Annotated in this window: 54 protein-coding genes, 4 tRNA genes and 1 pseudogene (1 of these 59 running past the window's edge); 42 read left to right on the top strand and 17 right to left on the bottom strand. The window is 42.1% G+C overall.

The window, feature by feature from the left end; translation table 11 throughout:
- Positions 1–100 precede the first annotated feature (100 nt).
- Positions 101–274 (top strand): Txe/YoeB family addiction module toxin, encoded by a 174-nt coding sequence (locus HCR01_RS23320; protein WP_320073161.1) that lies wholly within the window; start codon positions 101–103, stop codon positions 272–274.
- Positions 275–545: 271 nt separating this feature from the next.
- On the opposite strand, the gene HCR01_RS23325 is transcribed toward HCR01_RS23320, so the two are convergent.
- Complete coding sequence (locus tag HCR01_RS23325; protein WP_193198487.1) at positions 546–866, bottom strand: TMEM14 family protein; 321 nt, start codon at positions 864–866, stop codon at positions 546–548.
- A gap of 87 nt (positions 867–953) precedes the next feature.
- Here HCR01_RS23325 and HCR01_RS23330 point away from each other — a divergent pair, with 87 nt between their 5' ends.
- From HCR01_RS23330 to HCR01_RS23355, 6 genes are all read left to right on the top strand, one after another.
- Positions 954–2,315, top strand: coding sequence for an ATP-binding protein (locus HCR01_RS23330; protein ID WP_193198488.1), 1,362 nt, complete (start codon positions 954–956; stop codon positions 2,313–2,315).
- Positions 2,316–2,465: 150 nt separating this feature from the next.
- Positions 2,466–3,752, top strand: a complete 1,287-nt coding sequence (locus HCR01_RS23335) for a tellurite resistance TerB C-terminal domain-containing protein (RefSeq protein WP_193198489.1) — start codon at positions 2,466–2,468, stop codon at positions 3,750–3,752.
- Between the two features lie 96 nt (positions 3,753–3,848).
- The gene (locus HCR01_RS23340) at positions 3,849–5,171 is read left to right on the top strand and encodes an ATP-binding protein (protein ID WP_193198490.1); all 1,323 of its coding nucleotides are present in this window, start codon (positions 3,849–3,851) and stop codon (positions 5,169–5,171) included.
- A 176-nt stretch (positions 5,172–5,347) separates the two neighbouring features.
- The gene (gene phnD / locus HCR01_RS23345) at positions 5,348–6,319 is read left to right on the top strand and encodes a phosphate/phosphite/phosphonate ABC transporter substrate-binding protein (RefSeq protein WP_193198491.1); all 972 of its coding nucleotides are present in this window, start codon (positions 5,348–5,350) and stop codon (positions 6,317–6,319) included.
- Positions 6,316–8,094, top strand: coding sequence for an ATP-binding protein (locus HCR01_RS23350; protein ID WP_193198492.1), 1,779 nt, complete (start codon positions 6,316–6,318; stop codon positions 8,092–8,094). Before phnD ends, HCR01_RS23350 begins: the two co-directional genes overlap by 4 nt.
- A 421-nt stretch (positions 8,095–8,515) precedes the next feature.
- Complete coding sequence (locus HCR01_RS23355; protein WP_193198493.1) at positions 8,516–9,289, top strand: FHA domain-containing protein; 774 nt, start codon at positions 8,516–8,518, stop codon at positions 9,287–9,289.
- Between the two features lie 460 nt (positions 9,290–9,749).
- On the opposite strand, the gene dacB is transcribed toward HCR01_RS23355, so the two are convergent.
- On the bottom strand, positions 9,750–11,222 hold the full coding sequence (gene dacB, locus HCR01_RS23360) for a D-alanyl-D-alanine carboxypeptidase/D-alanyl-D-alanine-endopeptidase (protein ID WP_320073162.1): 1,473 nt from the start codon (positions 11,220–11,222) through the stop codon (positions 9,750–9,752).
- Positions 11,223–11,415: 193 nt separating this feature from the next.
- Here dacB and HCR01_RS23365 point away from each other — a divergent pair, with 193 nt between their 5' ends.
- Positions 11,416–12,027 carry a hypothetical protein gene (locus HCR01_RS23365; RefSeq protein WP_193198494.1) on the top strand — a complete coding sequence of 204 codons (612 nt, stop codon included), beginning with the start codon at positions 11,416–11,418 and terminating at the stop codon, positions 12,025–12,027.
- Between the two features lie 147 nt (positions 12,028–12,174).
- On the opposite strand, the gene HCR01_RS23370 is transcribed toward HCR01_RS23365, so the two are convergent.
- Complete coding sequence (locus HCR01_RS23370) at positions 12,175–12,315, bottom strand: hypothetical protein (RefSeq protein ID WP_193198495.1); 141 nt, start codon at positions 12,313–12,315, stop codon at positions 12,175–12,177.
- 125 nt (positions 12,316–12,440) lie between these two features.
- A complete protein-coding gene (ald, locus tag HCR01_RS23375) occupies positions 12,441–13,532 on the bottom strand; it encodes an alanine dehydrogenase (protein WP_193198496.1) in 1,092 nt (363 codons plus the stop codon).
- Between the two features lie 312 nt (positions 13,533–13,844).
- On the opposite strand from ald, the gene HCR01_RS23380 reads away from it, so the two are divergent.
- The 3 genes from HCR01_RS23380 (at position 13,845) to HCR01_RS23390 (ending at position 15,815) form a co-directional block, all read left to right on the top strand.
- Entirely contained in the window at positions 13,845–14,015 is a 171-nt protein-coding gene (locus tag HCR01_RS23380) for a chlorophyll a/b-binding protein (protein WP_191755781.1), read from the top strand.
- A gap of 343 nt (positions 14,016–14,358) precedes the next feature.
- Positions 14,359–14,652 (top strand): hypothetical protein, encoded by a 294-nt coding sequence (locus tag HCR01_RS23385; protein ID WP_191756033.1) that lies wholly within the window; start codon positions 14,359–14,361, stop codon positions 14,650–14,652.
- Positions 14,653–14,765: 113 nt separating this feature from the next.
- Positions 14,766–15,815: a WD40 repeat domain-containing protein gene (locus tag HCR01_RS23390; protein ID WP_193198497.1), complete on the top strand. Its 1,050-nt coding sequence runs from the start codon at positions 14,766–14,768 to the stop codon at positions 15,813–15,815.
- 27 nt (positions 15,816–15,842) lie between these two features.
- Here the strand turns inward: HCR01_RS23390 and HCR01_RS23395 are convergent, their stop codons facing one another.
- From HCR01_RS23395 to HCR01_RS23405, 3 genes are all read right to left on the bottom strand, one after another.
- The gene (locus tag HCR01_RS23395) at positions 15,843–16,913 is read right to left on the bottom strand and encodes a PstS family phosphate ABC transporter substrate-binding protein (protein WP_193198498.1); all 1,071 of its coding nucleotides are present in this window, start codon (positions 16,911–16,913) and stop codon (positions 15,843–15,845) included.
- Positions 16,914–17,009: 96 nt separating this feature from the next.
- Positions 17,010–18,290 carry a serine/threonine-protein kinase gene (locus HCR01_RS23400; RefSeq protein ID WP_226889569.1) on the bottom strand — a complete coding sequence of 427 codons (1,281 nt, stop codon included), beginning with the start codon at positions 18,288–18,290 and terminating at the stop codon, positions 17,010–17,012.
- Between the two features lie 419 nt (positions 18,291–18,709).
- Positions 18,710–19,345, bottom strand: coding sequence for a J domain-containing protein (locus tag HCR01_RS23405; RefSeq protein WP_413773969.1), 636 nt, complete (start codon positions 19,343–19,345; stop codon positions 18,710–18,712).
- Between HCR01_RS23405 and HCR01_RS23410 the strand changes: the two genes are divergently transcribed.
- The 5 genes from HCR01_RS23410 (at position 19,344) to trxA (ending at position 23,504) form a co-directional block, all read left to right on the top strand.
- Positions 19,344–20,441 carry a tocopherol cyclase family protein gene (locus HCR01_RS23410; protein ID WP_193198499.1) on the top strand — a complete coding sequence of 366 codons (1,098 nt, stop codon included), beginning with the start codon at positions 19,344–19,346 and terminating at the stop codon, positions 20,439–20,441. The two genes, HCR01_RS23405 and HCR01_RS23410, sit on opposite strands and share 2 nt — an antisense overlap.
- 33 nt (positions 20,442–20,474) lie before the next feature.
- A tRNA-Arg gene (locus HCR01_RS23415) sits at positions 20,475–20,548 on the top strand.
- 269 nt (positions 20,549–20,817) lie between these two features.
- Positions 20,818–21,345 (top strand): YdcF family protein, encoded by a 528-nt coding sequence (locus HCR01_RS23420; protein ID WP_193198565.1) that lies wholly within the window; start codon positions 20,818–20,820, stop codon positions 21,343–21,345.
- 338 nt (positions 21,346–21,683) lie between these two features.
- Positions 21,684–22,847, top strand: coding sequence for a GuaB3 family IMP dehydrogenase-related protein (locus HCR01_RS23425; protein WP_193198500.1), 1,164 nt, complete (start codon positions 21,684–21,686; stop codon positions 22,845–22,847).
- Positions 22,848–23,180: 333 nt separating this feature from the next.
- Entirely contained in the window at positions 23,181–23,504 is a 324-nt protein-coding gene (trxA, locus tag HCR01_RS23430) for a thioredoxin (protein ID WP_162395912.1), read from the top strand.
- Between the two features lie 685 nt (positions 23,505–24,189).
- Here the strand turns inward: trxA and HCR01_RS23435 are convergent.
- The 4 genes from HCR01_RS23435 to HCR01_RS23450 form a co-directional block, all read right to left on the bottom strand.
- Positions 24,190–25,644 carry an amidohydrolase gene (locus HCR01_RS23435; RefSeq protein ID WP_320073163.1) on the bottom strand — a complete coding sequence of 485 codons (1,455 nt, stop codon included), beginning with the start codon at positions 25,642–25,644 and terminating at the stop codon, positions 24,190–24,192.
- 193 nt (positions 25,645–25,837) lie between these two features.
- Positions 25,838–26,398 (bottom strand): PEP-CTERM sorting domain-containing protein, encoded by a 561-nt coding sequence (locus HCR01_RS23440; protein WP_193198502.1) that lies wholly within the window; start codon positions 26,396–26,398, stop codon positions 25,838–25,840.
- Positions 26,399–26,820: 422 nt separating this feature from the next.
- Positions 26,821–27,774 (bottom strand): heme o synthase, encoded by a 954-nt coding sequence (locus HCR01_RS23445; RefSeq protein ID WP_193198503.1) that lies wholly within the window; start codon positions 27,772–27,774, stop codon positions 26,821–26,823.
- A 269-nt stretch (positions 27,775–28,043) separates the two neighbouring features.
- Positions 28,044–28,961, bottom strand: a complete 918-nt coding sequence (locus HCR01_RS23450) for a COX15/CtaA family protein (RefSeq protein ID WP_193198504.1) — start codon at positions 28,959–28,961, stop codon at positions 28,044–28,046.
- A 481-nt stretch (positions 28,962–29,442) separates the two neighbouring features.
- Here HCR01_RS23450 and HCR01_RS23455 point away from each other — a divergent pair, with 481 nt between their 5' ends.
- The 3 genes from HCR01_RS23455 to HCR01_RS23465 all read left to right on the top strand — a co-directional run bounded on the left by HCR01_RS23455 (position 29,443) and on the right by HCR01_RS23465 (position 33,059).
- Positions 29,443–30,537: a cytochrome c oxidase subunit II gene (locus HCR01_RS23455; RefSeq protein ID WP_193198505.1), complete on the top strand. Its 1,095-nt coding sequence runs from the start codon at positions 29,443–29,445 to the stop codon at positions 30,535–30,537.
- A gap of 66 nt (positions 30,538–30,603) precedes the next feature.
- Complete coding sequence (gene ctaD, locus HCR01_RS23460) at positions 30,604–32,340, top strand: cytochrome c oxidase subunit I (RefSeq protein ID WP_193198506.1); 1,737 nt, start codon at positions 30,604–30,606, stop codon at positions 32,338–32,340.
- 92 nt (positions 32,341–32,432) lie between these two features.
- Entirely contained in the window at positions 32,433–33,059 is a 627-nt protein-coding gene (locus HCR01_RS23465) for a heme-copper oxidase subunit III (RefSeq protein WP_191755793.1), read from the top strand.
- A gap of 178 nt (positions 33,060–33,237) precedes the next feature.
- Here the strand turns inward: HCR01_RS23465 and HCR01_RS38985 are convergent, their stop codons facing one another.
- Together HCR01_RS38985 and HCR01_RS38990 are read right to left on the bottom strand one after the other, a co-directional pair.
- On the bottom strand, positions 33,238–33,447 hold the full coding sequence (locus HCR01_RS38985; protein ID WP_226889571.1) for a hypothetical protein: 210 nt from the start codon (positions 33,445–33,447) through the stop codon (positions 33,238–33,240).
- 48 nt (positions 33,448–33,495) lie between these two features.
- Positions 33,496–33,870, bottom strand: coding sequence for a Uma2 family endonuclease (locus tag HCR01_RS38990; protein ID WP_226889572.1), 375 nt, complete (start codon positions 33,868–33,870; stop codon positions 33,496–33,498).
- Between the two features lie 319 nt (positions 33,871–34,189).
- Here HCR01_RS38990 and HCR01_RS23475 point away from each other — a divergent pair, with 319 nt between their 5' ends.
- The 8 genes and pseudogenes from HCR01_RS23475 to HCR01_RS23510 all read left to right on the top strand — a co-directional run bounded on the left by HCR01_RS23475 (position 34,190) and on the right by HCR01_RS23510 (position 40,465).
- Entirely contained in the window at positions 34,190–34,423 is a 234-nt protein-coding gene (locus tag HCR01_RS23475; protein WP_193198507.1) for a hypothetical protein, read from the top strand.
- A gap of 9 nt (positions 34,424–34,432) precedes the next feature.
- Positions 34,433–34,912 (top strand): hypothetical protein, encoded by a 480-nt coding sequence (locus tag HCR01_RS23480; protein WP_193198508.1) that lies wholly within the window; start codon positions 34,433–34,435, stop codon positions 34,910–34,912.
- Positions 34,913–35,144: 232 nt separating this feature from the next.
- Entirely contained in the window at positions 35,145–36,611 is a 1,467-nt protein-coding gene (ffh, locus tag HCR01_RS23485) for a signal recognition particle protein (protein WP_193198509.1), read from the top strand.
- Positions 36,612–36,734: 123 nt separating this feature from the next.
- The gene (gene rpsP / locus HCR01_RS23490; RefSeq protein ID WP_162398688.1) at positions 36,735–36,992 is read left to right on the top strand and encodes a 30S ribosomal protein S16; all 258 of its coding nucleotides are present in this window, start codon (positions 36,735–36,737) and stop codon (positions 36,990–36,992) included.
- Positions 36,958–37,389 carry a KH domain-containing protein gene (locus HCR01_RS23495; RefSeq protein WP_193198510.1) on the top strand — a complete coding sequence of 144 codons (432 nt, stop codon included), beginning with the start codon at positions 36,958–36,960 and terminating at the stop codon, positions 37,387–37,389. The genes rpsP and HCR01_RS23495 overlap by 35 nt, the downstream gene beginning before the upstream one ends.
- Positions 37,390–37,646: 257 nt before the next feature.
- Positions 37,647–38,600: a PhoH family protein gene (locus HCR01_RS23500; protein ID WP_193198511.1), complete on the top strand. Its 954-nt coding sequence runs from the start codon at positions 37,647–37,649 to the stop codon at positions 38,598–38,600.
- A gap of 98 nt (positions 38,601–38,698) precedes the next feature.
- Positions 38,699–39,103 carry a ChuX/HutX family heme-like substrate-binding protein gene (locus HCR01_RS23505; protein WP_193198512.1) on the top strand — a complete coding sequence of 135 codons (405 nt, stop codon included), beginning with the start codon at positions 38,699–38,701 and terminating at the stop codon, positions 39,101–39,103.
- 654 nt (positions 39,104–39,757) lie between these two features.
- A pseudogene (locus HCR01_RS23510) lies at positions 39,758–40,465 on the top strand (transposase).
- On the opposite strand, the gene HCR01_RS23515 reads toward HCR01_RS23510, so the two are convergent.
- Positions 40,421–40,633: a hypothetical protein gene (locus tag HCR01_RS23515; RefSeq protein ID WP_193198571.1), complete on the bottom strand. Its 213-nt coding sequence runs from the start codon at positions 40,631–40,633 to the stop codon at positions 40,421–40,423. The pseudogene HCR01_RS23510 and the gene HCR01_RS23515 sit on opposite strands and share 45 nt — an antisense overlap.
- A gap of 294 nt (positions 40,634–40,927) precedes the next feature.
- Here HCR01_RS23515 and HCR01_RS23520 point away from each other — a divergent pair, with 294 nt between their 5' ends.
- From HCR01_RS23520 to HCR01_RS23535, 4 genes are all read left to right on the top strand, one after another.
- Positions 40,928–41,725: a DUF6816 family protein gene (locus HCR01_RS23520; RefSeq protein WP_193198513.1), complete on the top strand. Its 798-nt coding sequence runs from the start codon at positions 40,928–40,930 to the stop codon at positions 41,723–41,725.
- Between the two features lie 88 nt (positions 41,726–41,813).
- On the top strand, positions 41,814–43,622 hold the full coding sequence (locus tag HCR01_RS23525; RefSeq protein WP_193198514.1) for an ABC transporter ATP-binding protein: 1,809 nt from the start codon (positions 41,814–41,816) through the stop codon (positions 43,620–43,622).
- A gap of 110 nt (positions 43,623–43,732) precedes the next feature.
- Positions 43,733–43,815, top strand: a tRNA-Tyr gene (locus tag HCR01_RS23530).
- Between the two features lie 76 nt (positions 43,816–43,891).
- A tRNA-Thr gene (locus tag HCR01_RS23535) sits at positions 43,892–43,963 on the top strand.
- A 234-nt stretch (positions 43,964–44,197) separates the two neighbouring features.
- Here HCR01_RS23535 and HCR01_RS23540 read toward each other — a convergent pair.
- Positions 44,198–44,270: transfer RNA gene (locus HCR01_RS23540), tRNA-Arg, on the bottom strand.
- Positions 44,271–44,394: 124 nt separating this feature from the next.
- Between HCR01_RS23540 and HCR01_RS40115 the strand changes: the two genes are divergently transcribed.
- The 5 genes from HCR01_RS40115 (at position 44,395) to cutA (ending at position 47,619) form a co-directional block, all read left to right on the top strand.
- Positions 44,395–44,526: a hypothetical protein gene (locus tag HCR01_RS40115; protein ID WP_264299937.1), complete on the top strand. Its 132-nt coding sequence runs from the start codon at positions 44,395–44,397 to the stop codon at positions 44,524–44,526.
- Positions 44,527–44,611: 85 nt separating this feature from the next.
- Positions 44,612–45,271, top strand: coding sequence for an Npun_F0813 family protein (locus HCR01_RS23545; RefSeq protein ID WP_193198515.1), 660 nt, complete (start codon positions 44,612–44,614; stop codon positions 45,269–45,271).
- Positions 45,272–45,412: 141 nt separating this feature from the next.
- Entirely contained in the window at positions 45,413–46,264 is an 852-nt protein-coding gene (locus tag HCR01_RS23550) for a hypothetical protein (protein WP_193198516.1), read from the top strand.
- A 21-nt stretch (positions 46,265–46,285) separates the two neighbouring features.
- Positions 46,286–47,287, top strand: a complete 1,002-nt coding sequence (locus tag HCR01_RS23555; RefSeq protein WP_193198517.1) for a transposase — start codon at positions 46,286–46,288, stop codon at positions 47,285–47,287.
- Positions 47,288–47,292: 5 nt separating this feature from the next.
- Positions 47,293–47,619: a divalent-cation tolerance protein CutA gene (cutA, locus tag HCR01_RS23560; protein WP_193198518.1), complete on the top strand. Its 327-nt coding sequence runs from the start codon at positions 47,293–47,295 to the stop codon at positions 47,617–47,619.
- A gap of 102 nt (positions 47,620–47,721) precedes the next feature.
- On the opposite strand, the gene HCR01_RS23565 is transcribed toward cutA, so the two are convergent.
- Positions 47,722–50,913 (bottom strand): CHAT domain-containing protein, encoded by a 3,192-nt coding sequence (locus HCR01_RS23565; protein WP_193198519.1) that lies wholly within the window; start codon positions 50,911–50,913, stop codon positions 47,722–47,724.
- A 399-nt stretch (positions 50,914–51,312) separates the two neighbouring features.
- On the opposite strand from HCR01_RS23565, the gene HCR01_RS23570 reads away from it, so the two are divergent.
- Both HCR01_RS23570 and HCR01_RS23575 read left to right on the top strand, forming a co-directional pair.
- A complete protein-coding gene (locus HCR01_RS23570) occupies positions 51,313–51,531 on the top strand; it encodes a hypothetical protein (protein WP_193198520.1) in 219 nt (72 codons plus the stop codon).
- A complete protein-coding gene (locus tag HCR01_RS23575; RefSeq protein ID WP_193198521.1) occupies positions 51,528–51,692 on the top strand; it encodes a type II toxin-antitoxin system RelE family toxin in 165 nt (54 codons plus the stop codon). Before HCR01_RS23570 ends, HCR01_RS23575 begins: the two co-directional genes overlap by 4 nt.
- A 202-nt stretch (positions 51,693–51,894) precedes the next feature.
- Here the strand turns inward: HCR01_RS23575 and HCR01_RS23580 are convergent, their stop codons facing one another.
- On the bottom strand, positions 51,895–52,836 hold the full coding sequence (locus HCR01_RS23580) for an ADP-ribosylglycohydrolase family protein (RefSeq protein WP_193198522.1): 942 nt from the start codon (positions 52,834–52,836) through the stop codon (positions 51,895–51,897).
- Between the two features lie 394 nt (positions 52,837–53,230).
- On the opposite strand from HCR01_RS23580, the gene HCR01_RS23585 reads away from it, so the two are divergent.
- The 4 genes from HCR01_RS23585 to HCR01_RS23600 all read left to right on the top strand — a co-directional run.
- A complete protein-coding gene (locus HCR01_RS23585; RefSeq protein ID WP_193198523.1) occupies positions 53,231–53,770 on the top strand; it encodes a hypothetical protein in 540 nt (179 codons plus the stop codon).
- A gap of 252 nt (positions 53,771–54,022) precedes the next feature.
- Positions 54,023–56,068: a sulfite reductase, ferredoxin dependent gene (gene sir / locus HCR01_RS23590; RefSeq protein WP_193198524.1), complete on the top strand. Its 2,046-nt coding sequence runs from the start codon at positions 54,023–54,025 to the stop codon at positions 56,066–56,068.
- A gap of 38 nt (positions 56,069–56,106) precedes the next feature.
- Entirely contained in the window at positions 56,107–56,835 is a 729-nt protein-coding gene (locus HCR01_RS23595; RefSeq protein ID WP_193198525.1) for a 16S rRNA (uracil(1498)-N(3))-methyltransferase, read from the top strand.
- Positions 56,836–56,903: 68 nt separating this feature from the next.
- Positions 56,904–57,671: the 5' portion of a tetratricopeptide repeat protein gene (locus HCR01_RS23600; protein WP_193198526.1), read on the top strand. It continues 321 nt past the right edge of the window; only the first 768 of its 1,089 coding nucleotides appear in the window; its start codon is at positions 56,904–56,906; the stop codon falls past the right edge of the window.

Genomic DNA, 57,671 nt, shown 5'->3' on the forward strand with positions numbered 1-57,671 from the left:
CTTTCTCGGTCTATATCTTGAGGCAGGTTTTGGTTCATATTTGTGATACTCCCCCTGAAGTGTCCTCTTGTCAATACTCTGCCACCTGAATCCTTACGTTTTGGATCTTGTCAAAGAGACTTGCCGAGATCTTTTTAAGGGGAAAGGTAAGCCGGAACCTTTAAAATATTTATATCCTAATACTTGGTCTCGCCGTTTAACACAAGAACATAGAATTGTATATTTTGTAAAAGATGATGAAATAAATTTTTTACAAGCTCGTTATCATTATTAACTATTAATTATCCCAAAATATAAGTAGCATTATTTAGTTTTGCCTAGCTTGTCGCCGTAGGCATCGCCCAACACTTCCAACACTCCAAAAATATTTACTTGGTGATAAGCCGTCCTCAATATCCTAGCTGCTGAGTTATAAGTGGGTATGCAAAAATATTTATATCCTTGCAATTGTCACGGCGATTAATTACAGCAACCAATAACCGAACCTGACTCCTTTCTGATTCTTCGTCAAACAAAAGCAGGATAGCTGTTACCGCAAACTGATGCTACCTTAAAACAACAATTTGATTTACCATTACCGCCAGTGTCAGCATACCCAAAATAGTCATCAGTCCCGCAGGCATAAACTTACGTGTTTTAATCAGCCTGGAAGCAAAAACTACTACCAAAGTACTAGTAACTAACACTGCTAAAATTAAAGCCCAGGTTTGTCCTTGGAGTTGAAAATAAGCGGCAAAAATTAGTAATAATCCACTAATACTGCCACTTATGAGTGAAACTTGACTATGAGCCTGAATGTAGCCAATAATGCCACCAGCGATCGCTAAAATACCGTAAGCAAGAGTAGCAATTATACTTAAATGCATTGTTAAAACCTATGTAGATTTTGACTTTACTGCCAGGGTCAGCAGACAATTTACCATAGCTGTTTAGCTATATCACCTAGTTGATTGATGGATAATCAAGCGATGCCAACGGCAAGTACTTCCTCTTACACAAAGGTTCAATTTCTCCAGCGCCAAGCAGCGTCACTTTTACTGTACCAATCTGTCCTCCAAGGCGAAGTAGGGGTGGCATTTCTTGACCTGTTGCAAGCTATACGTTACACTGATGCCGATGCGCGGGGTTGCCTCCAAGCCTACGGTACTTACTTCCACGCTTTGGCTGCTAGAAATCAAAATTGGGAAGACTACCTAATTACTCAAATTCTCATCTCAGAGAACCCTTTTACAAGGATGGCTGAAGTGCGAGAATTTGAAGATTTGCCCCCAGCTTTAGTAACAGCTGTTCAACATGATTTACAAGTATTGCAGAGTCTTTATGAATGTAGTAGCGCTTCTTTGAGTGAGTGGGTACAAACCGTAGCTCATCTGCCAATTTCACCAGTTGTTTGGTATCAAGACTTGAAAGAGGTAGGAGTAGGCACAAGATTCATTGCATTTCTACAACATTTAGAAAATTGGGGTAATGCTGTAGAAGATTTAGCAGCTTATTATCGACAATTTGGCTCAGGTTTGTTTGCAGAATATCGCGCTCTGCGCTGGCAATCTGGGCAGCTTGTCGGTATTCGGTATTCAGATCCAGTTAAACTTAGCACACTTGTAGGTTACGAGTCTCAGCGAGATGCTTTGCTAAAAAATACAGAGTTTTTATTATCAGGAGAAATGGCACTACACGTATTACTTTACGGTAGTCGCGGTTCGGGAAAATCTTCTTTGGTGAAAGCTTTATTGAATGAATATAGCTATCACAACCTCCGTTTGTTAGAAGTGGCAAAATCTGATTTAAAAGATTTACCAAAAATTGTAGAACATCTGCGAGGAGTATCACAAAAATTTATTATCTTTGTCGATGACCTTTCTTTTGAAGAAGATGATGATGCCTTTAAAGCCCTCAAAGTAGTTTTAGAAGGTAATTTAACAGCACGACCTCAAAATGCAGTTGTGTACGCCACCTCCAACCGTCGTCACTTGATTCGAGAGTTTTTTGTCGATAGACCTGCTCCCAAAGACAATGAAGAGATCCATGCATGGGATACTATGCAAGAGAAGCTTTCATTTAGCGATCGCTTTGGTTTAACCTTAACCTTTGAACCAGCCGATCAGAAAACTTATTTAAAAATTGTCGGGCATCTAGCAGCACAAGCTGAAATTAATATTAAGCCAGAAGATTTAGAATATCAAGCATTACAATGGGCAACTCGTCACAACGGTCGTTCTGGTCGCACAGCACGGCAGTTTGTTGATTTTTTAAAAGCAGACTTAGTGCTATTTAGTGCAAATAACAATACGTCCGATACACAACCTGAAAATTAATTTGCTGGTAATTTAACTTTTTTTTTGTTACTTATAAAACAGTCGTATGCACAAATACTTAAAATTTGAGATTTAAAAACAACTATGTAAGGGGTAACGACTTTAATAACTACTTATTCTGATAACTTAACTACCTTAAAAATAAGCAATATGCAATCAGTAATGGTAAGCAATCGATTTATCTTAGGCATAGTAGCCTTCAGTGTGAGTTTTGGACTTAGCCTCGTCCCAAGCTGGGATTTAAATAAAGCCTTTCTCACAGGTGTAATTACCGTACTTGCTACATATACAGCAGCATTATTTGTAGATAAGCGACGCAGAAATCATGAAATGCTTGTTTTAGGTTCTCTCCGCAAACGAATTAAAGAGATGGAGGGATTGAAGTTCCGTATTGTCAGAGAAATCAACCAAATAGAAGAACATCATAGTTTATTATACGCCGAATCGAAGCAACTGCAAAATCAAGTCACAGAATGCCGTAATCAAAGGGATAGTCTTAATCGAGAATTAAGCACTTTTGCAGGACAAAGAAAGCAGTTAGATGCTGAAATCAACAACCTGAAAACTGAACTTTATCATCTTGATAAAAGTAGAACAGAACTGAACAATTCTTTTTCTACTCTGACATCTGAAAAACGCCGTTTAGAGTTGAATTATAATACATCTCGTGCTGAAATTACTCACTTACAAACTCAAATTTGTGAATTCCAGCAAGAAAAACAAGAACTTGAAAGCAATTTAACTCTGCTAGGTAGACTCAAACCTCAACTAGAAGAAAAATTGCACGAACTGCGAATCAAAATTCAACAGCTAGAAACTGAAATAACTAAGGAAAATCAATTATTAGTAGCTACAACTAATGCCAGAGCAAATATAGAAGCTAGCCTGAATTCTTTTCAAACTCAAATTGCGTCTCAGAAAGTTGAACTCAATCATTTACAAGAGCAAATCACATTATTGCAAGAAGAACGAGATCTTTTGCAAAATCAAGTTTGGGAACTACTCCAACAAGTAGAAACAATTGATCCGCCAGAAAGTTTGCCTGAAGACATACAGGGAGAGAATCTTGACTTATTTACTTTTTCTGGATTTGAACCCTTAGAACTAATAAATACTAAAGTCGATATTTCGGAAAATTTACCTGATGAATGGAATAATTTTCTGGAAAAACTACCAGGGCATGAAATGCAAGTATTAAAAGCTATAGTTGAGCAAGATAATCCCAAAGTAGCTATTAAACAAATTGCCGAAGCAAATATTACCATGCCAAATCTATTAATCGATTCTATAAATGAGCGGGCAAGTGATACTATTGGTGAATTAATAATTGAACCTAATTTGGAAATTCCAGAAGTTTATCAAGAGCATATCACAAACGTCAGAAAAATGATCGCAATATATGAAATTCTCGTGGCTAGACACGCCTCATCAAATTGAATTATTCTCGCCGTTGTTAGGATATTAGTGAGGTGAGTATAAGCCCTAACTTCTGGCTACGTGCCTCTGCGTTTTAAATAAAGTGAGGTGTAATAAATGGCAAAGCTCAAACTCTCGAAAAAAATATCTACTGCTTTAATAAATTCTCTTGGTGCGGGAGTAGTACCAAGAGTGGGAGTTGAACACATAGCAGTAGGTCGAGAAAAGGAGCTTAAAAGCCTATTACAAAATCTTGACGACATTGCAGAAGGTATAGCGTCATTTCGTTTTATAATTGGTAACTACGGTTCAGGTAAAAGCTTCATGCTACAAATGATTCGTAACCGTGCTATGGAGCAAGGGTTTGTAGTAGCTGATGCTGATTTATCTTCCGAACGCCGATTGGCAGGAACTAATAATGAAGGTGTAGCAACCTATCGAGAACTAATGAGCCGCCTAGCTACAAAAACTCGTCCTGATGGTGGTGCTTTAGTCTCAATTTTGGAAGGATGGATTAATAAAATTCAACAAGAAGTAGTTCAAGAAACTGGAATGCTTCCCAATGATGATGGTTTTGATGACCAAGTTGAAGCAAAAATTAGGGAAGTAGTTCAGTATATTGAAGACTTAGTTCACGGATTTGATTTTGGCAGCGTTATTATTGCGTATTGGCGTGGCTACCGATTAGATGATGATGAATTGAAAAACGCCGCAATGCGCTGGTTTCGTGGAGAATTTAGTACTAAGACTGAGGCAAAAGCAGCCTTGGGAGTGCGAGTGATTATTGATGATGATAGTTGGTATGACTACATTAAGCTATTCGCTAAGTTTGTGGCTGAGATTGGCTATAAAGGACTTTTAGTGTTGCTTGATGAAGCCGTACATATATATCAAATATCAACTACAGTTACTCGTGAAAAAAATTATAATAGACTACTGGCAATGTTTAATGACACTATGCAGTGCAAAGCAGAACATCTTGGCATTGTCATTGGTGGAACAACCAGATTTTTAGAAGATCCAAACCGGGGACTTTTTGCAGACCAAGCTTGGCGGAGGCGCACAAAAGAAAGCCGTTTTGTTACACAAGCTGGTGTTCAAGAATATTTAGGGCCAGTAATTCGGCTAAACCCGTTAAGTGAAGCAGAAATCCTGACGCTTTTGCAGCGCCTAACTGAGATTCATGCTGTCAATTTTGGGTATGACCAAGTTTTGACAAATCGTGAGTTAAAAGAGTTTGTCCAAGAAATTGTCAATCGCTTGGGTGCAGAAGCATTACTTACTCCAGGGGAAATTGTACGGGATTTTATGAGTTTGTTGAATATTATTCATCAAAATCCAGGAATTTCGTTTGGTGAATTAATTCATGGCTCTAAATTTAAACCTACTGCTGCGGGGAAAGATGTGGATGAAGATAATGCATCGGAGTTTAGTTTGTGATTAATGAACTTGAAGACCTTTTAGATTTGCCATTTAACCAGCTGATCCCCTCAAAACTGTTATCTTGACATTACTTTAGGGAAAAATATACTTAGCCAAGGACTGAGTAAACAGCCATCTGAGCGGCCAAGTACAGTCCTGGAATTTTTGAGCTGCCTATATTTGAATTTAATTTTATGGAGAAGTATCTAGTAGCGCAATGGCCCATCGCCAGACATTGCCTATTCCGTAATAGCGGAGTTCTGACTTTAGCAATGGTTGTAGCGCTACTAGGCGCAAGCTGTACTGGGAAAATATCTGGCAATCATCAGTCTATTAGGGATCGTGTCTCAGTTAGTAGCATAAATAACTTATCTACCTTAAAAATTGGCGTTTTGCCTACGCAAAGTCGGATAGAGCAAGAACGGATGATCAAACCATTGGATGAATACCTGGAAAAAGCGCTAAAGCGACAGGTCGATTTCCAAGTTGCCAAGGATTATCAAGAAGTAGTTGATTGGTTGGTGGAGGAAAAGGTAGATATGGCTTATGTCGGAGCCGTGTCTTACTTTGAGGCTTTGGAGCGTGGTGCTGAAGTTGAACCGTTAATTGCGCCAATTGATAAGTACACAGGACGGCCGTGGTATCGAGCTGCAATTATCGTGGAAGCTAATAGTTCCATCAAAAAGTTGGAAGACTTAAAGGGGAAGCGAATTGCTTTTGTCAATAAATCATCAACCTCTGGCTATCTCATGCCGATCGCAGCATTTAAAAAGCTTAAGATTAACCCTGAGCAGGACTTTGCCCAAGTCATTTATCCTGGTACCCACGCTGAAAGTGAAGCGGCGCTGGAAAATAGACTCGTCGATGCAGTAGCAACAAATATCCCGTCATACATGAAACGGCAAAAAATCGGCAAGCTCACATCTGCTAACTCCAGAGTCCTTTGGGAGTCTGCTCCTGTTCCCCATTCGCCAATGCTGGTTTCCAAGAAACTCTCTCCTGAGTTGATCCAAGACTTGAAATGGGCATTTCTCAACATACCCGATGGCATGGAGGATATTGTAGGGACTGAAGTAGGCGGATATACCTTAGTTGAGGATGCAGACTATGCACTCATTAAGCAACTTCGAGTAGACCTTAACTTAAACTTTGAGGCGGCGAAATGAAAATCTCAACTAAGTTTATTGCCTCTTCTGCTGTAGTTACTGCCTTAATTGCTGTTGTCGTGGGTGGGAGTACCGTCTTGCGGAATCAAGGTGATAAATCTATCCACCAAAAGTTTGAGAAAAGCAGTCGCATGATAGAAGTGGCACTTCAATCAGAGATTGATTTAACAAATGAAATTATTATACTTAAAGACTATGTGTTATTAAAAGACCGATACATAGATATAGAAAAATATCAAACTAAGTTTATCACTGACCTCGACGAGCTAGAACGCTTGATGCCCCAGGCTCCAGAGCTAAATGCAATTCGTCGTCGTCATCAGTTTCTTATTCGCTTGGCAAGTGAGCTAGCAGATCCAATCCAGACTTCATCTGAAACTTATCTGGCTGATTCTCAACAGGATTTCAGAGCAATCAATGCTTTTAACAGAGATATTGACTTCTTTTTAACCAAGCTGATTAATCGCGCTCGTCAGCAACAGTTGCTAGCTGAGCAGGAATTGGCACAACTTCAACGGACTTCACAAATGGTGTCCTATGCGATCGTAATTTTTATCCTTCTTGTTCCTGTCGGTAATTTTGTGCTGATCTTGCTTCCGGTCATCAGATCTCTAGGAAAGTTACAGCAAGGAGCTGAAATAATTGGTGCAGGTAACTTGGACTACTGTTTGAATTTGCAAACGGGTGATGAAATTGAGCAACTGTCGCATGAATTCAATCGCATGGTAGTAAAACTGGCTAAATCCCACAGTGTATTAGTGGAGCGCAGCAGTGAATTAAGCAAACTAAATCAAAGTTTAGAAAACGAAATTAGCGATCGCGAACGCGTACTTCGTGAACGCGAACAAGCACAAACAGAACTCCAGCAAACTCTGCACGAACTTCAAAGCACCCAATCGCAACTAATCCAAACTGAAAAAATGTCCAGTCTGGGTCAGCTTGTAGCAGGGGTAGCACACGAAATTAATAACCCCGTTAATTTTATTTATGGCAACATCACTCACGCTAGTCAATACACACAAGATTTACTAGATTTATTGCACCTTTACCAAGTAGAGTTTCCCAATCCAGGATATGAGATTCAGGAAAAGCGTCAGGACATGGACTTGGATTTTCTGCTAGATGACCTGCCAAAAATTCTCAGTTCCATGAAAATGGGATCTGTGCGAATCCAACAGATTGTCTTGTCTTTACGCACCTTCTCTCGTCTGGATGAAGCAGATATGAAAGAGGTCGATATTCACGAAGGTATTGATAGTACTTTGCTGATTTTGCAAAATCGACTCAAAGCTAAGCCGGAGCATACCCAGATTGAAATTATCAAACAATATGGCCAACTGCCTTTGGTAGAGTGTTACGCAGGGCAGTTAAACCAGGTGTTTATGAACATTATTAATAACGCGATCGATGCCCTTGAAAGTCACAATGATCAGCGTTTTTCTGAAGAGATTCACACTCATCCCAGCAAGATTACAATTTGCACCCAACTTATCAGCGATAACCGAGTGGTAGTGAGAATTGCTGACAATGGCCCAGGTATGGCTGGAGAGGTTCAGCAGAAGTTGTTTGACCCATTTTTCACAACAAAAGCTGTCGGTCAGGGAACAGGTTTGGGTTTATCGATTAGCTACCAGATTATTGTGCAGAGACACTCTGGAGTGCTGCGGTGTGAGTCAGAACTGGGGAAAGGAACTGAGTTTTGGATTAATATTCCCTTGCGTCAGCAGAAGAAACAGCAAATCTGCAAAACTGAATTGGAAACAGTGCAAGCGTAGACATGATGAAGAGGGAAAAGGGAAAAGGGAAAAGGGAAATTTATGTACAAGGATTTTTTTGCTAACGAACGCGAGTGCGTCTCGTAGATAGGGGCAAGGCTTTTACCTTTCCCTCTTCTCACTCTGGGTAAACGTTAGAAGCGATTCTTGGAGAGTAGACCTTGTTGTCAGACATCGCTTACTATCCAAAGAGTTTAACGTTAGATTTGGTAGGAGATTTATCTTCTTCGCCTGTTGGTGATTTCCAATTATGTTAGGTTTGAGACATGAAATCGAGATTTACTCGGATATTGTGATGTTTTGTCAATTCAATCACAGATAAACTAACTTGCTGCGGTTGCAAATGAATATTAAAATTTATCACAACGATATTACCTAAGCACAAATAAAACTAGGGAAATCGCTCCTCAAAAAACAAGCCATGCAAAATTTCAATATATTCAACACTACAGGGCTGAGTTTAGAGTTGTTTCATGTGCAGACTAACACTTCTTTTGAGTTACCACCAAATCTTGCTGTAATTCGCGTTGGTAAACCAAATGATCCAATTTTCCCAGATATTGATATTTCCAGTTTGCCAAATGCTGATTTAGTTTCTCGTATTCATGCACAGATTCAGCTAGACGGAAGTAATTACTTCATTGAAGACTTGGAAAGCTCCAATGGCACATTTATCAACAACATCAGGCTAAAGCCTAGAACTCCTTATCAAGTGAATTTAGGAGATAGAATAGACCTTGGTCAAGGAAGTAAAGTAACATTTATACTTCAAGCTAAACCCCAATCTCAACCAAATCCTTCATTTACCACAATTCAGTCTCAAAGCGCTGAAAATCAAAAAGCAACTTCGGTGGATAAGACAACCAAGCTTGTAGGTTTAGCTTTAATGGTTGCAGGTGTCGTAATTTTAACTGCAAGTATTCGAGTTGGGATATTTTTTCGTATTCCTGGTATCTTGCTATGTTGTGCTGGGGTTTTTGTTCTACTACAACGACGTATAAACCCTAATTTAGGATGGATTTTAATAGCATTAGGAATTGCTGTAATAGCTTTTACTGGTAATGTATTCGCGTCAGTTAATCTTTTTGTGATTTTGGTATCATCTGCTTTATTATTTGCTGGATATCAACTTTTTACGACTGGGAAAATCTTGGATTATGATTTGCGATCGCTCCAAGCATTAATCAAGAAATAGCTCGTTTTTGTATATATACTTTTCCAATTTAAGTGAAAAATACTTGAGGTAGACTCTGTATTATAAGCCCAATCTTTATCAGTACCTTGATGATTTTTTACATTCTTGCACCACTTTAAACCTGTCAAATCCATAATCAACACCTCTGAATATATAAGGGAAACTATCACAGTACAACTTTCCTATTTATATAGCAATACAGTTCAGTTAAGCCCAAAAAATTAAATTATGTAGGTTGGGTTGAGGAACGAAACCCAACGTTTGCAGGCCTTTGTTGGGTTTCACTGCGTTCAACCCAACCTACAATTATTCTTAACTGAACCGTATTGATTTATATAGTTCCCGTTTGTGCTCTTAAAGTAACAATATTTATTTGATAAAAGATTCAGTCAATTATTGGGCATTGACCACCCTAATAATTGAAATGTTTTGATATATAAATCAGTTATTTGTAATAATGTCAACAACGCTGTAGCTGCGTTAATAACACAACAATTTCATCAATTGCTTGCCGCACAACTGTTGCTGGCTGTTCCGATTGATTCACGATAATACTGAAAACCAACGGCTCATATCTAAGGGCATTCACATATCCAGATAGGGAAACCACACCCGTCATAGTGCCTGTTTTTGCTTGCACAATGCCCTCAGCAGGTGTGTTACGAAAGCGATTTTTCAGAGTACCGCTTTTCCCAGCAACAGGTAAAGATGCACGATACACAAATGCTGCTGGTGTTCTCGCTATTCCTCGCAAGGTTTGTACAAAAGCTTCTGGAGTCGCTAAATAACGACGTGATAAACCAGAACCATCCACCAAAATGTAATTTGCCGGATCAACTCCCAATTGAGTTAAACTCGCTTTGACAACTTCTAAACCTACATCAGCACTAGTTTGATTTTGCACTCTTGGTTTTCTCACAGCTAATGCTCTCAACAGCGCTTCAGCATAAAGATTATTACTATTTACATTCGTCTCTAATAACAATTCAGATAAAGGTGGCGATTCCACCGCTGCTATTTCCTGTTGATTAGCGCCACCAGTTAGTACGAATGTCTGTCCCAAGGTAATTTTTTCTGTTGCTAAAGTATTACGGAAGTGCCGTAAGAAGTAATAATTAGGATCAACTATAGGCAAATTGAGTAAATATGGTTCGGAATTGGCTGTTAGTTGTCCTTGTATTCGCAATACTGTTCCTGATAAATCGCGGGTAAAATTGATATTGGTTGGTTGATTTTTTTCAACTGTGATTGACTGATTAATTGTCCGCCATTGTTTCGCTTCGTTAATATCAGTCCACACCACTTGTGGAACTTTACCTACAGTCTGCGGTACTAGTTTCAAGCTAAAAACATTTTGATTTAGAATAAAGCTGCTGACTGGTGCGCCATAATCTGATTGCAAATCCTCCCATTGCCAGGTGGGGTTAACAATATCTCCTTGAATATAACTATCATCGGCAATCAACTGCTTAATTTGAATAATGCCCTTTTGTTTCAACTGCTTTGCTAAATCTTGCAACTGAGTATCATTTAAACTGGGATCTCCCCTACCAACAACACGCAAAACGCCATTCCCATTGTCATAAATAGAGGTACGAAAACGAAAATTGCTACCAAGCTGTTGCAATGCGGCAGCTGTTGTTAGTAGCTTGGCATTAGAAGCTGGAGTAAAGTATTTCTGAGCATCTCGATTGTAAAGAGTTTGTGCGGTTGCAAGGGGCTGCACTAAAATACCCCAGCGGGCCCGGCTGAATAAAGGGCGATTGATTACAGCATCTATAGCTGTTCCTAGTTGGGCAGAGCAAATTGATTTTGTGGTAGTTGTCGGCGCGATTTGAGTTTGTGCTTTAGCAACTCTAGAACTAAATGCTATTTGGATAGATAAAAATAGTAGCAATAAACCCAGTGGTTTATTAAATGCATTAAATCTCACTCAATACTCCTCTTACCGATGATAGATTTTATCACCTTAACCTTGACTTATTTGTTAAAACAGAAGTTGCTAAGTATACTGACTCAATTTGTCTAAGAAAGATGCCGACATATTCTAATACCTAAGCAGTCCATTATAAAATTAAAAGGTGAACAAACCTGCATTTATAAAAATACGAAATCGAGGCAACGGTGTGAGTACATTTCTGTCTGGTGTGGCTGTATTACTATCTAGTTTGGCTTTAGTATGTGGTGGCTATGCGGCTTACGAAGTTTTTGCACTGCGACAGACGCTAAATACTATTAACACTAACACGGGCAATAATACTGCTTCCGCGCCAACTTCTGCTGAAAAATCAATTTCCTCAGAACCAATAGCATCCCCAGATCAAACGACATCACCAACCGCTACTACCTCATCACTTCAGCCTGGTCAATTTGTGCAGCCTGCTTTTGGCACTAAGGCAGAAGTGGAGTTACTTTCAGCAAAACGAATTAAAGACCCAGAATCCGGAAATCGTGATGTGGTGAATGTGCAAATGCGTATCCGTCGCAAGGCGGCAGACAGAGTTGGTGGTGGTGATATTATATTGATCGCTAGTACGACAGCTCGTAACCCTGAAACTAGCGAAACCTACAAAGGAGTTGCCACAGATCGCTCAACAGGAAGCGTTGCTTTGTATCCACTACGTCCAAATGCCTCGGCTGATGCTTATATTTGGGTAAGAGTTCCCGATGGTGTCAAGAACCTGGATATTTTTGTACCAGACACAGCCGCATTTAAAAATGTACCAATTTCTAACTGAACAATGAAGTATGAGGGATAAAGTATTTAGCCTTTATCCTTCTTTAGAGCTAAGATTACTCCTCATCAACTCCACAGTTTAGTCACAGGAATTTCGCTTGCAGTCGCCAGAAAGTGCTGACCGTTTACGCTAGTTACTCAGTGGATATTATGATAATCGCGATTTCAACGTCGTTAACGATACTGTAGAACCAACAGCGATCGCAGCCGCATTATTTGGCTTAACAGCAGTTAACGCCAAATTCTTTCTCAGTATGAAGGTGTAAAAGTTTTCTCTAATGTTCCTCATCAAATGCTTAATGAAAGCGATCGCAAATAGATTCCGCGTAACCAGTAGGGTAACGCGGAAATTTTAATAAAAACCTTCTACCAAATTCAGCACTGTTACCTTAAATCAAGATTACCAGTGTAAATTTAATTTACTAAATCAGGGAATACCTCTTGTACTGCGGGATGTACTAAGCGGTGATTTTGTACATTCAAGCCCTTAGCTAAGACTGGATTAATTCCCAGCGCCTTGATTCCCAAATTCGCCAACTGAACGACGTAAGGTAATGTACTGTTGTTGAGTGCTTGGGTTGCTGTCCAAGGTACTGCCCCTGGCATATTGGGAACGCCATAATGTACTACACCCTCTTCAACATATACCGGATTGGTGTGGGATGTGGCATGTAAGGTTTCAATGCAACCACCTTGGTCAACAGCAACATCAACTATTACAGAACCAGGACGCATTTGTTTGACCAATTCACGAGATACTAGTATTGGTGCTCTACGTCCTGGCACTAAAACTGCACCAATCAGCAAATCGGCATCTTTAACGACAGCTTCAATATGGGCAGAGTTACTGTAAAGCAATTCGACTCTAGAGCCAAATAGGGTTTCTAGGTAGGATAAGCGCTCGACACTCACATCTAAAATCTGCACGGAAGCACCCATACCCACGGCAATTTTAGCTGCTTCTGTGCCGACAACGCCGCCACCTAAAATTACTACTGTGCCTGGTTTGACTCCAGGTACTCCACCCAAAAGGACACCTCTGCCACCTTGTTGGCGTTCTAGGAATCTAGCCCCAAATTGTACTGCTAGCCGACCCGCAATCACACTCATGGGGGTGAGTAGGGGTAATTTGTTAGCGCCGGGTTGTTCTACAGTTTCGTAGGCGATCGCACAAGTGCCACAATCAATTAAATGTTCGGTCAATTTGCGATCGGCTGCTAGATGCAGATAAGTAAACAATATCTGTCCTTTTTGTAAAAATTTATACTCGCTTGCTAGTGGTTCTTTGACTTTGACAACTAGCTCCCGATTCCAAGCCGCTTCTGGTGTGGTAACAATCTCCGCTCCAGCGCTTGCGTAGTTATCATCTGTAAATCCAGCACCACTACCTGCTAATGTCTGGACAAATATGGCATGGCCATTTTCTCGCAGCACCCGCACACTAGAAGGACTCAACCCTACCCGAAACTCTTGATCCTTAGTTTCCTTCGGAACGCCAATTTCCATGTAACGCCTCTGATATTTTTTTGTTTAACTTTAGCTTGCTAATCTCAAGCTTGTTACTTCAAGCTTGCTACTTCTGTATTATGGATAGCTGTATTAGGGATAGCTAATCTCTGTTCTAATTTTCTCAACTTTATCTGGGTAGCTCCAAACTCTACCCTTGACTATTACCCCAGTATTTATACAATGTATAAAGATTAATTACATTTTGTTAACAAAGCTCCGCCCAATGGCAACCCCTGTGGGTAACGGAGGCTTACTTAAATCAGATTTATCCTAGTCAAGTCACGTTTGCCGAAAAGAGGTTTCTGAAAAATGACACAACCGCAACCAACAATTACACCCAAACTAGAAGAGCCTAAGTTTGGCTTTAATGAATATGCAGAGCGTTTGAATGGCCGAGCTGCAATGGTTGGCTTTGCCTTGATGGTGGTAATTGAATACGTTACCAATCAAGGTGTGCTATCATGGCTCGGTCTAAAGTAACGCCACGAGAAAGCACAGGTGTGCAAGTTGTAAGCTAATAATTAAAAGAGTTATAACCAGCTGGAACACTAGCTGGTTTGACTTTAACAATCTAGAGCGAAGTACTTCGCCCTAAGCGTTTTAATTAGACTTATCCGTAAATTGTTGCCGTAGAATGTAAGCATGGGAGGGACTGAAATATCCTAGACCCGCAATTAATACATTAAAGAGGGGTAATTACTACACTTCCCTCCCTACTGAATAAAATTATAATACTTTATGCCTTTGATTCAAACGGCAATTTGCGGGTGAGGTATTCTCGGTAAATGTACACAAAAGGTTAACTGGAACCAACCAAGCTGTGATGAATGCTGTATTACCTCGTTTTTTAAAGTCAACCTACCGGAAAGAACCACTAATCAGTGTACTGATTACGATGGGCGTGGTGGATGCCCTGATTGGTGGATTTGATGATAGCTGGTCGTTATTCGCTTTTGGTTTGGGATTAGCAGGGATAACGCTCGTCTTTAAGTTATGGCGTATCCAGCAGCGTCGTCCGATACCAGAGGAGCCTGTGGTGCAACACTATTTGCCCTCCCGCTCCTCTAGTGCTGCTTTACCAATGCTGAGCGTTTCTAAGAAAAAACCCCCTCTTTAGGGAGTGCTGAGTTATGAGTTCTGAAGCGCGGTAGCGGGGCGTTTAGCCCGTGCTGACTTACGACTCAGTTAGATTGATTGGTGTAACCATATCTAAAAAGTGAGGAAAATGTAGTGAGGAGTGAGGGAAGAGGTGGGGGTGGTTTTGTACTTCGCCCGTATATTGTCTTGGCATTGATGGCAGCTGTTGCTGCGGCTACGATATCGAAAGAGTTTTATATTAATACTGCTAATGCTGCTGTTGAAGTAACACCATCTCAAGTTACTAACAGTTTTGCTAATCCTCAACTACTTTACATACTCAATGGACATAGAGGAACCATTAAATCCTTAGCCTTTAGTCCAGATAGCAAAATTCTGGCCAGCGGTGGTGCAGAAAATGAGGGCGCAATTCGCCTGTGGAATCCAGAAAGAGGCAAAAAATTAGGTAATATTAACAGAGCGCATCAAACAGCTATAGAATCTTTGGTGATTTCGCCAGATGGCCAAACCCTCGCTAGCTGTAGTAATGACAACACAATTAACCTTTGGAACTTAAGAAATAATAAGTTTAGCCGCTCTTTTGTTGGACATACTAGTAATGTCTTATCTTTAGCAGTATCTCCTGATAGTAAAGTGCTAATCAGTGGCGCTTTAGATGGAATTCGCATGTGGGATTTGCTACAGCAGCGCCCACTAGGTACTTTAGTACGCTTTGATAACTTGATTTATACCTTGGCTATTAGTCCTGATGGACAGACCTTAGCTAGTGGTGACAACAAAGGTGTAATTAAGCTGTGGAATTTGGGTACTGGAAAATTAATTCGTGGATTTGTGGCTCATTCTAATGCTGTTAACGCTGTAGTGTTTACACGAGATGGGGAATTAGTTAGTGCTAGCCGCGATCGCACAATTAAAATTTGGAATATTAACAGTGGCAAACTAGTTCGTAGCCTTATAGGACATAACAACTGGGTAAATGCTGTTGCTATTCACCCTGATGGACAAACCCTTGCCAGTGCTGGCAGAGATGGAATCAAGTTGTGGAATCTGACTACAGGTGAGTTAAGAAATACACTCAATGGACATACCGACTGGGTAAGTGCGATCGCTTTTAGTCCTGATGGGCGAACACTTGCCAGCGGTGGCTTTGACCAAAGGATAAATATTTGGCGAAGTCTATAAATCTCATTAAACTATCTCCCAAATCTCCTAGCGAACCCCCACAAAACCTGCTTGCTTAATCGCCTTTTGTCCTTGGTTGGTTAATAAAAGATTGGCATAAGCCTCGCCAGCCTGCTGTTCCCGACCTTGGTTTTGCTTAATAATCACAAACAATTTAGCAGTAATTGGATAGCTACCATTTTTGATGGCTTCAGTATTTAGTTGGTTGCGCTGACGTGGACACTGCTCAGATGAGATTAAGGGTTCGCGGTAGGGGGAAATTAGCTGAGTAGAAGTGCGACCCACTGGTAGAGGCTTCACACTACACTGAGGTACTACCGCACGGGCAGAACCGTAATACACACCACCAGGGGTTTTACTGAGTTGACGAACTGCCTCTGTAGTGGAGTAGACATACTTGACATTGGGACTAAAGGCTTGCCCTTTCAAATCGCTGTTAGAGAATATTACTGTGTCTGCGTCTTCCGGTTTTTGCGAAAAAGGCGTGATGGGTATGTTTGGCCCGCCTACTTGTTGCCAGTTAGTAATTTGACCCAGATAAATCTGCTGCAACTGGTCAATAGTTAAACCCGGCACGTTAAGCGATGGATTAACAATTACAGCTACCCCATCAATGCCAACTTGGCGTTGCTCAAGTGTGAAGCCTACCTGTTTAGCTGCGGCTCGTTCTTCATCTGTGAGGGGACGGGAAGACTGAGCAAAGTCCAATTGCTCGTTCAGCAACATGCGAATACCTGAGCTAGAATTAGGGCTACCATCAGCAGATTGTACATAGCGCAATTGTAGTTCCGGGCGATCGCTCTGAATCTGAGAATCTACCAATTGGCGGATAGGTGCCCAAGTTGTACTACCACCATAGTTAAATGAGTTGGTTGGCACATTTGCAACTGTCTTAAATGTGGATGCATTACCAGAGGCAGTATTTAAACTTTGACTCGAAGATTCAGAACGGCTGCTAGTCAATAAGTTCGGCTTCAGTAACCACCAGAGTAGCCCACCAATAACCAAAAGTGTTAGTACTTTGCCAATAATCAAACCTTTAAGAAATAGTGCAATTTCTCCGTTAATTAAAGTTTTCCTTTGATTTGTATTATCCATATCAATAATTTTGTTTATTTTATTTATCCTACAGGAATATCTGAGTATTTAGGTTTAAAGCAAATCAATTAGAGCCAGTTGATAATATTTAGCAGTTCATTGACTCTTTCTAATATGGTGAGATTTAATTTGTTCCTTGGTAGTTGTCTCAGTACAATTACTTTTGCAGGCTCCTGACGTGGTTGATGATTTAGCTACTCGATCATCCACTTGAGCAAACGATGATTCACTAGATTTTTCTATAAAATTTTTGAATTGAGTAGGTCGGTTTGGAGGCGATGTACTAGTTTGCATAAATGTATAGATTAAAACTATTACAACTAGACTGGTGATAGTGCCAAGACCCATCCCTAACAGCAAAATAAAGTTTCTATAAGTTAGCAAATAATTATTATCAGCGTTTTCATCTTTACTAGTAGATTGTGAAGAAGGTGGTAATTCCATAGCAGAAATTAGCGCTTGCAAAGCTTCCGCCGCAGATTGATAGCGCTGGCTATAGCGTTCACGAACCATAGTATCTAATACATCTGCAAGAGCATGACTTACCTGTGCTTTGTTCCGCCAAATAACCTCTCCAGTATTGGGATCTTCTTGTAATTGGCTAGGCATTGAACCTGTCAAAGCTTGAATGCCAATCATACCTACTGCATAGATATCACTGCAAAGCTTTGGTTTTCCTTTAGCCTGTTCGCTGGGCATGTAGCCAGGAGTACCTACAGCAATTGTTAGACCTGCTCCCAGAGCACCGATTCTCTTGATGCTCCCAAAGTCAATTAACACAATTTTTTGATCAGAGTACCGCCGCATTAGATTTTGAGGCTTAATATCTCGATGAATGATATTGTTTTGGTGGACAAAGACTAAGACTTCCAGGATATCTTTCAATAAATTAAAGACTGTATTCTCACTAAGTGGCTGACCTGGTAAGATTTCCTGAGTCAAGTCATGACCACCAATGAATTCTTGAACTAGATAGAAATCTCCATCTTCATCAAAATGGGCAAATAGTCTAGGTATTTGGTCGTGGTCGTTGCCTAATTGATACAAAACTTCTGCCTCGCGAGCAAATAGGCTTCTAGCGATTGGTACAACAGCAGGATTAGGATCTTTAGGATGGAAATGTTTGACGACACAATGAGGTTTCCCTGGTAAATCTAAATCAACAGCTAAATAAGTATCACCAGAGCCTCCGCTCCCCAACAATGTAACAATCTCGAAGCGGTTCCGAAGTTTTTTTCTGAGGACAGAGTGCTTATGTATGTTACGTCGTGTCCCACCTAATAACAAGTAGGTATTGCCAGATCCTCCACTCCCCAACATTGTGACAGTCTCGTAGCGATTCCGAAGTTTTTTTCTGAGGAGAGGGTACTGACGCATGTGGCGGATCTTAACCTGCTAAATTACTGACCAATCAGAGTTTAGTTGAAGGTACGTACGAATTACCTACCATTTGGTTTACTGAGTTCGAGGCAGCAGTTTTCCCCAGCTTCGTATTTGCTTCTAGTAGTTCTGTGGTCAGCCTTTTAATAGTTTTATTTGATACTTTTGTAAGCATCATTTCGTGGATTTTATACAATTACTTTAGCAAAAATTAGACTTTAAGTAAATTTAACATTAGTCTCAGCATATACGGAGATATAACGGGTTTTAGATACAAAAGTGCTTTCTCCAGATACCCGACTTCTTGAAGGATGCAGCTGGGAATTAGGAGGTCTGACCCCCCTAATAGAGCTGAGGTAGGCAAGTAAGAAGATACTAGAATATTATTCAAGCTATGTGTCGCTACCTGAAGTGTTTCATCTCCAACGCCAATTTAGCCGCAGTAAAGTTTTAATTTTCTGACAGAATCTTTCTACCAGAGGTCTACGCTTTGATACAGTTCTAGGTGAGCGTGATGTAGGTGCATATCCTGGATTTCTTAACTCTAGTTCTAGCTGTGCGGCTTTACTTAAATCTGAAGTTGCTCTATATTCGTATCCCAGTTGAGAGCAAACTAATCCACGGTATTTGTATGCATCAATGTAGCGAGGATTAAGACGAATTGCGTGAGTAAAATCTGCGATCGCTTCTTCATATCTTCCACTAGTAACATTTTCCACTCCCCAATTATAAAAAGTTTCCGCATCCCAGCGATTGATAGATATTTTGGTGGGATTTGGGCGCGAAGATGGTTTTTCAGGGGTTGGAGGCTCTGATGGACGTTCAGATTTCAGCTTGTTATAAGCTACGTTGATTTGCTTGATTTTTTCCTCAGCTTCTTGCTTTTGCTCTTGATCAAAAAAGCGATCGGGATGCCAAATCTTCACCAGCTTACGATAAGCTCGTTTCACCTGTGCTGGCGATGCACCGAGTTCCAGCCCAAGAATTTCATAAGCATGATTGATATCGAGGTCATCGCGCATACTGAGAAATAGACAACTATGTAAATCCATGTTAACTATTCCCCTAAATCTCCTTCAATCAACACAAACGCCCCATTCTGGTTATCACTGGGATGATAGTAGTCGCCGCTTCTTTGAAGGCTGGTATTACCGCGTCACTTTGCCGGAAATTGGACAAACATTTGCCTTTATGTACTCCATCGAAGACCCCGTCGGCGGTAAACTCTACAGTGGTGGTGCAGCCCAAATCCTTGGCCCAGATGATGAGTATCTATGGCGTACTTTTCCTGATGTTACGAAATTTTGGGGTAGTCAGGATGTTCTAGGTTTAGGTCATTGGGGCAAAACCGATTTACACGTACCACCCCTCTACCTTCTGCCAGCAGAGTTTGAACGCCATGTTCAAGAAGGTTATCAAGCCACAGCTAGCTTAAATCAGGGAGCAATTCGCGATCCTGCTACTGGTAATTACTGCCGTTGGCAGTATGAAATTCAGCCAGTATATGCTTGGGGAAATAAAGATAGCATTCAGCAATCAACCGCTGGTTTGCTATCATTTTTGCCGATTTTTGAACCCGGATGGCAAATTTTGATGGCTCATGGTTTAGCTAGCGGCTGGATTGACTGGAATGGCAAAATCTACGAATTCACAAAAGCCCCAGCCTACGGCGAGAAGAATTGGGGTGGTGCTTTCCCTAAAAAATGGTTTTGGATAAATTGTAATTCTTTCGAGGGTGAAGCCGATTTGGCATTAACAGCTGGTGGGGGACGGCGTGGTGTGCTGTGGTGGATGGAATCTGTAGCGATGATTGGCTTGCATTATCAAGGTAAGTTTTATGAATTTGTTCCCTGGAACTCACAAGTAGATTGGCAAATTCAGCCTTGGGGTAGATGGCAAATGCAAGCCAAAAATTTAAATTACGAGATTGAGTTGACAGGAACCACGCATCTACCTGGTACATCCCTGCGTGCGCCGACAGCAGATGGCTTAAAATTTTGTTGCCGAGACACCATGCAAGGGCGGCTAAATCTAGAGTTGCGAGAATTAAACGGGGGAAAATCTAAAATTATCCTGAAAGCCCAAAGTTTTCTTTGTGGTTTAGAGGTAGGTGGCGGTTCTTGGGAAAATTCTTGGCAGTCTCGCTAAAACTACTGCTATCATTGTATATGCTTCGTAGTTGGGGCTGTAGCTCAGATGGATAGAGCGAGCGCCTCCTAAGCGCTAGGTCGTGCGTTCAAGTCGCACCAGTCCCGTCATTGAACCAACTAAATATATCAAGTGGTTGCATATCTTTTGCTGGATTGTCCGATAAAGGTTAGGATAATCCATCAATTAGAGGAAAAACTTCAAGCACGCTTAATCGCGCTGTAACAGGATTACCCCAATTTGGATTAGGGTATATTTTTGAGTAGTCTGCTACTCTACAATTGTTTTTCTTCTAATTAGAGAAAATTATGGACTCAGTAAACTAGGTTATCGAGCCTTGAATAAGCTATTGTTTACAGGTAAATCTTTTAGGTTTATAGCTCTTATCTTACCGCTAGCAATGTGGTGGGGATACAAAGAAGTACAAAACCAATTTGTACAACCGCAAGCAGTTTTAGTATTGGGTGGTTCAACGAGGCGCTTAGAGCGAGAGAAGTTTACAGCCCAATTTGCTCGCAAGCATCCAAATATACCAATTTGGATTACTGGAGGTAGCCCACCTAAATCTACTCAAAGAGTGTTTACTAAAGCTGGCATTGATCCCAAGCGTTTACACTTGGATTATCAAGCAGTGGATACAGTGACTAATTTTACTACGTTAGTAGATGATTTGCAAGCTCGTGGTATCAATAGCGTTTATTTGATTACTTCAGACTTTCATATGCGCCGGGCTTGTGTGATTGGCGAGATTATTTTGGGTAGTCGAGGTATTGAGTTAAAGCCAGTGCCAGTTCCTTCAGAAAAACCGCCTGAACCAATTGAAAAATCTATCCGCGATGGAGTTAGAGCCATAGTTTGGGTAGCAACTGGTTACACTGGTACTGATGAAGCTCAAAATAAATAATGAATCATCTTTTTGAATTGACATGAACGCAATTTGACCCAACTCAGGCAAATTAGGAAAATTAATTCAAAAATGATGGTATTAACTAAAGTAATAACTGACACATCAAACTAGAGGTCTGAAAAAAAGACCCAAACAGCAACTCTTCACTTACACAACATAAAAACTAATTAACAATGTTTTCTTATCTCTTCTCCTGAGTAAGTAGATGAAGTTCTAAGTGACAGTTTCTAACGCTCACAATTGTCTTTGCATTCTCTGTAGTTTGTGGAAAAAACTACCCCAATCCCTCCACAATTTGATACCCTAGCTTAAACAGATTTGAGAAAAATTAAAGCGTGGAAATTCAACTTGGGCGGGGAAAAACAGCTCGCAGAGCCTACGGAATAGATGAAATCGCTCTAGTCCCCGGTAACAGAACACTAGATCCGAGTTTGGCAGATACTAAGTGGCGTATTGGCAGTATTGAGCGAGAAATCCCGATAATTGCCAGTGCAATGGACGGCGTAGTAGATGTTCGTATGGCCGTACGTTTGTCACAGTTAGGAGCATTGGGAGTCCTCAATTTAGAAGGCATCCAAACTCGCTATGCTGATCCAGAGCCGATTTTAGATCGAATTGCCTCCGTGGGGAAAGATGAATTTGTTGCCCTGATGCAAGAACTCTATGCCGAACCAATCAAGCCGGAATTAATTGAACAACGGATTCAGGAAATTAAACAACAAGGTGGTATTGCAGCAGTGAGTACTACCCCAGCGGGCGCAAGCAAATATGGTGAAGTGGTGGCAAAAGCTGGGGCTGATTTATTTTTTGTGCAAGCTACGGTGGTTTCGACTGCACACCTATCGCCAGAGTCATTAGTACCGCTTGACTTGGCAGAATTTTGCCGTTCGATGCCTATCCCCGTAGTGTTGGGGAATTGTGTTACTTACGAAGTTACTTTGAATTTGTTGAAAGCTGGAGCAGCAGGGGTACTAGTGGGAATTGGCCCTGGCGCTGCTTGTACATCCCGTGGCGTGTTGGGTGTGGGTGTACCGCAGGCGAGTGCGATCGCCGATTGTGCCGCTGCACGAGATGATTACTACAAGGAGACTGGTAACTATATTCCCATCATTGCCGATGGCGGTTTAATCACTGGTGGCGACATTTGTAAGTGCATTGCTTGTGGTGCTGATGGTGTGATGATTGGTTCCCCCTTTGCTAGAGCCGCCGAAGCCCCAGGACGAGGTTATCATTGGGGTATGGCGACTCCCAGCCCTGTGTTGCCCCGTGGTACTCGCATTCGTGTTGCTACAACTGGTAGCCTAGAGCAAATACTCATCGGCCCAGCAGGACTAGATGATGGCACTCATAATCTTGTCGGAGCCTTAAAGACAAGTATGGGAACATTGGGAGCCAAAAACATTAAAGAAATGCAGCAAGTAGAAGTTGTAATTGCTCCTTCACTGTTAACCGAAGGTAAAGTCTACCAAAAAGCTCAACAATTAGGCATGGGTAAATAAATAGAGGGAATAGGTAATAGGGAATAGTAAAAAATAACAGACAATGCCCAATACCCCATGCCCACTTCTTAATTCTTTAAGAAATTTTTCCAGCCATCTTAAACAATTACTGGAAAAATCCCATATCTAGCCTACAATAGAAATAGCGGAGACGCATGTTTCCGTTCACTCCTCACACCACACTCCGCCCGGACTACTGTTCGGGCGGTTCCTTATGTTTATGAATAAATTCTAGAGCTTCTTTGTAAATGTATATCCTTTACTCCCAAGCAACTGTTTTTGCTATGGTAGAATTTTCACGAAGCTCAGATATAATTGGCGAAGGTTTTAGGCATGTCAGCAGCCGCACAAGTTACAGACTCTACTTTTAAGCAAGAAGTACTCGACAGCGATGTACCCGTATTAGTTGACTTTTGGGCCCCCTGGTGCGGCCCTTGCCGGATGGTAGCTCCTGTTGTCGATGAAATCTCTTCTCAGTATGAAGGTCAACTAAAGGTCGTGAAAGTCAACACTGACGAGAATCCTCAAGTTGCCAGTCAGTATGGTATCCGTAGTATTCCCACATTAATGATTTTTAAAGGGGGGCAAAAAGTAGATATGGTGGTCGGCGCCGTACCTAAAACTACACTAGCTAGTACTTTGGAAAAGTATCTTTGAAACTCAATCGGCAACAAAATTCTTTTGAGTTGTTCATTTGCTTTAGCTTTAGGTGAATATTTGTAAATATGTTTTAGAGACGCGAACTTCGCGTCTCCATAAAACTTTTTACTTCAAATAGTAAGAAAACTATTACTAAACCTGTACTCAGGTTAGTGATGATATGAATTGTGAGACAAAAACTAGATGTTCTCACAAATTTTTTATGCGTAGCAAGAATAACCAAGAGGACAGTTGAGTTTTGTGAAGATGATAGAACTAAGTACCATATATTTGCCCTGCAACTATACTCCTAATCAGGTTCAAGATACTATTGTGGGTTTGGTTTTAACTATCAGGACAATTATTAATTTACCCGTTCATCAGTTGTCTCAAGACATTTTCATTCATTCATAGCGTGTGGCAGCATCCTCAGTGCGGCTGCTTATAAACGGGATAGCAACCTAGATAGTTAAATTGAAATAGAATTTAGATTAAAATCCTCAGTGCGGCTGCTTATAAACGGGATAGCAACAACGTTTTAGTTGTTAATAAACCCCATGCAACTTGAAGATTGTTAGTCATAATAATACAGTTATTTATAATTTTCCGAGTAAGTCTATTTATTCGACTCTAGCTAACTTTTCTTTATAGACAATATTTTCACTGCCCTGAGTTTAACCCAGAGCAGTTTAGATTTGTCTTTTTAATTAGAAGGTCGGAACTCAGCTTTGATATTCTCGGCAATTGAAGTAGCTTCACGGCGAATACGTTCCGGGTCAACCGTGAGCATCTCGCGTTTATGCATTAGAACTCGCCCATTAACAATGACTGTATCAACATCTTGAGCATCGGCTGCATAAACCAAATGCGAAATGACATCGTAAAGCGGGAGCATATGAGGTTCTTCGAGATGGACTTGAATTAGGTCTGCCTGAAGTCCCACCTTTATTGCGCCGATTTTATCTGATAGACCAAGTGCTTCTGCGCCGCCAAGTGTTGCCATACGCAAAACTATCTTAGCAGGGACAGCAGTGGGGTCAAGGGTTGTGCCTTTATGGATGAGAGCAGTCAGACGGATTGCGTTCCACATATCAAGAACATTGTTCGATGCAGCTCCATCTGTACCCAAACCGACCTTAATTCCCGCTTTCAGCATCGCCGGAACTGGTGCAAAGCCAGAAGCCAACTTCAAATTTGAGTCAGGATTGTGGATCACACCAACACCGCGTTTCGCCAAAAGTTCAATTTCACTAGGGTTAGGCCAGACAACGTGCGCGGCAAAAACTCGCGGGTCTAGGAAGCCGAGATTTTCCAGGTGTTGTACCGGGGTTGCGTTATAACGCTGCTGGATGTCTTTAACTTCGGTTTGTGTCTCTGCTAGGTGAATCGTAAGTGGCACATCATAATGGCGTGCAGCCCGAATAGCTTGGACAAGATGCTCTGGTGAAACGGTGTAGGGAGCGTGTGGAGCAATGGCTGGTGTAATACGCGGGTTCTTATCCTTCCAGCGTTTGACAAAATCCACTGATGCGGCAAATGCATCATCCCATCCTTTGAAACCAGGACTGGGAAAATCTATTGATGACCCTGTAATAATAGCCCGCAAGCCACATTCATCAACCACTTTGGCAGCGACATCTGATTTGAAATACATATCAACAAACGTCGTTGTACCACCGCGTATCATCTCCCAGCAAGCAAGCTGCTCACCAACACGGACAAAATTTTCATCAACGAACTTTGCTTCTGCTGGAAAGATATAATTTTGCAGCCAATCTTCTAGCGCTAAGTCATCTGCAAGACCGCGAAACAGAACCATTGCCGAGTGAGAGTGACCATTGATAAGACCTGGCATCAGCACCATATCTTTACCTGGCAATGTTCTGTTAGCTCTGTAAGATGCCATGATTTTGTCTTGTGTATCCACCGCAACAATTTTGCCATCCTTAATAGCGATCGCGCCATTAGCGATAACAGGTTGTGCTTCGTTCATAGTCACGACGAAATCACTGCTGACTATTAGTTGTACGTTCTGCTTTCCTTGAATGCCTAGATTGTAGTTACTTTGAGCAATAACTATCTGACCAAAAAAGACAACAAACATCGTACAAACGAAAAAAACTAACAGCCTATAATATTTTGTTAGCTGGCGTTTCACATTATTATCCTTGACGAGATTTTTACTTGTAGCTTTATTATTCGTTTAATTGCTACCAATTCCACAATTTTTAATTGTGGCTTATTCTTTCTGAACTCAGATAATTAATCAAAAGTTGATACTTTTGATTAGCTCAGGATAGATATAAATAGTTGATCTTAATTGGCAGCTATGTTTGTAATCAGCCTAGTGATTAAACTTTGGTTTGAGCATTAACTTGCTTACGCTTTATTAACCAGCCAATACCGCCAGCAACTACTGTCCCACCCGTTGTAAGCGGTTCTGGAACTGGGGTTGTACTTGTCACATTAATCAAGCCATTATTTTGATCTATTGTTCCCTTGGTAGGATTTCTCAAACTAAGGCTTGAACCAACATTTCCGAACAGATAATAGTCTGTATTTTGGGCCTTATCCTGACCTACATCAAAAAAACCAAATAAATACTTAGTAGTAGTATCGTAGCTGAAGTCCAAAAAATCATAAGTAATACTCCCATTGATAATCGGAGCAAAACTATTTAATAATTTTTTACTTGGTTCAAAGAAATCAACTTTAATCGACTGAAGTTTTGATTCATCAATAGTTGCATAATCTTGAGTTTCATCGTAGGCAAACGTGCCTCTAGCTGAATACCCAGTATCACCAGTCCAGTCAAAGTTGAGTGTAACTGCTCCTGCTGGAACAGCTTCTAGTACACCCAAACTCATCGATACCGCAGCAATAGCGATACTTAGCTTTTGAGTTAATTTCATCAGAAGAGTTGTTCCAATTTTAATTGGATAATGAAGTGTGTTAACTCGGACGTCAACGATTAACAGATTACTACACCAACTCTCATTTGAAAAATTATTAGATGAGTTTATTTAACCTTTCTTATTACTCTGAAGAAATAATAATCGCAACTAAATTCTGAGATTTTTATCTAATTAAGGTTTAAGGTTTTATTGTTTAACAGTAAGTAAAATTTTTAATCAAAAACTGAAAAGCGAATGCTCGCTGGAATTTATAACTACGAACTTCAGAAGGCGTAAATTTTTCCTCGATTTAGTCAGCCCTTAATATTACCATAAATTTTTTTTTGCAATATGTCTAATAAAAAATTTTGATATTTAAATTTTTGAAATGCGATCGCGCCCTCAAAATTTGGCAACGCGATCACAAAATTGTACATTTCCTAACCAATAAAATGCAGTTGATTAATCACTGCACTAATTAGATGATGAGTAATAGGAAGACTATCCACTACCATACCTAGGCACAACAGCATCATGTAGGAAATGGAATAGAGAAACAACTCTTTAGCGACAGTGCGATCCTCTGGATTCTGCAACAACTGCCAAGATTTGTAGATAAATAATCCTCCCAGACTTAGGGCGATCGCAGCATAGAGAATTCCACTTGCCCCCAAGGGATAAACTAACAACAGCGTTGCAGCTACCGTGACCAAGGTGTAATACCAAATCTGCCGTACTGTTGCCGTATCGCCTACAACCACTGGTAGCATTGGTATCCCAACTTTTGCGTAGTCGTCCCGGATCATCAAAGCTAGCGCCCAGAAGTGGGGCGGTGTCCATAAAAAGACAATCGCAAAAATTAACCATGCTGACCAGCTTAAAGTGCCTGTGACAGCAGCCCATCCGACTAATGCCGGAATTGCTCCAGCTGCTCCACCGACAACGATATTCTGGGTACTGTGGCGTTTTAGCCAGTGGGTATAGACCAAAATATAAAAGACGATGCCAGAGAATGCTAGCAGGGCGGCTAAGAGGTTGGCAAACACTGCTAGTAGTGTGAAGGAAATCGTAGCCAGTGCGATCGCAAAAATTAGAGCATCACGTGGCTGTACCTTACCGGAAGGCAGAGGACGATGGCGCGTTCGCTCCATTTCATAATCAATATCCCGGTCATAGATACAGTTAATCGTCTGGGCGCTTGCAGCAGCCAAAGTGCCACCAGTCAGAGTTACTAGCAACAACAATGGGTCTACTTCTCCCTTAGCAGCAATCCACATACTCCCAGCAGTAGTAATCAAAAGCAACGGGATAATCCGAGGCTTTGTTAACTGGTAGTAGCTTTGAATTACTTGTAGAAAGGTTCCGTGGTGGCGAGAGACATTAGTCTCAATCATGTTGGCTCTAGTCCTTATTTTTCAACAACTTATATGCAGCCCCCGCTCAAGCTGGCTCTTTGAGTCAAACGAAAACTATAGATTTTCCACATCTGCGTGGGTCGCAATACTCGCCGTTGCAGCTTCCATCATTAATTAGTGCTGAGTTCTGAAGCGCGGTAGCGGGGCGTTTAGCCCGTGCTAAGTGGAGAGTCAGTATTTATTCTCCCCCTGCTCCCCTACTCTCCCTACTCCCTCATCTCCCCCATTTCCTACTCAGTACTCAGCACTCAGTACTCAGCACTGACTGAGTCACGCAGCGCTAGAACTGTGAAGACCACCAGAGTGCCCAGTAACGAGGCTCCAACAGTTTGGTGAGAGACGGTGAGAGGCTCGACTTGCAGATGTAATCGGAAAGTAGCAAATCCCAACAAGATTTGTAAGCTCAACAATCCACCAGCCATGTTTGCGAGTCGCCGTAAAGCTGGATGTAGTGCCGGTGTACGCCAACAGATAAATACCATTGCCAAGATTACCACCGTTGGTGGCATCAAACCAGCAATATGGCTGTACATCACAGTACAAAGTTGAGAACCACCAAAGCATTGGTGTACTGCCCAGCGAGATCCTACTAAAGCACCTAGTAGACTTTGCAGGTAGACAAAAACAGTAGCTATTAAACCTACCCAAGGCAATTTACCAGCAGTTCCAGTGCCCTGGTAAGGTGTGAGTGCCGTGCCAATTATCAACAGGGTAGTAAAAAACAACAGTGCCATTCCTAAGTGAGCGGTAACAATATCAAACCGCAACAGTTCGGTAACGGTGAGTCCTCCTAAAATGCCTTGGAAGACGATTAAAAACAGGGCAAACGTTGATGCCCAAGGCAGCCAGACGGGTAAGAAACGACGATGCCACCAGGATAAACCACAGAGTGCGATCGCGCTTACACCAATCAAAGCTGCATCCAACCTGTGAAACCACTCCAAGAACACTTGGAGATTCATTTGCTTGGCTGGCACTAGTTCGCCGTAGCACAAGGGCCAGTCTGGGCAAGCAAGTCCAGCATTCATCACGCGGGTGGCACTGCCTATTGCCATCAAAATTAAGGTGGCTATGCATATTTTCCACACCAAGCGACGAATCACTTCCTTGGGCTTTTGCCGCTCAGCTGCCGCTTCATTTTGTTGTTGTAGGACAAATTCGCTCATGAAGGATACCTTCTGCCCGCTCTTGGTAGTAGCTCTCTCAAAATTCTCAATTTTCAATACCGAACGGACACTTTGCAAAAGCGGGGGGAACTCCCCAAAGTTCTGTACGGAGGAAACCTCCGCTCAGACCTTTCTCCACAAGCAAGTGTCCTCCCTATCTCTACCCTAGCGTATAGGCCAGGGTTTATAAATTGGCTTTTACTTATACTTTGAATCACTCTAGCTACTTTTAGCTATAAGCTTTAGGTATTTTTCAAGTTGTGAGAAATTGATTAATGGCAATTATTTTAATATTCTGAATTTTCCACTGAATTTTTATCTCTGTTCCGCAGTATCCAATAAACCCCTTGTACCCAAAATTAGTAAAATAGTCAAAAAAATTAATGAAAATTTCAGACCTTCGGTCCCCATGTCTGGCAGCCTAGACTACCTTAGTAAGTGAGCAGCTTGAAGATAACGTAGTAAATTCAATTAGTAAGCCGTGAAGATTCCAAGTTCCATCTGGACATTACTCATTGGCATCGTGCTAACGCTAGTCAGCCTTTGGTACGGTCAAAATCATGGTCTGTTGCCAGTAGCAGCAACGGATGAAGCCGTCTTAGTAGATGGTCTGTTCAATACGATGATGATCGTTTCTACAGGTATATTTCTGCTCGTCGAAGGTATTTTGATTTACTCCGCATTTAAATATCGTCGGCGGGCAGGTGACAATGAAGACGGCCCACCAGTTGAAGGGAATGTGCCTCTAGAAATTCTCTGGACGGCGATCCCAGCAATTATCGTGCTCGGCATTTCTGTTTACAGTTTTGATGTATACAACGAGATCGGTGGCTTTGATCCCCATGCTATCCATGAAGCCCCGATGTCTCAGGAATCGATGACAATGCCTGGGGCGGCAATTGCAGCAACTTTGAACGATACGCCTCCTAGCATAGAACCCAACCTCAATCAAGAAAAATCTGATGAGGCGATGCAAGACCCAGCTACCGCAGCAATTCGCAATGCTGACCAAATTCCCCAAAAGCGTGATGCTCCTGGCGTAGGCAGCGTTGCTCCCACCATTGGAGGCAGTCCTGATAAAGCAGGACAATCACCAGAATTGCGGGTCAACGTCACTGGTTTACAATACGCCTGGATTTTTACCTATCCTGAAACTGGCATAACTACAGGTGAAATGCACGTTCCCATTGGGAAAGAGGTGCAAATCAATATGACAGCCAACGATGTCATCCATGCATTCTGGGTTCCAGAGTTCCGCTTGAAACAAGATGCGATCCCCGGTAGGCAGAGCGAGATTCGCTTTACGCCCAAAAAAGCAGGCGATTATGCCCTAATCTGTGCTGAACTTTGTGGCCCCTACCACGGTGCAATGAGAGCATCAGTAATAGTTGAGACGCAGGAAGCGTTTGACAAATGGGTACAAGAGCAGCTAGTTGCTAGCAAAGAAACGCTAAATCAAGCCGTTGCCGTTAACCCGGCGAATTTATCCCCAAATGAATTTCTCGCTCCTTACACCAAGGACATGGGAATTCAGCCAGAAATTATCAATCAAATTCACCCTGCTCATCATCATTAGTTTAGTCATTGGTCATTAGTGAATGACCAATAACTAATGACAACTGACAACTGACAAAGGACTCCTATGACACAAGCTCAGTTGCAAGAAACTGCCAATATCCCTGCTCTTAATGAGGAGCCAGGGATTAGAAAATGGCAAGACTACTTTGGTTTCAATACCGACCATAAGGTAATTGGGATTCAATATCTGGTAACAACGTTCGTTTTCTACTGTATTGGTGGTGTTTTAGCTGACTTAGTTCGCACAGAATTGCGAACGCCAGAAGTAGATTTTGTGACGCCGGAAGTTTACAACAGCTTATTTACGCTGCACGCCACAATCATGATTTTCTTGTGGATTGTGCCAGCTGGTGCGGGTTTTGCTAACTTCTTGATCCCCTTGATGATTGGGGCAAAGGATATGGCATTCCCACGTCTCAATGCTGTTGCCTTTTGGATGATTCCGCCTGCTGGTTTATTGCTGATCGCTAGTTTGGTGGTAGGCGATGCACCCGATGCAGGTTGGACTTCCTACCCTCCTTTAAGCCTGGTAACAGGTCAAGTAGGTGAAGGAATTTGGATTATGAGCGTCCTTCTCCTAGGTACATCATCGATTCTGGGGGCAATCAATTTCCTGGTGACTTTGCTCAGAATGCGTATCCCAGGTATGGGAGTCCATCAGATGCCTTTGTTCTGCTGGGCAATGTTTGCTACCTCGGCACTGACTCTGGTATCTACGCCAGTACTAGCAGCAGGTTTAATTTTGCTGGCTTTTGACTTATTGGCAGGAACAACATTTTTTAACCCAACTGGGGGTGGCGATCCAGTTGTTTACCAGCATATGTTCTGGTTTTATTCGCACCCAGCAGTTTACATCATGATTTTGCCCTTTTTTGGGGCAATTTCTGAGGTGATCCCAGTACATTCTCGCAAGCCCATTTTTGGCTATAAAGCGATCGCCTACTCCTCTCTTGCTATCAGCTTTTTAGGGCTGATCGTCTGGGCGCACCACATGTTTACCAGCGGTATCCCCGGTTGGTTACGGATGTTTTTTATGATCACCACTATGATCATTGCCGTTCCCACCGGAATCAAAATTTTCAGCTGGTTAGCAACTATGTGGGGTGGAAAAATCCGGCTCAACAGTGCCATGCTCTTTGCAATGGGCTTTGTTGGCACTTTTGTGATTGGCGGGATCAGTGGCGTGATGTTGGCGGCGGTACCATTTGATATTCACGTTCACGATACCTATTTTGTAGTAGCACACTTGCACTACGTCCTTTTTGGTGGTAGTGTTCTCGGCATTTATTCAGCGATCTACCACTGGTTCCCGAAAATGACGGGGCGAATGCTAAACGAGTTTTGGGGTAAAGTGCATTTTGCCTTGACAATAGTTGGTCTAAACATGGCCTTCTTACCCATGCACAAGTTAGGAATGATGGGTATGAACCGCCGCGTTGCCCAATATGACCCCAAATTTACGTCTCTCAACGAAATTTGCACCTATGGTGCTTATATACTGGCAATTTCGACATTTCCCTTCATTATCAATGCGATTTGGAGTTGGTTGTACGGAGAGAAAGCTAGTAATAATCCCTGGAGAGCACTAACCTTAGAGTGGATGACTACATCACCACCAGCGATCGAGAATTTCGACAAACTCCCAGTATTAGCCACAGGGCCTTACGACTACGGCTTGGAAAACGCTAAAGAAGGTGTACCCTTGTCTGACCCCAATCCAGTCCTGTCTGGCGGCCCGAACTCGGTGTTAAGAGCAGAACCCGACCCAGCGGTTGCTGCAAATCCCGAAGACCGCAAATAATACTGATGGGTTAGGAGTTATGAGTCTAATGAAGTTGTTAGTTCAAAACTCCTGACCCTGACTCCTGACTTGTCCTCTAGGCATTAAGATTCATGCAAAGTCAAACTATTGACCCAGCTAAAACTGAATTAAATCATCACCACGCAGCGGAAGCGGTAGATGCTCATCACGAAGAACATCCAGACCATCGCCTGTTTGGGCTAATTGTCTTCTTGATTGCGGAGGGGATGATTTTTATGGGGTTGTTCGGAGCCTACCTGGCTTTCCGTTCTACTATACCTGTGTGGCCTCCAGCAGGTACACCAGAGTTAGAACTATTGCTACCCGGTGTTAACACCGTTAATCTGATTGCTAGCAGTTTTGTGATGCACAATGCCGATACTGCAATTAAAAAGAATGATACGCGGGGTATGCGAACTTGGTTGGCAATTACTGCGGCGATGGGTGCTATTTTCTTGGTGGGACAAGTATATGAGTATACCCATTTAGAATTTGGTCTGACTACTAACTTGTTTGCTAGTGCATTTTACGTTTTGACTGGCTTCCACGGATTGCACGTTACTATCGGCGTTTTGGCGATTGTTGCCGTATTGTGGCGATCGCGCGTTAAGGGTCACTATAGTAGCGAAAAACACTTTGGTATCGAAGCTGCCGAAATTTATTGGCACTTTGTTGACGTGATTTGGATTATTCTGTTCGGATTGCTGTATCTACTGTAAGTATCTAATTATTTAGTGTTCATTCCACGCGAATAACTTAACAAGCCCCCTTTTGGGGGTTTTTTCGCGATCACACTTTTCAGATACCCGATTTCTTGTTTTTATAACTTGCTGGACGCAAGCAAGCATCTACTTGATACTCTATGTGCCGGATTTGAAAAAATTGGCATAACTCATTTTACTGAATTTGGCTTTTAACCCATTTACGAAATTCCCTCACCAAATCTAAATAATCCTTTTGCCCCACTTGTTGTGAAAAATTAGAGATTTCTGAAATAGGCAAATTTGGAAATGATAAACTTTGCTCAACAGCTATATATTTCTTATCCTGTAAAATATTTATACTAAAATAACTGCCATCGTATCGCCAGATTTCAGGTACACCCATATCAGCATAAACTTCAAAACGATTCTTAGAACTACTAGTAATATCAATTTATATTACTAAATCAGGTGGCGGATCTTGCTGCAAATTGATTCTTTTTTTGCCTCTTATTACATTGATATTTTCAATGTAAAAACATTCATCTGGTTCAGCTCCACTAAGTTCTGGACGTTTAAAAGTAGTAGAACCAAGAGGTTCAATTCTAACTTCTAATTCTTCAGCTATGGTTTCGACAAATCGACCCAGAATTTTTTTGTAACTTTCATATTCAGGTGAGGGAACCATGATTTCTAGAGTACCGCGATTGTAAGTAAGTCGGAGACGGCGACTAGCATTAAGCTCAGTGAGTAAGTTCTCATAAGTTTGCCAACTGATACCTGAGAGGTGAATGATTTCTGCGGGTTCAATCAGAGTGTTGCTAATCATCGCGATATGTGATGTATGCTCTCGCTGTACAATAGCTGTTCTTACTTTCACTGTACTTTATAGCTTTTAGTCTCAGCTTGTGGATAGGTGCAACTATTCGCAAGTCATTACAGGCTTTACAGGCTTGGCGAACACTCATAGTAAATCCTTGATCCATCAATTAGCATCCTATCTCGCTCTTTCAAGCTTTGCCGCATAAAAGTATGGTAAAAGTATGTATATTGTATGGGTGTATTGGATATAATATAGCTAGGGAGCAATCCCGAATGTCTACAAAATTTGATCTAATGCTCTCCCATGAGGCATTTAGGAGTAACGTATGATGTCTACAGACAAAGAAAAATCTTCTCTTCAAAAGATAACCGTCAATCTTCCTCCAGAAACCATTGCGGTTCTTAAACGACTTGCTGATCAACAAGGGATTACAGCTACAGCTGCCTTACGTAAAGCAATTGCAACAGAGGACTTTTTAAGAAGAGAAGCTGTTAACAAAGAAGCAAAAGTCCTTATTCAAGAACCAAATGGTACAACCAAGCAAGTGGTTTTTATTTAGGTAAACTTTGTGGTTCCGAATCCAGGTGATTTAAATGAAAATTCAGGTACGAGTGCAGACTGTGGTTCTACCAATGTGCCAGATTTAGATTCAGTTACAAAAACTGAAGACAGACAAAGTGATTATCGTTCTCCCGAAACTAAAGTTTTCGATGGAGAACGCTGGCGAGAAAGCACTCGTACTTTTCTCTCTCTTGCACTATTACTAAGTATATGTCTAACCCAAATTTTAGTTTTAGCTTTCGTTTCTGCTCCTCTTTTACTTCCTTTCGTAGTGCCAGGTGAAAAGAGTAAAGAGCCAAATGAGGATAAAAACGTAGTTAAATTGGGTGATTCGGCCTTCATTTATGTTGTCAAAAATGAAGAAGAAGGAAAGGCCAGTAAAGAACTTATCACTTTAATTTGGACTTCTCAAGTTACTTTAATTGGTAGTGCTCTCGGTTTCTATTTTGCGGCTAACAGAGACAATAATAGTTCTAAGACTAAATGACTTAACATCATCGATGATGCAAACGATGAGATTGTAGAGATAAAGCTCTCAGCAATTAAAATCGATACGCAAAGGACGGTACATACATAAATAGAGATAAGTATCCAGTTGCTACACTCGGAGTAAAAACTACTAAGCTGGTAAATAGCACGTTTGAACTCTACCGGAAATTCTGAATCGCATTTATCTGTGATTCAGACTTTCTCACTGGCTAACTACCTGTAACTGAATTATGTTTGATGCACTATCTGACCGTTTAGAAGCCGCCTGGAAGAAACTACGGGGACAGGACAAAATTTCTCAATCCAACATTCAAGACGCTTTGCGGGAAGTGCGCCGCGCCTTGTTGGAAGCAGATGTCAATCTCCAGGTAGTCAAAGATTTTATTACCGAAGTTGAAACCAAGGCACAGGGAGCCGAAGTAATCTCTGGCGTGCGACCTGACCAACAATTCATCAAAATCGTTCATGATGAACTGGTGCAAGTAATGGGGGAAGAGAATGTCCCCCTAGCACAAGCAGAGGAGCAACCCACTGTTGTGCTGATGGCTGGTTTACAGGGTACTGGTAAGACCACGGCTACCGCCAAGTTAGCCTTGCATCTGCGTAAACTGGATCGTAGTTGCTTATTGGTGGCAACAGACGTGTATCGTCCAGCAGCTATTGATCAGTTGGTGACATTAGGTAAGCAAATTGACGTGCCAGTATTTGAACTGGGAAGCGATGCTGACCCAGTAGAGATTGCTCGACAAGGTGTTGAGCGCGGCAGAGCAGAAGGCGTCAACACAGTAATTATAGATACCGCTGGTCGCCTGCAAATTGACGAAGACATGATGGCGGAATTAGCCAGCATCAAAGAAACCGTCCAACCCCACGAAACCCTGTTAGTAGTGGACTCTATGACAGGTCAAGAAGCAGCCAATCTTACCCGCACATTTCACGAGCAAATAGGAATTACTGGGGCGATTCTCACCAAGCTAGATGGTGATAGCCGTGGTGGTGCAGCGCTATCAGTGCGTAAAATTTCGGGAGCGCCAATTAAATTTGTGGGCGTGGGTGAGAAAGTCGAAGCACTGCAACCGTTTTACCCCGATCGCATGGCGTCGCGGATTCTGGGAATGGGCGATGTTTTGACTCTGGTAGAAAAAGCTCAAGAAGAGATTGACCTAGCAGATGCCGAACAAATGCAGGAAAAAATCCTGTCAGCAAAATTTGACTTTACCGACTTTCTTAAGCAGTTGCGCTTGCTAAAGAATATGGGATCGCTGGGAGGCATCATGAAGATGATCCCAGGGATGAACAAGCTGTCAGATGACCAACTCAAGCAGGGAGAAACCCAGCTTAAGCGTTGTGAAGCGATGATTAATTCCATGACTCGCCAAGAACGCCAAGACCCTGATTTATTGTCGAGTTCTCCTAGTCGCAGACGGCGGATTGCTTCCGGTTCTGGTTATAAAGAAGCGGATGTCAGCAAACTCGTGGCTGATTTCCAAAAAATGCGATCGCTCATGCAGCAAATGGGTCAAGGTGGCTTTCCTGGAATGCCAGGAATGTTTGGCGGTGGCGGTATGAGCAACGCCTTCGCAGGAGGCGCAGGCAATCGCCCACCTGCCCCAGGATGGCGCGGTTACAATACTGGTGCAGCAGGCACGAAAAAGAAAAAGAAAGACAAAAAGAAAAAAGGCTTTGGCAATCTTTAGTCATTAGTCATCGACTTTGGACAAAGGACAAATAGCAGTGAATGCTAGGCAAGTGCTAAAATTAGCATTTCAACATCAACTAGATGCTAACTAAATTACCAATAGGAGAATGATTCTTTAACCATGATCAAACTACGCTTGAAGCGATACGGTAAAAAACGGGAAGCAAGTTACCGCATTATCGCCATTAACAGTCTCGCACGCCGCGATGGTCGTCCCTTAGAAGAGTTGGGATTCTACAATCCCAGAACCGATGAAGTGCGATTAGACGTTCCCGGAATCGTCAAGCGACTCCAACAAGGCGCTCAACCCACTGACACCGTCCGTCGCATCCTAGTAAAAGCTAATGTTTTTGAACAGGTCAGTGCTACCGCATCCTAACGTCGGAACACAATCCCCAACAGATAGTCCCAACTACGTTGGACTAGTACGCTTCTTGATGCAGCCGTTTTTAGAATCTCCAAAGACTTTAAGCGTCGATTGTGAAATTTCTCACACCCTCAAACGGGCTTGGGTTCGCATTGCTTTTGATAGCACAGATAAAGGAAAAGTTTTTGGTCGAGGGGGACGCAATATTCAGGCGATTCGTACAGTAATTGCCGCAGCCGCAGAACTTGCTGGACAGTCAGTATACCTGGACATTTACGGCAGTACTACTCCTGGTCGGGAGGGTATGTCTTTTGATGAAGACCAGGAAGACCGATCGCCACCGCTAAAAACGAGAGAAGAACGTGGAAACGGGCCTAGTAGACCTGTTGTTAAACCCCGTTCTCGCTAGGTTAAAAATGCAAAAGAAGTCTGAGCGGTTGCGGATATTTCTCAGAACTTCTAAAGGTTTGAAAGCATTTTTAGATCAAACCTACACCAGGTAGAGGCGCAATTAATAGCGTCTCTATTTTTCCTAGTATACTAAGGAAATTATAATTTATACTAGTATAAATTGACTACAAAAGTTAAGTAAAAACGCGCTTGTGCGCCATATCGGAAAGATATTCACCTTTGTCAAGAAATACAGCCAACGAATTAAAAAATACTATGGCAGATGCCTTAACAATTCAGCTGCCTAACATTCCCAGTGCGATCGCTCTAGCGGGAGATGGAGAAGAAAATCTGAAAATGCTATCTCGGCAAACGGGAGCCAGCTTAGTACTACGCGGTCAAGAATTACTCATTTCAGGTAGCCAAAAGCAAATTGATTTGGCTTCTGAATTAGTGCGATCGCTTAAAGATATCTGGGTCAAAGGCAATACGATCTCCAGTGCTGATATTTTAACAGCCCGTCAAGCTTTAGATAGCGATCGGCAAGAAGAACTACAAGAGTTACAGCGAGATGTCCTTGCCAAAACTCGCCGAGGTGAAGAAGTTCGTGCCAAAACCTTTCGCCAACGTCAATATATCGACGCCATACGTAAGCGCGACCTTACATTTGGCGTTGGGCCCGCCGGTACTGGTAAGACATACCTTGCTGTTGTTGTCGCCGTGCAAGCACTCTTAGCCAATCAATTTGAAAAGCTAATTTTAACTCGTCCTGCCGTCGAAGCTGGTGAAAAACTCGGTTTTTTGCCTGGAGACTTGCAGCAGAAAGTTAATCCTTATCTGCGTCCACTATATGACGCCATCAATGAATTCATCGATCCTGAAAAAATCCCTAATTTAATAGAACGCGGTGTAATTGAAGTTGCACCACTCGCCTATATGCGGGGACGCACCCTTAATAATGCTTTTGTGATTGTGGATGAAGCTCAAAATACTACACCCGCCCAGATGAAAATGGTTTTGACTCGTTTGGGTTTCCGTTCTCGAATGGTGATTACGGGTGACATGACACAAACCGATTTGCCACTTCATCAGCAATCAGGCTTAGTAGTAGCTTTACAAATATTAAAACACGTTGAAGGCATTACCTTTTGCGAATTTTCTCAAAAAGATGTCGTACGTCATCCTTTAGTTCAGCGTATTGTTGCTGCTTATGAACAGTACGAAAAATAGATATTTAGTCATTGGTCATTGGTCATTGGTCATTGGTCATTGGTCATTAGTAAAAAACTAACAACCGACAATCTACAAACAACAAAGGACAACTAGTTATGAGCAATACTTTGAAAGAATTTTTAGAAGCTTGTGAAAATCTTGGGACTTTACGTCTAATTGTCACCAGCAGCGCCGCTGTGTTAGAAGCACGAGGTAAAGTAGAAAAGTTATTTTATGCAGAGTTGCCTAAAGGTAAATATGCGAATATGCACACCGAAGGCTTTGAGTTTCACTTGAATATGGATAGAATTACCCAAGTGAAATTTGAAACAGGTGAAGCGAAAAGGGGGAACTTTACAACTTATGCCATTCGGTTTTTAGATGATAAACAAGAACCTGCTTTAAGCCTATTTTTGCAATGGGGTAAACCAGGAGAATATGAACCAGGTCAGGTTGAAGCTTGGCAAGCTTTACAAGAGCAGTATGGGGAAGTTTGGCAACCTTTACCAGCAGAAATTTAATGTAAGTAAGTTAGTAATTGGAAAAACTAAGTATTCATTACCAATTATATAGATCAATATCCTACTGATAAATTCCTTGCCTACAAAAAATGCAATTACTCGAATTCTTCATCTGCGATCGCTCTTGGGATGTTGGGAACCTGGTTTACTCCCCAATCTTCGGGATAAATTCCTTGTTTTACAAATCGATTAAAGCTAGAAAATTTCCAATTTTTCGAGGAATCGCACAAACCATGTTTGACGGAATTGTAATGAATATAACTACAATGCGCTTGGAAATCTTCCTCATCACGAATTAAATATTCCCAAAATCTCCTTTGCTATAGATTGCTTTCTTGACGCTTTTGCCGTGATTTGCTAATCGGATATTCTAAAGCGAGTTTATCCTCACAATGTTTTGTGACAAAGGTTTTAATCAGTCGCCAACGTGTGGAAAAATCGCGATCACCATTGGATAAAGTCCAAATACAATGTAAATGTTCGGGTAAAAGAATAAAAGCATCTATTTCACAATACCGTTGCCAAAATAAGAGGATGAAGAGGCGTAGTAGAGTTATTGTCTCTCACAACGACAACTCAAAAACCACTCCCCGCCCATGCCCGACATCTTAATCACTTTTACAAAGCCTGTTACCGCAGATAAACGCTACAACAATGCGGCAATTGAACCAGATAATCCTGGCAATGTTAGCAATGAGCAGTCGAGTCACCATTTTGGGAATCTCCCGTTGGACGGGCATTGGTGGTAGTTATCGGACAATGTTGAGATTCTTTCATACAGTAATACCTTGGGCAACGTTGTTTTAGCTGTTTTTTCGTAAACATTTATGGCGAAAGAATGAAGTATATTTGCTTGCCGGAGATGAAGTTGTAGTCAGCAAATCGGGTAAACAGACTTATGGGTTGGATAGATTCTTTTTAGCCTCGTAAATCAACCTATATCGGGGCTATCTTTTTTTGTTTTGTCGTTAGTAAGTGTTGAGCAAAGGCAGTCATTTCCGATTCAAATAGAACAAGTAATCAAGAGTGATACTAAAACAAATATCAAGTTGTCAAGCGAAAAAGTAAAAATCGAAGAAAAACGTGGACGTGGACGACCAAAAGGGAGTAAAAACAAAAACAAAACAGATAGCATTTTTTATGGTTAATTTATCTCATCATCTTCTTGCTGATTTTCGCCTCCTTAATCCTGGCTCAGGCATTATTGACCTTAAGGCTTATTATTGTGGCTTTCGATATATCCATGAAATCTTAAAAATGCTTCCAGAAATTCCTGAGCCTATTTTATTAACTTAGATTTTTGCCAAGCTTACTTCTCTAGGACGTATTCATCCCGGTTCTACGAGCGTTGAACCCTCGTAATTTGATAACGGTATTGATTTCAAAAGGGTACTTTTTGCGTACCTTCTCAATTCCTTCTCGAAGACTGGAACGAGCAATATCATCACACAACCAAGGAGAACGTTTGTAGGTGACAAGCGTAAAAAAGTATGTACCACCTGAAACTCTAAATCTTCTATATTCAGGCATATTTTGAAAAAATTATATTATTCTCCATCAAGATAACCCTGTAGGGTGTGTGACGGCTACGATTAATTGTGAAGCGCAACAAAATAAATCACTTTTGCGGTCACGCACCAATTTATGATGGAAGCAATTATAAAGTATGGTGTAAGATATGGTGCGTTACGCTACGCTAACAGTACCCTACAAAATTTAAGATTGTGCGATTTTACTTACCTTTAAACTAAGCTTCCAAATGTCATTATTATCCTGTAAATGATTTTTTCCTAATAAAAAATAAACTTAAACAAAAAACGGCTAATGCTTGCAATAAGGACAATTTGGAGTTTTTGCTTGGTTATTTTGTTCCTACTGTGGAGTGGCGAAGCTATTGCAGGAGAGCTGTCAGAACGGTTAGCAAATTTTCCTCGGTGGGAAAAATTAACTTCAGTAAAACGGGCTGTGGGAGACTTAGTTTACCCTGAATGGATGGCTGGTTATTGGCAGGTTACAAGTACCTTAGTGGATTTAGTAGCGCCTTTAGCACCAGATATCGTAACACCTGGGTTTGAAGGTAATCGCCGACAACTAAATCGGCCTGTGAGTTTTCTAGTACGCTTTATTAGAGAGCAATCGCATATTACTGGCTTAAAATTCCTCCCACGGATAGATAACAAATCATCAATTTTGGTAGCAGATAGAGCATTTAATAGCCTGAATTTGGCACGGGCTGATTTAGGAGATGATGCTGTGCTATCAGTCAAGGTAGATCCAAATTCGCCTAATCGTCAGATTACATTTTTGCGAGGAGAACGCCAACTAGTTTCTATCGTCACTGCACGCGCCACAGAAACTATACTCAATGACAAGTTCATCACCACAGAAGTATTTCAACAACTGTTTAAAGGTGGTTCACGCCCCTATTTCAATTCTGTAGAATCTACCACCGCCTACCACAAGCTTCCTACATCTAATCCAGCAATTGAAGCAGATCAAGTTACTGCTGTCTACCTTTCACCTCAAGATCCAGATTACTTTGCGGCAGGTTCTCGACCAGTTGCACTTTATCGTTATCGCCTAGAATTTTTCCCCGCACAATTACCTACTTCTAAAGAGTGATTTAGAAATTTCGCTGTTGACTACAATGTATTACACAAGTAGTATATAAATTCCAAGCTAACGCTCGTGCTCTTGGGCAGTGTGCATCATGGCAAAATTTAGAGATATTCTCAAATACTACGATCGCTATCGAGCACTCGTGATTTTTAGTGTTACCGCAGCTAGCCTTTTTGAAATAATTGATTTGGTAATACCTTATGTCACAGGGCAGATTTTAAATGTACTTTCAGGACAACCGCTAGATCGTCCAGTAGAGAATGCGATCGCCGCAATTAGCAACCTCACCCAACTACCACAAAACCGATTACTATCTTTAGGGGTGCTAATGAGTGTAATCTTTTTAGTAACAGTTGCCAGAGCGCCGATTCAAATATGGTCAACTTGGTGGTTTCATTGGGATATTGCTTTACGTAGCCGTCGAGATAACTTCAAAAAAACAGTAAGAAAAATACTCACTCTGCCTCTAGAATTTTACGACGAAAATAATCCCGGTCGAATTGCCGGAAAAATTTCTAGAGGATTGGAGAATCATACCTGGACTTATCCAGAAATGGCCGGACAATTAATTCCCAAGCTATTTAGAGTATTGGGAATTTTTGTAGTTATTTTGTTGATTGAGTGGCGCATTGCTATATTATTTCTGATTTCGTTCGTAGTTATTCTCGGCTTCACTCTCAAAGATTTAAATAAGCTGATGGAACAAGAACGACGGCTAGATAAATACATGGAAAATACTCAAAGCCGTAACTCAGAAATTATTACCAATATCAAAACAGTTAAAGCATTTGCAACAGAAGCACTGGAATTAAAACGGCAAACACAAAGGCTGAACCGAGAGTTTAAAGTAGTAGATTATCGTATCCATCTTGGTTACATTAAGCTGGGTACTTTAAGAACAGCAATCGTTCAGTTTTGTGTATTTGTAGTGCTAGGTTTGACCCTTGTGGCTACGCTAAAAGGTCAGATTTCCTTAGGACATTTTGTCACCACTTTAACAGTTTCTAGCATGGCTTATGCAGAGTTGGAACCTATCAGCAACCTCGCTGAGATTTTTGCCCGTCGTTATGCCTCAATGTTGGGGTATCACGAATTTATGCAACAACCAATAGGGTTAGATGGAGTCAGTCTGGAAGATAGTACATCAACCTATAGTTTCACTGGCAAAGTTGAGTTTTCCAATGTGACTTTTGGGTATGATGCTAACCGTCAAGTTTTGCAAAATATCAACTTGTTAATTGAGCCATACCAAACAGTGGCGTTGGTTGGGCGTTCTGGTTCTGGTAAGTCTACCTTAGTAAAACTGCTATTGCGGTATTTTGAACCGCAACAAGGTCAAATTCTGATTGATGGTCAAGATATCCGCACCTTGGATGTGAGTAAGTATAGGCGGAGATTAGCGATCGTTCACCAAGAAGTAGACGTTTTCAACGGTACTGTCTTGGATAACCTCACCTATGGCAAGCCAAATACCAGTTTTGAGCAGGTTCAGGAAGCCTGTCGGATTGCCAGACTTGATGAAGTAGTACAGCAACTACCCCAAGGTTATTACACTGTTGTGGGAGAACGTGGTGTTAGGTTGTCTGGAGGACAAAGACAACGCTTGGGAATTGCTAGGGCGTTGCTAGTAGAACCAGATTTGCTGGTTTTTGACGAGGCTACTTCTAGTTTAGATTACGAGTCTGAGCGCTCAATTCAGCGGGCGATGCGATCGCTCCAGGGAACTCGTACTACCATTGTTATTGCCCACCGTCTAAGTACAGTGCGGGAAGCAGATAAGATTGTGGTTCTAGATCAAGGAAGGATTGTCGAGGTAGGTAGCCATGATGAACTTTTGCGTCATGAGGGTATTTACCACCGCTTACACTCCTTACAAGAAACAGGAGAACTCCTAAGTTAGAAGTTAGGAACTGGGTTTTGCAAGAAACCCAGTTTCTACAATCGGCATTTTTTTGGAAAAGCTTGAAATTTCCAAAAACTGATGCTACTATTGTGAATCGTGAGACAAATGGGTCGGTGTCCGAGTGGTTAATGGAGACGGACTGTAAATCCGTTGGCTAGCGCCTACGCTGGTTCAAATCCAGCCCGGCCCACCTCACGAACATTTCCGAGCGTTGTATTTTGAGCTAAAGATAGGTTAACATAGCTCATAGTTCAAGTTTATATTTTGCCCGTGTGGCTCAGTGGTAGAGCACACCCTTGGTAAGGGTGAGGTCACGAGTTCAATCCTCGTCACGGGCTTTTTAAAGTTTCTAGAAATTCAACGCAAAATTAATGGTCTTGGTCTTTCAAAGGGATTTAGAAGTTAAAAACTAAGTCCCTTATCTGCATTTATGGCTATGACTTGGCTACTGTCCTCAGAATTTTTGGATATACTATTTATTTTTCTGTTCTTAACTAGAATGCCATAAAACTAACCCTCATTCTGAACTTACAACAATATATCAATGTTTGAGGGTTCATATTTAGTTAAAACGAGCGCGGCAGGGTTCGAACCTGCGACCGATTGCTTAGAAGGCAATTGCTCTATCCACTGAGCTACGCGCCCAAGTTAATATACTGGCTCCCAAAGGAGTCATCTATACGATTATATCGTTTTGTCCTACCAAGAAGCAATCGAAAATTGCAGATTTACTATTAGCAAGGCTAAGATCCAAGTCGCTAGTCACTCAATGTACATTAAAAACGAAGCAGATGGGCTATTGGTCAGATATATTGTGTTGTCAAGGGGTTATTTGCCCGTTAGTGTCAATGCCTTTTGGTGGGCGATCGCGATCGCTAAGCTTATTTCATCAGCATGTTAAGTAATTCTACTCTTGGCAATGCTGTCAAATGCGATTATTTATCCGATATTAAGAATGCCCCTGTGAGGAGTTATTTGCTAGTGCCATGTTTATTCTCAAACGGCAGGATGTTGAAATATCAAGTATTCAGCACCCAAAACGGGATCAGCAAGTGCCGATCCTCCATTATCAGGGGCAGACCTTTCGCTTGATTAGTGTCTTTAAAGCTAGTCAAGAAGAAGAAGCTAGAGCCTTGTGGAGAGAATTAACCGATAATCGGGGTAAAGCCTGTGTCTTGCTGGAGGAACCAGAGCGTTTTAGCGTTTGGGGTAAAATCCGTTTAGATCAGCTAGGTAGTGATACAGGTGGTCATGGCAAAACGGAGATTTTGATCCAAGCCAGTATTTTGCTACTGCAAGCAGTTTATATCGACATTGAAGAGTTTTTAGGGACTCGGCAAGCAGCATTATTTGAAAAAGATATTGCAGAAGTACTACAGCAGAAGCAATTTCCTCAACCATCTTCCCTAGAAGCAGTTAAACACTTGGTATCTACCAATCCTTTGCAAACAGCCAAACTGCCCACTTGGCAAGAAAATCATCTAGTTAGCCTCTTGCAAGAACTGCATCGATTAGGAAAAGTATATTTTGGCAACGCCAATTTTGCTCATCAAGCGCTCTATAGGTTAGAAGATATGCCAGAAGCAGAGCGATCGCTGTTTATCAGTTGGCTAAATCAATCGTCACTGAGTAAACTGTGGCAGTAGCATGGAAAATATTTAATAAAATTCCTGCCACTAGTACTTGCTTTTGGCGTTTGATTGTGCATTGCTTGGCGAATAGACTACTAGCCATACAGTCCCATCAGCCAAAAGACTGGCAGAGTGCATTTACATAATCAAGTCCATATGAATAATTCTTACGACAATTCATTGCAATCCAAATCCCTTTTCAACACTGGGAACATTGTCATAGCTAGTGTGGGTTGGGCCGTACTGGCACTGTTATACTTTTTGTTGTTTAGTGCCAAAATTCCCGCAGCAGATGGCATGGAAAGCCGTGCCGAGTGGTATGTGGTCGGGACAAATATTTTTGAAGCCTTAGCTTATCTGGGTGCCTGTATCTTATGCTTGAGGAACTGGCTTAGTCCGCAAATTGTCAGTGGTCGGAATGTATGGCTCTCAATTGGCTTAGGTATGCTTTCTTATTTAGTAGGAGGGATAATTTTTGGTTATACAGAAATAGTCTTAAAAGAAGAACCAGATGTGTCTATAAGCGATATATTTTTTGTACTGACTTATCTGTTCCTGGGCGCAGGCATGATTTTAGCTGTGGCTTCCAGACGAATTAATCTGGAAAGATGGCAGTGGCTAATTGTGTTGGCAATTGCAGTGTTTGGTAGTTTGTTAGCATGGTGGATTTCTATGCAACAGGCAACTTCCTCAGAGCCGCTAGTCGCTATTTTGAACTGGTTTTACGTAGTGAGCGATGTAGTTCTGTTAATTATTGCCACCACTCTGCTGCTAGCCTTTTGGGGAGGAAGAGTTTCCCAGTCTTGGCGAATGATTGCAGCGGCAGCATTTTCGCTCTACATTGCAGATATGTGGTTTAAATATGCTCAGGGACCCAATTATCAAAGTGGGGAGATATTAGAAGTGTTTTGGGTGTTTAGTGGAGTTTTATTTGGCATGGGAGCTGTTCTAGAATATGACGCATCATTAAGGCGATCGCGGCGTACCAGTGGACGAAAACGAGCTTAACAAAGATTTTTGGTGTCTACCGTGAGAAAACTAACAGATTCCGACAAGCAAGAAATTCTCAAGTTATATCGAGAGACTGCCGAAACAACCTCAACTTTGGCAGATCGTTATGGTGTCAGTAATTCGACAATTAGCCGCCTGCTTAAAAGTACCTTGCAGGAAGAGGAGTACGAATATCTCGTTTCTTTAAAACGTGCTGCTAGAACTCCCGAAGGTAGAGCACAGGTAAACTACGAGCAGTTACCTTTGTTGATTCCGCCAGAGCCAGAGAAAGAACTCCCCCGCAGCGAAAGCCCTCGCTTGAAGTTGCCGGATATTGAACCACAGCCGCCTGTGGTCAAACAGGAAGCTGACTCAGAGGATTTTACGGAGGAGGCAGAATCAATTTCCGCTAGTAGACGAGTGCGGCGACGCTCCTCAGCAGAAGAAAAACCACGGCTCAGAATAGCAGAGAAACTAGAACCTGTAGTACACAAGCCGCCGGAAGTAGCAAGCATCCCTAGCCCTATTCTAGAGAATGAACGTCCAGAAGCAACCGTTATAGCCCAAATGCTGGGCGAAGACTTGCTAGATGAATCAGAGGAGTTGGACGATTTAGATGAGGACGATTTAGATGAAGACGATTTTGAGGAGGAAGACTTTGAGGATGAAGACTTCGACGAGCCAAGGCCTCTAGTTGCAAAACGAAGACCGGGTGAAGCACCAGTTGAAGTTTTACCACTGTCGGCAGCTCATTTGCCCAAAACTTGCTACTTGGTGATTGACCGTTCGTCAGAGCTAATTACGCGACCACTCAGGGACTTTGGCGACTTGGGACAAATTCCCAACCTCGAAAACCAGCAAAAAACTTTGCCTGTGTTTGATAATCATCGAGTAGCAAAGCGCTTTTCTACCAAGCGCGATCGCGTAATTAAAGTCCCTGATAGTAAAATGCTGCACAAGGCTCGGACTCATCTGCAAGCCAAGGGGATCACACGACTGTTGATTGATGGTCAGGTCTATTCCTTGTCTGCCACGCTTTAGATGTTATGGAGACATCTGCTGGCTATGGTGTGGTATTGGTGACAACTGGCAACCTACAAGAGGCAGAAGCGATCGCAAATGCCCTTGTAGAAGCTAGACTTGCTGCTTGCGTAAGTCTGTTACCAATCCATTCAATTTACACTTGGCAAGGAGAACTGCACAAAGAGCAAGAATGGCAATTGCTGATTAAAACTGATTTGGCGCAATTTCCGGCTTTGGAAGCCAAAATTAGAGAACTGCACTCCTATGAAGTGTCAGAAATTATTGCCTTACCAATTGTTGCCGGTTCTCAAGCTTACTTGCAGTGGATTTCTCAGCAAGTTAAAAGTTAAGAGTGAGGAGTTAGGATTTCCATAACTTCTCATTCTTTACTGTCTAAATCCCCGTTACAAAACTTAATTACGAATTACGAATTACAAACTCCAAACATTCGTTTAACGCCACTCACCTAGCAGGGTAAAGGCTGACCAAGAATAGGGGTTACGCCACTTTTCTTGTTCCCACATTTTTAGTTGTGCGGCTCTGAGGGCGGCAGCGGGAGTTTTCCCTTGCTGCAACATTTGGCTGTAAAATTGGCTCATCAATAACGATGTCGCTTCATCATCAACGTTCCATAGAGACACTACCACCCGCGCTGCACCTGCATACATTAACCCTCTTGTCAACCCTACTAACCCTTCTCCTTTAACTTCCTTACCCAGCCCAGTTTTGCAGGCACTCAGCACAACCAACTCCGCCGGGAAGTTGAGGTTAAAGATATCAGTGAGGCGCAGAAAGCCTCTTTGGGACTTACCTTGTTTATCTATCAGAGAAAGGACAATTCCTGATAACTCTGGTTCAGTGCTGTCTAAGAAGCCGTGGGTAGCAAAATGCAGCATCTTGTATTGACTCAGTTGCTTATTGGTAGCCCAGTTATAGTTAGCGTCAAAACCAAAGGCTTGGATGTTCTCTGAGGGCGAGACAAGTTTGAGAATCTCCCGCGCCTCTTTTTCTGTGCCTTCGAGTCTTTGAATTTCGCTGCGGTTGATGTTTCTAGTAGACCGCTTCAGGGCAGACTCTTCTAGTTGTTGGTAAATGTTATTATTAGCAACATTGGAGGATTTGCCAGTAAATCGCTGATCATTAGCGCTAAACACTGGGTCTGCAAGGATGGAGAGGGTTTTCGCTGCTTTAGTGCGCCCTTTGGTTTGTTTCCTGAGAATGGCAATGGTGGAAGCGGAAGGTAGATTGATAATTTCATGGTTGACTACCAATGGTTGATAATTGACCTCTCCCCCAACCCCTCTCCTCTTAGGAGAGGGGAGTTTATCCTGCTCCCCCTTCCCTATCAAGGAAGGGGGCTGGGGGGTTAGGTCAGTTAATGCCGCAAAGGGAATGTATTGTAAAGCTTCATCACCAACAATTACGAGGCGTTTTTGCCCCAACTTATCAGCAACAGGTGCGAGGATAAGTTGACTCAGTTCATTAGCAGCTTTAGCGGTTTCTTCTGAGGAAACTCCCAGCATCCCAGGATTTCTTAAATAATTGTTGTATAAATTTTTGGCTGCTTTGTCTATCTGTTCGCGTTTTGGGAGTTCATAGCTATAGAGAGAGTCGGGTGTGACAGCCCAAAGATAGCTACGTTCATCACCTAAAGAATATTGCAATAGCAGTGTGTCTTTATCTAGTTGTTGCTGAATTTGTTTGAGAGTCAGAGGTTGGGGATATATTAAATCGGCATATTCAGGGTTATTAGCGCGGATTTTGACCTCAAGTTCTCGCTGTTGTTTGAGTAAGTCTTGGATTTGTTGTTTGGTATTGGTTAAAAGTTGTTCTGGGGTTTCTTTTTTAGATGATAATTCTGATAATAATTTTTCCTTAGCATTAATTTGCAATTGTAGACGGCGTTCCTCTGCTAAAAGTGTTGGGTCAATGCCTTTTTTGATGTCGATTTTAGCTTCGGTTAGTAGTTCAATTAGACCACGGGCGCGGGAGCGATCGCTAACTTCCAGTGCCAAAGCATCGTATCCTTTTGATGGGTCTTTTTTGTGCAGTTCCATCAGCAGGTCGGTGTAGAACTTGTAGTAGTCTTGGACTGAGGCAAAGTAAGAAGCGCGTAGTTCTTTGTTAGCTATTTTGGTGCGTAAATCTTCAATGATTTCAATAACAGCTTGAATATGTGTTTGGGCTTGTTGTAAATTACCGCGATCGCGTTCTAGCAAAGCCATGTTAGAGAGGGTGGTGGCTTCCCCTTCCTTGTCCTCCACTGCACGGCGTATGGGTAAAGCTTGGTTGAAGTATTTGAGCGCTTCTTGCTTTTCTCCTAATGAGTTGTAGACAAAGCCAATATTATTGAGGGTGTTGGCTTCTCCTCCGCTATCCCCGACTGCACGGAGTATGGGTAAAGCTTGGTTGTAGTATTGAATTGCTTGTTGCTTTTCTCCTAATAAGTCGTAGACACTGCCAATATTGCTTAGGGTGATGGCTTCCACTTTTCTATCCCCCACTGCACGGAGTATGGGTAAAGCTTGGTTGAAGTATTTGAGTGCTTCTTGCTTTTCTCCTAAATCGCTGTAGACATTGCCAATATTGTTGAGGGTGGTGGCTTCTCCTCCCCTATCCCCCACTGCACGGAGTATGGGTAAAGCTTGGTTGAAGTATTTGAGTGCTTCTTGCTTTTCTCCTAAATCGCTGTAGACATTGCCAATATTGTTGAGGGTGGTGGCTTCTCCTCCCCTATCCCCCACTGCATGGCGTATGGGTAAAGCTTGGTTGAAGTATTTGAGTGCTTCTTGCTTTTCTCCTAATGACTTGTAGACAACACCAATATTGTTGAAGATGGTGGCTTCTCCTCCCCTATCCCCCACTGCACGGAGTATGGGTAAAGCTTGGTTGAAGTATTTGAGTGCTTCTTGCTTTTCTCCTAATGAGTCGTAGACAGCGCCAATATTGCTGAGGGTGGTGGCTTCCCCTGCCTTGTACCCCACTGCACGGAATATGGGTAAAGCTTGGTTGAAGTATTTGAGTGCTTCTTGCTTTTCTCCTAATGAGTCGTAGACACTGCCAATATTGCTTAGGGTGATGGCTTCCACTTTTCTGTCCCCCACTGCACGGAGTATGGGTAAAGCTTGGTTGTAGTATTTAATTGCTTGTTGCTTTTCTCCTAATGACTTGTAGACAACACCAATATTGTTGAAAATGGTGGCTTCTCCTCCTCTGTTTCCCACTGCACGGAGTATGGGTAAAGCTTGGTTGAAGTATTGAATTGCTTCTTGCTTTTCTCCTAATGAGTCGTAGACAGCGCCAATATTGCTGAGGGTGGTGGCTTCCCAGTGTTTATCATTAACTTGTTGCCAAAGCTTCAGCGCTTCTTGCCATTTCCCGATCGCCTGTCGCAGTGATTCTGCTGTCCCTTGTTGATAAAGCTGCATTCCCTCTTCATAAACCTGTTCCGCAGCAGCGCGAGTGGCATTTTGTTGAGTGGTTCCTGTTCCTGGCTGCTGTGCTATCTGGAACCCTCGGTTTCTCGGTGTCGCCCCCACAGCATCAAACAGCAAAACCGCACTCAGCAAGAAAGTTAAACTGTAGCGGGTCAATTTTGGTAGAAACCACCAGCAAATCCGTTGAGACTTTGCACTTCTCTTCATTATTTAGCCTCACAGCCGCAATCAGTGATTATTTACAGCCCTATCCCGTCGGCATCAATTCCGATTATTAGTAAATTATTTAATTGTCGCCAGTAATATTGCTGAAACTTTATGTTGATTTTACGGTTGCGGTTTAAGGTTGCAGTTGTGGTTTCTGTTTTTGTAACAGATTCTTTTAGGGGCTAGAGGCTAAAGACGAGGGAAGAGAGGGAATAAGAAGATTTGTTGTGAGGAACAAGAGCGATGAAGATGCGATCGCCTATTACTAAACTCAGTTTAAATGGAGAGTGGGAAGCGATCGCTCTTTATAGTAGATATTAAACAACTATAAGCAATTCTTTGTCTACATCCTAGCAAAATGCGACAATTTAAAATAAATAGTTACTATTTATCAACCCCATGCAAGTCAAAGATTTGACTATTGAAGAACTCAAGCTACTAATCCAGGAAACTGTTGCTGAAACCATTCAATCCCTACTGATTGATCCCGACGAAGGTAAACAAGTAAACCCAGAAGTGAAACAGCAATTACTTGACTCTCTACAGCGCACTCAAGCGGGAGAAAGTGGAGTTCCGGCTAGGGAAATAGCAAAAAAACTGGGTTTGCAGTGGGAATGAGTTATGGCGTTGAATTCACGAAAGAAGCTGTTACCAATTTAGAAGTACTTGCATCAACCATCCAGGAACGCATTCTGCGTAAAGTTCATTGGTTATCTGAGAATTTCGATGATGTAAGTCCCCAAGCTCTCAGCGCTGATCTTAAAATTACTAATTTCTAATTTTGACACCGCAAGATTTTTTAAGTCGCTACTTCTCAGATAAATAAGTAGAGAGCAATAACAAGAGACGCGATAAATCGCGTCTTTTATGAGCTAGAATTTTTCTCAAAAAACCTTAACTGAATCGTATTGAGAATGGCGCTAGAAGAGAAAGCCAATCATTGACGGCGACTAGAACACAATTAGTAGCGTCAGGGGCAATCTAGCTGTAAACAGCCCTTGCAAAACGCTCTGCTAAGTAGATAATGTCCTGTTTACGAGCAATCTGATTGACCCATTGTCGGGGAATATTTTCCATCCCGTAGTAAATTCCTGCTAACCCACCAGTCACAGCAGCGGTAGTATCAGCATCTCCACCTAAGTTAACAGCTTTTAACACTGCCTCAGAGTAGGACGAGCTATTTAACAAACACCACAAGCATGACTCTAGTGTGTCAATCACATAGCCGCCTGAATTAATCTCTTCTACGGGTAGCTTGGCAATCTCACCATTCAAGACTCTACCAAAATGCGGCTTCTCTAACAAAAATTCCCGCACAGAATAAATTGTTTGGATGTCTTGTAATGCTTGTAAGTAAGCTGTCTGGGGGTTAGCCCCTTCTAAGAGTGCTACTGCAATACTAATATAAATGCCACAGGCCATTTGCGATCGCGCGTGGGCATGAGTAATCGCAGAAACATCATGCACCTGCGCCAACAATTCGCCTAAAGTTAAGTTTCTGTGACAATAAGCCATCGGCAAAATTCTCATTAAAGAACCATTGCCATTACTATTTTCAACCTTGCCACCTGCCTGATGGGGTTGAACTCCCTGTTTCAGGCGCATAATTGCTGTGTGGGTAGTTTGTCCAATATCAAATACGTCGCCACGGGGAGTCCAGTAAGCTTCCTTGTACCAGCGCCAAAAGGAGTTGGCTATAGCATCCAACGAATACCCTCTACAAAGACATTCTGCTAAGCAAAACGTCAGCGAACTATCATCAGACCAAGTTCCTGGTGGTTGATTCCACGTGCCATAACCCAACATGGACGTTACTGGAGATTTGACTCGTTCAGCGCGGCTAGTAAACTCCACTGGCACACCCAACGCATCACCGACACATAAACCCATCAAACCAGACAACGTTTTTGCAGCGGTTAGCATTATTCAATCTCCATGAGAATTACCAAAACTTAACTTAATAGATTCCCTCTATGGCTTATTGCAATAGATGCTACAGCCTACTGTTTAATCCTATGTGAAAAGTGTGGTAAAAGAGTGTTAGTTAGACAGTTTATATACCATGTAATGACTAACTTTTAGTTCCACCTTTTGTGCCAGTTTAAAAATCGTCTACTTTTGGCTTAATAACACAGTTGACAATAACTTGAAATGTAATTATAACAGCTTATTTATAAACTTGATGGATAATTTAGCTACAACTACTTTGCATCAAGAGCAACAATCATTTAATGAAAAATAAGAATTATCTGGAACATTATCACCAAGGTTTCGACCTGAAATATACAAGTAAAAACTATACATTTTGGTCAAGATTATGAAACGCTTGCTCAAGTCTTTCCTGACAATTTCTGCATTGTCTTCATTAGTAATTGCTCCTATTTTTCTATCAGATAGTGAAGCTTCTGCTCAAACAAAAAATGGTACTGAAGCTAGTTATGTGGGTGCTGGTGTTGCAGCTGGCGTTACCAATGGCGGAGAATGGAACAACAATGCTGCCACATTTGGTGGTAATGTCACAGGTCGCGTGAAATTGAGAAATACGCCATTTTCTGCACGCGGCAATGTTCTCTGGAGTGATAAGACGAGTGCTATCATCCCAGAAGTTTCCTTAGATGTACCCATCGCTAATGGAACTAATGCCTATTTAACTGGTGGTTATTCTTTTGTAGAGAAAGATGGCTCACCAACTCCCATCGGTAACAGAGATGCTGTAGTCGTAGGTGCTGGTGTTGAATCGGAAGTTGCTAATAACTTTCTCGTCTACACCAATGCCAAAGTAGGACTTAGTGCCTACCAAAATAGTGATGCTTCCGCTGTTAGCATTAATGGTGGTATTGGCTATCGCTTCAAATAAAAGATTACTGAGTCCTAAGTCAATCTATACTTTACTTAGGACTCAGCACTCAAAACGCACAACTACAACGATCTGGTTTTGTTAAGTGTTAGTTCACTGACAAAGCCAGCTTTTAGCGTGGTAAAATTAAAATATTCCCCATTATCCCGGCCGGATTACCGGGGATAAACTAGCTGCAAGAATACTCATATTTTATTTTGCAGCTTTGCCGTTCACTGATGTCTTATTGAGAATACTATAACAACTTTACTAATGATTAAATCTGCTCCCCCCATAGTCAATCGTAAGCCTTCCAAAGTAGAAGGCATCAAAGAAAAAAGTAACTTTTTGCGTGAACCTGTAGCAACCGAAATACTTCAGGACACAACCCACTTTACCGAAGATGCAGTACAACTTCTGAAGTTCCACGGTTCTTACCAGCAGGATAACCGTGACAATCGCGCTAAGGGTCAAGAGAAAGATTATCAATTTATGCTGCGGACAAAAAATCCAGGTGGTTTAGTACCACCGCAGCTGTATCTAGCTTTAGACAAGCTAGCTGATGAATATGGTAATCACACATTGCGAACAACCACCCGTCAAGGGTTTCAAATGCACGGGATTTTAAAGAAGAATCTCAAAACAGCAATTGCCACCATTGTCAAAAACCTGGGTTCGACTTTAGGAGCTTGTGGCGACATCAATCGCAATGTGATGGCACCACCAGTCCCATATAAGAATCGCCCAGAGTACCAATATGCTTGGAAATATGCTCAGAATATTGCTGACTTACTGTCAGGGCAAACGGGCGCTTATTACGAAATCTGGTTAGATGGGGAAAAGGCAATTAGTGCTGAAGAAGACCCAGAGGTGAAGGCAGCCCGACAGCGTAATGGCAATGGCACAATTATTCATGACACTGAAGAACCGATTTATGGCACGCACTACATGCCGCGTAAGTTCAAAATTTGCGTGACAGTGCCAGGAGATAATTCGGTTGATTTATATTCTCAAGACCTCACCTTGGTAGTAATTACCAATAAGCAGGGAGAATTGGAGGGATTTAATATCTTTGCTGGTGGTGGCTTAGGTAGGACACACAATAAAGAAGAAACATTCGCTAGGTTAGCAGATGCAATTGGCTATGTGGCGAAAGATGATGTTTATGACGCCGTGAAAGCGATTGTTGCTACCCAGAGAGATTATGGCGATCGCACTGACCGCCGTCACGCCAGATTAAAATATCTAATTAACGATTGGGGTGTGGATAAATTCCTCGCCAAAGTCGAAGAATACTTTGGTAAACCAGTGGAACCCTTCAAACCACTGCCAGAGTTTAAATATCAAGACTACCTTGGCTGGGATGAACAAGGCGATGGCAAGTTATTTTTAGGAATTTCCATTGACAATGGCCGGATTAAAGATGAAGGCTCATTTCAATTGAAAACTGCCCTACGAGAAATTGTCGAGCAATTTAACTTGCCTATTCGCCTAACACCCAACCATAACCTGATTTTTTACGACATCGAACCAGAGAATAAGCAAGCCATTCAAGACATTCTCAACCGTCACGGCGTCGTCTCTGAACCTGAAAAAATCGAACCTTTAGTGCGTTATGCAATGGCTTGCCCGGCTTTGCCCACTTGCGGCTTAGCAATCACCGAATCGGAACGGGCAATACCAGGCATTTTGGAGCGAATTCGCAACCTACTAGATAAATTAGGTTTACAAAACGAGCATTTTGTGGTAAGGATGACAGGCTGTCCCAACGGTTGCGCTCGTCCCTACTTGGCAGAACTGGGCTTTGTCGGTAGTGCTCCAGAATCTTACCAATTATGGTTAGGAGGTTCGCCAGATCAAACCAGACTGGCGTTACCTTACATGGAACGCCTGCATCATAACGATTTGGAAACCCAGCTAGAACCCATTTTTAACTACTTCAAGCAGTCACGGAAATCTGGGGAAAGCTTCGGTGATTTTTGTGATCGCGTTGGTTTTGATGCCATCCGCGAATTTGCTGCCAATTACGAATCTCAAACCGTTGCAACAGCAGAGATTACAGACGATGCTGATGGTTTAGTGGAAACAATGGCAGACTCGACTATTGCAGAAATTGCCGAGGATAGTGGGTATCAAGAGGTAGCGATCGCTAATACTACTATTGCTACCGGGAAATCGCGGCGGCGCGTCAGCCTGCAAGATGACATTTACATCAAGGTGAAGGAAGCCGCAACTCGCCAAGGTAAGCCGATGACTCAGCTAGTTAACGAGGCGGTAGAGATTTACTTGAAAAATCTGTCGTCAGAACCTCATCCTTAATATCCTCGCTGTCAACAGTGAGCAGGGCAAAAAATCCCATGTCTCAACTGCAACGAATTGCGATCGCTCCTTCCCAATTCCAACAAGGGCAAATTTTACTTACCAAAGAGCAGCAACATTATCTAGTACGTGTGTTGCGTTTGCGTGAGGGCGATCGCTTTATTGCAATGGATGGTAGGGGGAAATGGTGGTTGGCGCAGCTAGAAAAAGAGCAGGCACAGGTTTTAGAACCACTTACAGTAGCAACTGAATTACCTGTATCGATTACGCTCATAGTGGCGTTGCCCAAAGGCAATGGATTTGATGAAGTTGTGCGGTGTTGTACTGAGTTGGGAGTAGCTTGTATTGCTCCTGTGCTGAGCGATCGCACTTTACTTTATCCCAGTCCCCAAAAACTCGAACGCTGGCGACGCATCGCCGCCGAAGCCGCCGAGCAATCAGAGCGCTCATTTGTGCCGACAATTTTAGAACCTGTTGCTTTTAATACTGGTTTATCATCAATCATGAGTGATTTGTCATTGACAAATAGCCAGAAATATATATGTGTAGCTCGTGGCGACTCTCCCCATTTAAAAGATTGCTTGCAGCACAAACAAGAAGGCACGATTATTGTTGCAACTGGCCCCGAAGGCGGATGGACAGCAAAAGAAATTGAGAGTGCGATCGCGGCTGGATTCCAACCTGTTTCTCTCGGTCGCCGCATTCTCAGAGCAGTTACAGCGCCAGTAGTAGCTTTATCCTTGATTACCGCAGCTTGTGAAGTATAAATGATTTATACCTCACGCAAAGTCACCTTTGTGCGAGACATCACTCCAGCGTGCATTTAAAGTAAGTGATGATTGAGCAAGTTGCGATCGCCTTTGAGCGTAAAGACTATCAAACAGCTGCGAAATTACTCAAACAGCTGTTAGCAGAATCACCAGAAAATCCTTGGGTGCAATTTTACCTTGCAAGACTGCACGAAGTATCCCAAAAGCGCCAAGACGCAGAAAAAATTTATCGCCAACTGCTGCGAGATACAACCAATACCAAAATAGTCACACAAGCACGTCAAGGTTTGCGGCGACTCCAAGAACTTGAACAGGAAGAAAGACAAAGAGCCATTTCCCAAGCAATGGCCCAAGCCAGTAACACTGAACTTGGCGTACTAGTTTTAGAACCTTTGAGTAACGAACTGAAAACAGAAGCATCTCGAAAATTTGCCCAAATTATGCAGTTAGATCCCTACACTGCAAGGTTAATGCTACCAAGCCGTGGCTGGAGATTGTACCGCAGTGGACAAGTAGGAGAATTAAAATTTTATGGCGAACAACTACAGCAGGCTAGCATTCCCTGTTTCTGGACAACCATAGCTCAGATTCAGCAAATTCAAGTTTTTCAAGTCAAATACTTTCTAGAATCTGCCCAACAAGCTACTGTTGTTTGTTGTAATCAGTTAAATCAACTTGGTTCTTTAACTTTTGACTGGTTAGAAGTTAAAGCACAAGTTATAGGACTATTACCCATATTTGAGGAAGTTGTAGATCGCGACGTGCGCGGTAAACTGGAACGGAAGACCCAAATCCAAGACTATGCCCAGTTTTGTGATTTACACTTACCTGGC

It is taken from the genome of Nostoc sp. MG11, assembly GCF_014904695.1.
Taxonomy (GTDB): Bacteria; Cyanobacteriota; Cyanobacteriia; order Cyanobacteriales; family Nostocaceae; genus Komarekiella.

Excerpts from the sequence above, each read along its gene's own strand:
- HCR01_RS23325 (WP_193198487.1), bottom strand. The coding sequence starts at position 866 with ATGCATTTAAGTATAATTGCTACTCTTGCTTACGGTATTTTAGCGATC.
- HCR01_RS23330 (WP_193198488.1), top strand. The coding sequence starts at position 954 with ATGGATAATCAAGCGATGCCAACGGCAAGTACTTCCTCTTACACAAAG.
- HCR01_RS23335 (WP_193198489.1), top strand. The coding sequence starts at position 2,466 with ATGCAATCAGTAATGGTAAGCAATCGATTTATCTTAGGCATAGTAGCC.
- HCR01_RS23340 (WP_193198490.1), top strand. The coding sequence starts at position 3,849 with ATGGCAAAGCTCAAACTCTCGAAAAAAATATCTACTGCTTTAATAAAT.
- phnD (WP_193198491.1), top strand. The coding sequence starts at position 5,348 with ATGGAGAAGTATCTAGTAGCGCAATGGCCCATCGCCAGACATTGCCTA.
- HCR01_RS23350 (WP_193198492.1), top strand. The coding sequence starts at position 6,316 with ATGAAAATCTCAACTAAGTTTATTGCCTCTTCTGCTGTAGTTACTGCC.
- HCR01_RS23355 (WP_193198493.1), top strand. The coding sequence starts at position 8,516 with ATGCAAAATTTCAATATATTCAACACTACAGGGCTGAGTTTAGAGTTG.
- HCR01_RS23370 (WP_193198495.1), bottom strand. The coding sequence starts at position 12,315 with ATGAGGAACATTAGAGAAAACTTTTACACCTTCATACTGAGAAAGAAT.
- ald (WP_193198496.1), bottom strand. The coding sequence starts at position 13,532 with ATGGAAATTGGCGTTCCGAAGGAAACTAAGGATCAAGAGTTTCGGGTA.
- HCR01_RS23380 (WP_191755781.1), top strand. The coding sequence starts at position 13,845 with ATGACACAACCGCAACCAACAATTACACCCAAACTAGAAGAGCCTAAG.
- HCR01_RS23385 (WP_191756033.1), top strand. The coding sequence starts at position 14,359 with ATGAATGCTGTATTACCTCGTTTTTTAAAGTCAACCTACCGGAAAGAA.
- HCR01_RS23395 (WP_193198498.1), bottom strand. The coding sequence starts at position 16,913 with ATGGATAATACAAATCAAAGGAAAACTTTAATTAACGGAGAAATTGCA.
- HCR01_RS23400 (WP_226889569.1), bottom strand. The coding sequence starts at position 18,290 with ATGCGTCAGTACCCTCTCCTCAGAAAAAAACTTCGGAATCGCTACGAG.
- HCR01_RS23410 (WP_193198499.1), top strand. The coding sequence starts at position 19,344 with ATGTTAACTATTCCCCTAAATCTCCTTCAATCAACACAAACGCCCCAT.
- HCR01_RS23405 (WP_413773969.1), bottom strand. The coding sequence starts at position 19,345 with ATGGATTTACATAGTTGTCTATTTCTCAGTATGCGCGATGACCTCGAT.
- trxA (WP_162395912.1), top strand. The coding sequence starts at position 23,181 with ATGTCAGCAGCCGCACAAGTTACAGACTCTACTTTTAAGCAAGAAGTA.
- HCR01_RS23440 (WP_193198502.1), bottom strand. The coding sequence starts at position 26,398 with ATGAAATTAACTCAAAAGCTAAGTATCGCTATTGCTGCGGTATCGATG.
- HCR01_RS23445 (WP_193198503.1), bottom strand. The coding sequence starts at position 27,774 with ATGATTGAGACTAATGTCTCTCGCCACCACGGAACCTTTCTACAAGTA.
- HCR01_RS23450 (WP_193198504.1), bottom strand. The coding sequence starts at position 28,961 with ATGAGCGAATTTGTCCTACAACAACAAAATGAAGCGGCAGCTGAGCGG.
- ctaD (WP_193198506.1), top strand. The coding sequence starts at position 30,604 with ATGACACAAGCTCAGTTGCAAGAAACTGCCAATATCCCTGCTCTTAAT.
- HCR01_RS23465 (WP_191755793.1), top strand. The coding sequence starts at position 32,433 with ATGCAAAGTCAAACTATTGACCCAGCTAAAACTGAATTAAATCATCAC.
- HCR01_RS38985 (WP_226889571.1), bottom strand. The coding sequence starts at position 33,447 with ATGGGTGTACCTGAAATCTGGCGATACGATGGCAGTTATTTTAGTATA.
- HCR01_RS38990 (WP_226889572.1), bottom strand. The coding sequence starts at position 33,870 with ATGATTAGCAACACTCTGATTGAACCCGCAGAAATCATTCACCTCTCA.
- HCR01_RS23475 (WP_193198507.1), top strand. The coding sequence starts at position 34,190 with ATGATGTCTACAGACAAAGAAAAATCTTCTCTTCAAAAGATAACCGTC.
- ffh (WP_193198509.1), top strand. The coding sequence starts at position 35,145 with ATGTTTGATGCACTATCTGACCGTTTAGAAGCCGCCTGGAAGAAACTA.
- rpsP (WP_162398688.1), top strand. The coding sequence starts at position 36,735 with ATGATCAAACTACGCTTGAAGCGATACGGTAAAAAACGGGAAGCAAGT.
- HCR01_RS23495 (WP_193198510.1), top strand. The coding sequence starts at position 36,958 with ATGTTTTTGAACAGGTCAGTGCTACCGCATCCTAACGTCGGAACACAA.
- HCR01_RS23500 (WP_193198511.1), top strand. The coding sequence starts at position 37,647 with ATGGCAGATGCCTTAACAATTCAGCTGCCTAACATTCCCAGTGCGATC.
- HCR01_RS23505 (WP_193198512.1), top strand. The coding sequence starts at position 38,699 with ATGAGCAATACTTTGAAAGAATTTTTAGAAGCTTGTGAAAATCTTGGG.
- HCR01_RS23515 (WP_193198571.1), bottom strand. The coding sequence starts at position 40,633 with ATGCCTGAATATAGAAGATTTAGAGTTTCAGGTGGTACATACTTTTTT.
- HCR01_RS23520 (WP_193198513.1), top strand. The coding sequence starts at position 40,928 with ATGCTTGCAATAAGGACAATTTGGAGTTTTTGCTTGGTTATTTTGTTC.
- HCR01_RS23525 (WP_193198514.1), top strand. The coding sequence starts at position 41,814 with ATGGCAAAATTTAGAGATATTCTCAAATACTACGATCGCTATCGAGCA.
- HCR01_RS40115 (WP_264299937.1), top strand. The coding sequence starts at position 44,395 with ATGTACATTAAAAACGAAGCAGATGGGCTATTGGTCAGATATATTGTG.
- HCR01_RS23545 (WP_193198515.1), top strand. The coding sequence starts at position 44,612 with ATGTTTATTCTCAAACGGCAGGATGTTGAAATATCAAGTATTCAGCAC.
- HCR01_RS23550 (WP_193198516.1), top strand. The coding sequence starts at position 45,413 with ATGAATAATTCTTACGACAATTCATTGCAATCCAAATCCCTTTTCAAC.
- cutA (WP_193198518.1), top strand. The coding sequence starts at position 47,293 with ATGGAGACATCTGCTGGCTATGGTGTGGTATTGGTGACAACTGGCAAC.
- HCR01_RS23565 (WP_193198519.1), bottom strand. The coding sequence starts at position 50,913 with ATGAAGAGAAGTGCAAAGTCTCAACGGATTTGCTGGTGGTTTCTACCA.
- HCR01_RS23570 (WP_193198520.1), top strand. The coding sequence starts at position 51,313 with ATGCAAGTCAAAGATTTGACTATTGAAGAACTCAAGCTACTAATCCAG.
- HCR01_RS23575 (WP_193198521.1), top strand. The coding sequence starts at position 51,528 with ATGAGTTATGGCGTTGAATTCACGAAAGAAGCTGTTACCAATTTAGAA.
- HCR01_RS23580 (WP_193198522.1), bottom strand. The coding sequence starts at position 52,836 with ATGCTAACCGCTGCAAAAACGTTGTCTGGTTTGATGGGTTTATGTGTC.
- HCR01_RS23585 (WP_193198523.1), top strand. The coding sequence starts at position 53,231 with ATGAAACGCTTGCTCAAGTCTTTCCTGACAATTTCTGCATTGTCTTCA.
- sir (WP_193198524.1), top strand. The coding sequence starts at position 54,023 with ATGATTAAATCTGCTCCCCCCATAGTCAATCGTAAGCCTTCCAAAGTA.
- HCR01_RS23595 (WP_193198525.1), top strand. The coding sequence starts at position 56,107 with ATGTCTCAACTGCAACGAATTGCGATCGCTCCTTCCCAATTCCAACAA.